62 protein-coding genes (1 of these 62 running past the window's edge) are annotated in these 57,671 nt (G+C 33.3%); 14 read left to right on the plus strand and 48 right to left on the minus strand.

What is annotated here, in order from left to right; all coding sequences use genetic code 11:
* Positions 1–161: 161 nt before the first annotated feature.
* Genes mnmA through aroQ form a run of 10 tightly spaced genes read right to left on the minus strand, consistent with a single transcriptional unit; the run spans position 162 to position 8,064 of the window.
* A complete protein-coding gene (mnmA, locus tag HOG88_RS03030; protein ID WP_295003022.1) occupies positions 162–1,196 on the minus strand; it encodes a tRNA 2-thiouridine(34) synthase MnmA in 1,035 nt (344 codons plus the stop codon).
* 2 nt (positions 1,197–1,198) lie between these two features.
* Entirely contained in the window at positions 1,199–1,939 is a 741-nt protein-coding gene (locus HOG88_RS03035) for a TIGR00730 family Rossman fold protein (protein WP_295003024.1), read from the minus strand.
* Position 1,940: 1 nt separating this feature from the next.
* Positions 1,941–2,804, minus strand: a complete 864-nt coding sequence (gene fliY / locus HOG88_RS03040; RefSeq protein ID WP_295003027.1) for a flagellar motor switch protein FliY — start codon at positions 2,802–2,804, stop codon at positions 1,941–1,943.
* Positions 2,805–2,808: 4 nt separating this feature from the next.
* The gene (fliM, locus tag HOG88_RS03045) at positions 2,809–3,894 is read right to left on the minus strand and encodes a flagellar motor switch protein FliM (protein WP_295003029.1); all 1,086 of its coding nucleotides are present in this window, start codon (positions 3,892–3,894) and stop codon (positions 2,809–2,811) included.
* Positions 3,895–4,581, minus strand: a complete 687-nt coding sequence (locus HOG88_RS03050) for an RNA polymerase sigma factor FliA (RefSeq protein ID WP_295003032.1) — start codon at positions 4,579–4,581, stop codon at positions 3,895–3,897.
* Positions 4,581–4,913, minus strand: coding sequence for a hypothetical protein (locus HOG88_RS03055; protein ID WP_295003034.1), 333 nt, complete (start codon positions 4,911–4,913; stop codon positions 4,581–4,583). Before HOG88_RS03055 ends, HOG88_RS03050 begins: the two co-directional genes overlap by 1 nt.
* Before the next feature lie 21 nt (positions 4,914–4,934).
* Complete coding sequence (locus HOG88_RS03060; protein ID WP_295003036.1) at positions 4,935–5,819, minus strand: P-loop NTPase; 885 nt, start codon at positions 5,817–5,819, stop codon at positions 4,935–4,937.
* On the minus strand, positions 5,816–7,105 hold the full coding sequence (gene flhF, locus HOG88_RS03065) for a flagellar biosynthesis protein FlhF (RefSeq protein ID WP_295003039.1): 1,290 nt from the start codon (positions 7,103–7,105) through the stop codon (positions 5,816–5,818). The genes HOG88_RS03060 and flhF overlap by 4 nt, the downstream gene beginning before the upstream one ends.
* Positions 7,102–7,590 carry a 2-amino-4-hydroxy-6-hydroxymethyldihydropteridine diphosphokinase gene (gene folK, locus HOG88_RS03070; RefSeq protein WP_295003042.1) on the minus strand — a complete coding sequence of 163 codons (489 nt, stop codon included), beginning with the start codon at positions 7,588–7,590 and terminating at the stop codon, positions 7,102–7,104. The genes flhF and folK overlap by 4 nt, the downstream gene beginning before the upstream one ends.
* Positions 7,591–8,064, minus strand: a complete 474-nt coding sequence (aroQ, locus tag HOG88_RS03075; protein ID WP_295003044.1) for a type II 3-dehydroquinate dehydratase — start codon at positions 8,062–8,064, stop codon at positions 7,591–7,593.
* A 141-nt stretch (positions 8,065–8,205) separates the two neighbouring features.
* On the opposite strand from aroQ, the gene HOG88_RS03080 reads away from it, so the two are divergent.
* Positions 8,206–9,438, plus strand: a complete 1,233-nt coding sequence (locus HOG88_RS03080) for a metal-dependent hydrolase (protein ID WP_295003046.1) — start codon at positions 8,206–8,208, stop codon at positions 9,436–9,438.
* Complete coding sequence (sppA, locus tag HOG88_RS03085) at positions 9,425–10,294, plus strand: signal peptide peptidase SppA (protein WP_295003048.1); 870 nt, start codon at positions 9,425–9,427, stop codon at positions 10,292–10,294. The genes HOG88_RS03080 and sppA overlap by 14 nt, the downstream gene beginning before the upstream one ends.
* 35 nt (positions 10,295–10,329) lie before the next feature.
* Here sppA and HOG88_RS03090 read toward each other — a convergent pair whose 3' ends face one another.
* The 23 genes from HOG88_RS03090 to nadA form a co-directional block, all read right to left on the minus strand.
* The gene (locus tag HOG88_RS03090; RefSeq protein ID WP_295003051.1) at positions 10,330–10,929 is read right to left on the minus strand and encodes an FmdE family protein; all 600 of its coding nucleotides are present in this window, start codon (positions 10,927–10,929) and stop codon (positions 10,330–10,332) included.
* A complete protein-coding gene (gene xseA, locus HOG88_RS03095; protein WP_295003052.1) occupies positions 10,926–12,206 on the minus strand; it encodes an exodeoxyribonuclease VII large subunit in 1,281 nt (426 codons plus the stop codon). Before xseA ends, HOG88_RS03090 begins: the two co-directional genes overlap by 4 nt.
* Positions 12,207–12,209: 3 nt before the next feature.
* Positions 12,210–12,947, minus strand: a complete 738-nt coding sequence (ubiE, locus tag HOG88_RS03100; RefSeq protein WP_295003053.1) for a bifunctional demethylmenaquinone methyltransferase/2-methoxy-6-polyprenyl-1,4-benzoquinol methylase UbiE — start codon at positions 12,945–12,947, stop codon at positions 12,210–12,212.
* A gap of 3 nt (positions 12,948–12,950) precedes the next feature.
* Positions 12,951–13,934 carry a bifunctional diaminohydroxyphosphoribosylaminopyrimidine deaminase/5-amino-6-(5-phosphoribosylamino)uracil reductase RibD gene (ribD, locus tag HOG88_RS03105; protein ID WP_295003054.1) on the minus strand — a complete coding sequence of 328 codons (984 nt, stop codon included), beginning with the start codon at positions 13,932–13,934 and terminating at the stop codon, positions 12,951–12,953.
* A 33-nt stretch (positions 13,935–13,967) separates the two neighbouring features.
* On the minus strand, positions 13,968–14,417 hold the full coding sequence (locus HOG88_RS03110; RefSeq protein ID WP_295003056.1) for a ribosome maturation factor: 450 nt from the start codon (positions 14,415–14,417) through the stop codon (positions 13,968–13,970).
* The gene (gene rbfA, locus HOG88_RS03115; protein WP_295003058.1) at positions 14,417–14,782 is read right to left on the minus strand and encodes a 30S ribosome-binding factor RbfA; all 366 of its coding nucleotides are present in this window, start codon (positions 14,780–14,782) and stop codon (positions 14,417–14,419) included. Before rbfA ends, HOG88_RS03110 begins: the two co-directional genes overlap by 1 nt.
* Positions 14,782–17,394, minus strand: coding sequence for a translation initiation factor IF-2 (gene infB / locus HOG88_RS03120; protein WP_295003060.1), 2,613 nt, complete (start codon positions 17,392–17,394; stop codon positions 14,782–14,784). Before infB ends, rbfA begins: the two co-directional genes overlap by 1 nt.
* Complete coding sequence (locus HOG88_RS03125) at positions 17,384–17,641, minus strand: hypothetical protein (protein WP_295003063.1); 258 nt, start codon at positions 17,639–17,641, stop codon at positions 17,384–17,386. The genes infB and HOG88_RS03125 overlap by 11 nt, the downstream gene beginning before the upstream one ends.
* Before the next feature lie 31 nt (positions 17,642–17,672).
* Positions 17,673–18,554, minus strand: coding sequence for a homoserine kinase (gene thrB / locus HOG88_RS03130; RefSeq protein ID WP_295003066.1), 882 nt, complete (start codon positions 18,552–18,554; stop codon positions 17,673–17,675).
* A gap of 14 nt (positions 18,555–18,568) precedes the next feature.
* Positions 18,569–19,030 (minus strand): hypothetical protein, encoded by a 462-nt coding sequence (locus HOG88_RS03135; protein WP_295003068.1) that lies wholly within the window; start codon positions 19,028–19,030, stop codon positions 18,569–18,571.
* The gene (gene lpxC / locus HOG88_RS03140; RefSeq protein ID WP_295003070.1) at positions 19,023–19,907 is read right to left on the minus strand and encodes a UDP-3-O-acyl-N-acetylglucosamine deacetylase; all 885 of its coding nucleotides are present in this window, start codon (positions 19,905–19,907) and stop codon (positions 19,023–19,025) included. The genes HOG88_RS03135 and lpxC overlap by 8 nt, the downstream gene beginning before the upstream one ends.
* Before the next feature lie 8 nt (positions 19,908–19,915).
* Positions 19,916–21,280, minus strand: coding sequence for a peptidoglycan DD-metalloendopeptidase family protein (locus HOG88_RS03145; RefSeq protein WP_295003073.1), 1,365 nt, complete (start codon positions 21,278–21,280; stop codon positions 19,916–19,918).
* Positions 21,277–21,945: a phosphoesterase gene (locus HOG88_RS03150; protein ID WP_295003075.1), complete on the minus strand. Its 669-nt coding sequence runs from the start codon at positions 21,943–21,945 to the stop codon at positions 21,277–21,279. The genes HOG88_RS03145 and HOG88_RS03150 overlap by 4 nt, the downstream gene beginning before the upstream one ends.
* Before the next feature lie 27 nt (positions 21,946–21,972).
* Entirely contained in the window at positions 21,973–23,025 is a 1,053-nt protein-coding gene (gene flhB, locus HOG88_RS03155; protein ID WP_295003078.1) for a flagellar biosynthesis protein FlhB, read from the minus strand.
* 7 nt (positions 23,026–23,032) lie between these two features.
* Positions 23,033–24,034 carry an LPP20 family lipoprotein gene (locus HOG88_RS03160; RefSeq protein WP_295003081.1) on the minus strand — a complete coding sequence of 334 codons (1,002 nt, stop codon included), beginning with the start codon at positions 24,032–24,034 and terminating at the stop codon, positions 23,033–23,035.
* Positions 24,035–25,843, minus strand: a complete 1,809-nt coding sequence (locus tag HOG88_RS03165) for a DUF1566 domain-containing protein (RefSeq protein ID WP_295003083.1) — start codon at positions 25,841–25,843, stop codon at positions 24,035–24,037.
* Between the two features lie 158 nt (positions 25,844–26,001).
* Positions 26,002–26,484: a DUF1566 domain-containing protein gene (locus HOG88_RS03170; protein ID WP_295003085.1), complete on the minus strand. Its 483-nt coding sequence runs from the start codon at positions 26,482–26,484 to the stop codon at positions 26,002–26,004.
* Between the two features lies 1 nt (position 26,485).
* The gene (locus tag HOG88_RS03175; RefSeq protein ID WP_295003087.1) at positions 26,486–26,779 is read right to left on the minus strand and encodes a type II toxin-antitoxin system RelE/ParE family toxin; all 294 of its coding nucleotides are present in this window, start codon (positions 26,777–26,779) and stop codon (positions 26,486–26,488) included.
* Positions 26,766–27,038 (minus strand): hypothetical protein, encoded by a 273-nt coding sequence (locus HOG88_RS03180; protein WP_295003089.1) that lies wholly within the window; start codon positions 27,036–27,038, stop codon positions 26,766–26,768. Before HOG88_RS03180 ends, HOG88_RS03175 begins: the two co-directional genes overlap by 14 nt.
* An 89-nt stretch (positions 27,039–27,127) precedes the next feature.
* Positions 27,128–27,406: a type II toxin-antitoxin system RelE/ParE family toxin gene (locus HOG88_RS03185; RefSeq protein WP_295003091.1), complete on the minus strand. Its 279-nt coding sequence runs from the start codon at positions 27,404–27,406 to the stop codon at positions 27,128–27,130.
* Positions 27,406–27,633, minus strand: coding sequence for a hypothetical protein (locus HOG88_RS03190; protein WP_295003093.1), 228 nt, complete (start codon positions 27,631–27,633; stop codon positions 27,406–27,408). Before HOG88_RS03190 ends, HOG88_RS03185 begins: the two co-directional genes overlap by 1 nt.
* 37 nt (positions 27,634–27,670) lie before the next feature.
* Positions 27,671–28,486, minus strand: a complete 816-nt coding sequence (gene nadC, locus HOG88_RS03195; RefSeq protein WP_295003176.1) for a carboxylating nicotinate-nucleotide diphosphorylase — start codon at positions 28,484–28,486, stop codon at positions 27,671–27,673.
* Positions 28,483–29,481, minus strand: coding sequence for a quinolinate synthase NadA (gene nadA, locus HOG88_RS03200; RefSeq protein ID WP_295003095.1), 999 nt, complete (start codon positions 29,479–29,481; stop codon positions 28,483–28,485). The genes nadC and nadA overlap by 4 nt, the downstream gene beginning before the upstream one ends.
* A 103-nt stretch (positions 29,482–29,584) precedes the next feature.
* Between nadA and plsY the strand changes: the two genes are divergently transcribed.
* The 6 genes from plsY (at position 29,585) to HOG88_RS03230 (ending at position 34,466) form a co-directional block, all read left to right on the plus strand.
* Positions 29,585–30,199, plus strand: coding sequence for a glycerol-3-phosphate 1-O-acyltransferase PlsY (gene plsY / locus HOG88_RS03205; RefSeq protein ID WP_295003098.1), 615 nt, complete (start codon positions 29,585–29,587; stop codon positions 30,197–30,199).
* Positions 30,199–30,528: a dihydroneopterin aldolase gene (locus tag HOG88_RS03210; RefSeq protein ID WP_295003100.1), complete on the plus strand. Its 330-nt coding sequence runs from the start codon at positions 30,199–30,201 to the stop codon at positions 30,526–30,528. Before plsY ends, HOG88_RS03210 begins: the two co-directional genes overlap by 1 nt.
* 98 nt (positions 30,529–30,626) lie before the next feature.
* Complete coding sequence (hsrA, locus tag HOG88_RS03215) at positions 30,627–31,301, plus strand: homeostatic response regulator transcription factor HsrA (RefSeq protein WP_295003102.1); 675 nt, start codon at positions 30,627–30,629, stop codon at positions 31,299–31,301.
* Positions 31,302–31,354: 53 nt separating this feature from the next.
* Positions 31,355–32,653, plus strand: a complete 1,299-nt coding sequence (locus HOG88_RS03220) for a HAMP domain-containing sensor histidine kinase (protein WP_295003105.1) — start codon at positions 31,355–31,357, stop codon at positions 32,651–32,653.
* Between the two features lie 85 nt (positions 32,654–32,738).
* Complete coding sequence (locus tag HOG88_RS03225) at positions 32,739–32,993, plus strand: YfhL family 4Fe-4S dicluster ferredoxin (RefSeq protein WP_295003107.1); 255 nt, start codon at positions 32,739–32,741, stop codon at positions 32,991–32,993.
* Positions 32,994–32,996: 3 nt separating this feature from the next.
* Positions 32,997–34,466 (plus strand): Ppx/GppA phosphatase family protein, encoded by a 1,470-nt coding sequence (locus HOG88_RS03230; protein ID WP_295003110.1) that lies wholly within the window; start codon positions 32,997–32,999, stop codon positions 34,464–34,466.
* Here the strand turns inward: HOG88_RS03230 and bamA are convergent.
* Positions 34,463–36,700 (minus strand): outer membrane protein assembly factor BamA, encoded by a 2,238-nt coding sequence (gene bamA, locus HOG88_RS03235; protein ID WP_295003112.1) that lies wholly within the window; start codon positions 36,698–36,700, stop codon positions 34,463–34,465. The genes HOG88_RS03230 and bamA overlap by 4 nt on opposite strands.
* 90 nt (positions 36,701–36,790) lie before the next feature.
* Here bamA and HOG88_RS03240 point away from each other — a divergent pair, with 90 nt between their 5' ends.
* Complete coding sequence (locus HOG88_RS03240; protein WP_295003116.1) at positions 36,791–37,720, plus strand: FAD:protein FMN transferase; 930 nt, start codon at positions 36,791–36,793, stop codon at positions 37,718–37,720.
* A 400-nt stretch (positions 37,721–38,120) separates the two neighbouring features.
* On the opposite strand, the gene HOG88_RS03245 is transcribed toward HOG88_RS03240, so the two are convergent.
* The 3 genes from HOG88_RS03245 to HOG88_RS03255 all read right to left on the minus strand — a co-directional run bounded on the left by HOG88_RS03245 (position 38,121) and on the right by HOG88_RS03255 (position 40,443).
* Positions 38,121–38,603: a hypothetical protein gene (locus HOG88_RS03245; RefSeq protein WP_295003119.1), complete on the minus strand. Its 483-nt coding sequence runs from the start codon at positions 38,601–38,603 to the stop codon at positions 38,121–38,123.
* Positions 38,604–39,128: an FMN-binding protein gene (locus tag HOG88_RS03250; RefSeq protein ID WP_295003121.1), complete on the minus strand. Its 525-nt coding sequence runs from the start codon at positions 39,126–39,128 to the stop codon at positions 38,604–38,606.
* Positions 39,129–39,201: 73 nt separating this feature from the next.
* On the minus strand, positions 39,202–40,443 hold the full coding sequence (locus HOG88_RS03255) for a porin (RefSeq protein ID WP_295003123.1): 1,242 nt from the start codon (positions 40,441–40,443) through the stop codon (positions 39,202–39,204).
* Positions 40,444–40,653: 210 nt separating this feature from the next.
* On the opposite strand from HOG88_RS03255, the gene HOG88_RS03260 reads away from it, so the two are divergent.
* Entirely contained in the window at positions 40,654–41,484 is an 831-nt protein-coding gene (locus HOG88_RS03260; protein WP_295003126.1) for a prephenate dehydrogenase, read from the plus strand.
* Between the two features lie 40 nt (positions 41,485–41,524).
* On the opposite strand, the gene HOG88_RS03265 is transcribed toward HOG88_RS03260, so the two are convergent.
* The 4 genes from HOG88_RS03265 to HOG88_RS03280 are packed head-to-tail and all read right to left on the minus strand — an operon-like array spanning position 41,525 to position 45,245.
* The gene (locus tag HOG88_RS03265) at positions 41,525–43,483 is read right to left on the minus strand and encodes a sensor histidine kinase (protein ID WP_295003128.1); all 1,959 of its coding nucleotides are present in this window, start codon (positions 43,481–43,483) and stop codon (positions 41,525–41,527) included.
* Positions 43,483–43,842 (minus strand): response regulator transcription factor, encoded by a 360-nt coding sequence (locus tag HOG88_RS03270; RefSeq protein ID WP_295003130.1) that lies wholly within the window; start codon positions 43,840–43,842, stop codon positions 43,483–43,485. The genes HOG88_RS03265 and HOG88_RS03270 overlap by 1 nt, the downstream gene beginning before the upstream one ends.
* The gene (locus tag HOG88_RS03275; RefSeq protein ID WP_295003132.1) at positions 43,839–44,246 is read right to left on the minus strand and encodes a hypothetical protein; all 408 of its coding nucleotides are present in this window, start codon (positions 44,244–44,246) and stop codon (positions 43,839–43,841) included. Before HOG88_RS03275 ends, HOG88_RS03270 begins: the two co-directional genes overlap by 4 nt.
* 12 nt (positions 44,247–44,258) lie before the next feature.
* Positions 44,259–45,245, minus strand: a complete 987-nt coding sequence (locus HOG88_RS03280; protein WP_295003134.1) for an outer membrane beta-barrel protein — start codon at positions 45,243–45,245, stop codon at positions 44,259–44,261.
* Between the two features lie 166 nt (positions 45,246–45,411).
* On the opposite strand from HOG88_RS03280, the gene HOG88_RS03285 reads away from it, so the two are divergent.
* The 4 genes from HOG88_RS03285 to HOG88_RS03300 all read left to right on the plus strand — a co-directional run bounded on the left by HOG88_RS03285 (position 45,412) and on the right by HOG88_RS03300 (position 50,519).
* Positions 45,412–48,648: a glycosyl hydrolase family 18 protein gene (locus tag HOG88_RS03285; protein ID WP_295003135.1), complete on the plus strand. Its 3,237-nt coding sequence runs from the start codon at positions 45,412–45,414 to the stop codon at positions 48,646–48,648.
* 10 nt (positions 48,649–48,658) lie between these two features.
* Positions 48,659–48,847: a hypothetical protein gene (locus HOG88_RS03290; RefSeq protein WP_295003137.1), complete on the plus strand. Its 189-nt coding sequence runs from the start codon at positions 48,659–48,661 to the stop codon at positions 48,845–48,847.
* Positions 48,848–49,027: 180 nt separating this feature from the next.
* The gene (locus HOG88_RS03295; protein WP_295003140.1) at positions 49,028–49,852 is read left to right on the plus strand and encodes a hypothetical protein; all 825 of its coding nucleotides are present in this window, start codon (positions 49,028–49,030) and stop codon (positions 49,850–49,852) included.
* Position 49,853: 1 nt separating this feature from the next.
* Positions 49,854–50,519, plus strand: a complete 666-nt coding sequence (locus HOG88_RS03300) for a response regulator transcription factor (RefSeq protein WP_295003142.1) — start codon at positions 49,854–49,856, stop codon at positions 50,517–50,519.
* Between the two features lie 10 nt (positions 50,520–50,529).
* Here the strand turns inward: HOG88_RS03300 and HOG88_RS03305 are convergent, their stop codons facing one another.
* The 7 genes from HOG88_RS03305 to HOG88_RS03335 form a co-directional block, all read right to left on the minus strand.
* Positions 50,530–51,969 (minus strand): BatD family protein, encoded by a 1,440-nt coding sequence (locus HOG88_RS03305; RefSeq protein WP_295003145.1) that lies wholly within the window; start codon positions 51,967–51,969, stop codon positions 50,530–50,532.
* A complete protein-coding gene (locus HOG88_RS03310; protein ID WP_295003148.1) occupies positions 51,953–53,764 on the minus strand; it encodes a VWA domain-containing protein in 1,812 nt (603 codons plus the stop codon). Before HOG88_RS03310 ends, HOG88_RS03305 begins: the two co-directional genes overlap by 17 nt.
* Before the next feature lie 4 nt (positions 53,765–53,768).
* Positions 53,769–54,572, minus strand: a complete 804-nt coding sequence (locus HOG88_RS03315) for a VWA domain-containing protein (protein WP_295003151.1) — start codon at positions 54,570–54,572, stop codon at positions 53,769–53,771.
* Between the two features lie 115 nt (positions 54,573–54,687).
* Positions 54,688–55,098: a hypothetical protein gene (locus HOG88_RS03320; RefSeq protein WP_295003154.1), complete on the minus strand. Its 411-nt coding sequence runs from the start codon at positions 55,096–55,098 to the stop codon at positions 54,688–54,690.
* Between the two features lie 2 nt (positions 55,099–55,100).
* A complete protein-coding gene (locus HOG88_RS03325; protein ID WP_295003157.1) occupies positions 55,101–55,931 on the minus strand; it encodes a DUF58 domain-containing protein in 831 nt (276 codons plus the stop codon).
* Between the two features lie 13 nt (positions 55,932–55,944).
* Positions 55,945–56,892 carry a MoxR family ATPase gene (locus HOG88_RS03330; protein ID WP_295003161.1) on the minus strand — a complete coding sequence of 316 codons (948 nt, stop codon included), beginning with the start codon at positions 56,890–56,892 and terminating at the stop codon, positions 55,945–55,947.
* A 71-nt stretch (positions 56,893–56,963) separates the two neighbouring features.
* A protein-coding gene (locus HOG88_RS03335) for a hypothetical protein (protein WP_295003164.1) crosses the window boundary here: on the minus strand, positions 56,964–57,671 show its 3' portion. Its footprint extends 402 nt past the window's final position; 708 of the gene's 1,110 nt are visible here — the last part of the coding sequence; its start codon lies off the right edge, out of view — the gene reads right to left on this strand; its stop codon occupies positions 56,964–56,966.

A 57,671-nucleotide genomic window follows, 5' to 3' on the forward strand; every position in this document is an offset into this window, starting at 1 on the left:
ATAAACATAATTTGTTAAAATTAAGTCTTCTTACTTGCTTAGTTTTCAATGATCTCAAACTCTCGAACTCTCTGTCTTTCGACTAAGTGTCTCTGTTTGTGGATGGGAATTATAGGGGGTTGTAGCTTAATGTTCGCTTAGCTCTAAAGAGATTCTAGGTTTTAGTTGGATTCTATAATCCAACCGCCACCTAGAAGTTTATTATCATTATAAAAAACGGCTGCTTGACCTACGGCTACACCGAAAACACTTTCTTTTAAAGTAACATAAGCCTTATTATTTTCTATCTTTACATGACACTGCACAGCCTTTGTTCTATATCGTAACTTTACAGTTGTATCAAACTCAAGTTCTGTATTAAACATATTTAAATTATTTAATACAACACTATTACAAGCTAAGTCTTCTTTTTTTCCAACTACTATTTCGTTTCTCTTGGCATCTATACTCAAAACGAAATGTGGATCATGTGCACCATTGACAGTAAAGCCTTTTCGTTTTCCAATGGTGTAATGCATATAACCTTTATGTTCCCCTACAATATTTCCCTCTTTGTCTAACACATCGCCTGTTTTATCTACATCAACATATTTTTTAAGTATATCTGTGTAATTAGTTTCAACAAAACATATCTCACTTGATTCAGCTTGTGAGGAAAATGATTCTAGACCTTCTATTGAAGCTGCCATCTTTTTTATATCTTTTTTATGTTTTTCCCCTAATGGAAACTTTAATCTAGGAAGAGCATCTTTATTTACATAAAATAAAAAGTAACTCTGATCTTTTGTATCATCTTCTGCTTGATAAAAATATTCACCATCTGTTTGTATATAATGACCTGTTGCTAAATATGCAGCCCCAACCTTATCTGCAAAGTCAATCATTTCACCGAACTTCATCGTTCTATTACACAGTGCACAAGGGTTTGGTGTTTCACCTTTTTCATATGTATCTATAAACGGCTGAAAAACTTCTTCTTTAAACCTTTCTTGAAGATCTAGAACATGAAGTTTAACACCTAGCTTATCTGCAGCTTTTTGAGCACGTGCTTGATGTATTTCATGATAACCTGGTTTGGAGTGAAGTTTCATGTATAAGCCTTCTACTTCATAACCTTCTTCTTTTAATAAAAGTGTTGTAATTGTTGAATCAACACCGCCGCTCATACCTACTAATACTTTTTCATGACTTAGCATTATTATTTCCTTAAACTTGATAATGATTTATAATATGAAGTATTTTCCAGTCCTACATCTTCTAAAACTTCAATTTGCTTTGAAAGAGACACTTCAATCTCATCTACAACACACTCTAAATCATCTGTTAGCTTTATTATCTCTAAATCTTCTTTATTTATCATTCCATCTGCAAATAGCTTCTCTTTAATAAAATTTAATAAAGGTTGGTAGAATTCTTTTCCAATTATAAATATTTTCACACCAGTTACTTTTTTAGTTTGCACAAGTGTCAATGATTCAAAGAGTTCATCCAATGTTCCAAATCCACCAGGAAAAATAACATAAGCCATTGAATATTTCACTAACATAACCTTTCTAGAAAAAAAGTAATCAAATGTCAGTTCTTTAGTTGTAAAAGGATTTAAAGTTTGCTCAAACGGCAAGTCAATATTAAGACCTATAGACTCAACATCATGTTCTTTTGCACCCTTATTTGCTGCTTCCATAATTCCAGGTCCACCACCTGTCATAATATTATATCCACGACTTCCAAGAAGAGATGCTAACCGTAATGCTTTTTTATAATATTTATTATCTTTGTCTGTTCTGGCACTACCAAAAATAGTAACTGTAGGACCTAAGTCTCCAAGTTCATCAAAGCCCTTGACAAAATCAGCAAGAATTTTAAATACACTCCAAACATCAGCAGACTTTATGTCTTTAATATATTTTTTTGTTAACTCATTATCTTTTCTACTCATATTAGCCCTTTAGTTGTGAAAGTCTCTCATATTTACTTCCTATAGATGTAATTTGTACACCAAAATTACCATCAACAATAACTACCTCACCTTGAGCAATAATATGATTGTCTACAAGAATTTCTAGTGGATCATTTGCCAATTGATTTAGCTCTATTACTGAACCTATATCCATATTCAAAACATCTTTTAAAAGCATTTTCTTTTTACCTATGCGTACTCTTACCGGAAGCTTAACATCCATAATTAATGCAATATTATTCATTTCATCATGACTTAGCTCAACATTCTCACTATCTGTGTTAGATGTTTTATATTCAGTTGATTCAAAACTTTCAATATTTTTATCAGTCTTTCCACTAAGAGCATTATCAAGTTTTTCATCAATAATAAACATGATAAGAGATTTTAAAGGGTCCACTACAAAATCATAGATAAACATTTTTGTAAATTCTTCAAGACTAACTTCTGAATCACTATCAATTTTTTCTACATTTACCACAGAGAATGAAAGAATTGGAAGTTCACTTTGTGCAGATAAATTATTTGAAATTGCTCCAAATATATTCGAAATAATTTCTTTGGTTGCATCTAAATCATCTTCACTCACATCTTCTCTATCGCTAGCTTCCTCCCCCATCATCATATCTGAAAGGGATGCGGCAAGGTTAGGAGGCAATGCAATCATTACGTTAGCATCAACTGCTCCAGAAACAGTTACCTTTACCAAAACAATAGGGGGAACAATTTTTGAGATAATACTAAGTTCTTGTTCTTCTTTAAGTTCTAAACTTGGAACCATTCCGACTAAAGCTTCTATAGTACCAATAGTTTCAGTCTCAAATAATTTTATAAAATCACTCATCGTCTTATTCCTTTACTTCACTGTTTATTATTTTCTTTACACCTAATATTTTGTCTTTTCTTTTTATTTCAAAGTTTTCAAGTGCACGCTTAACAGCATCTCTTTCAGTATCAACCATTTCTGTAATTTGAATTGACTTTCTAAATCTTCTTAGGCCTATTTCACCTTTAAACCTGTCTTTTCCGTCAACAGATACTGTCACTATATCATCAGCAGGAGTCGCAAGTCTTAAAATATCTCCAATTTTAATTTCTAGTATATCCATCAAACTTATACTTGCACTACCTAGATTTGCTTCAACTTCCACCTTCGCCCCACCAAGAAGCACTTGAAGTTCAGTATTTCTACTCTTTTTAGAACTTGTTTCATTTAACATCAAATCACGAGATGCTAATTTTGGAAGTACAGGTTCTAATGCAATAACTGGATAACAGATATTCATCATTCCTGAAGAATGTCCAATAATTATTTCCATTACAACCATAACAACAATTTCATTTTGAGCAACAATTTGAACAACATTTGGACTTGATTCTTTATTTTCAACAACTGGAAATATCTCCATTACTGGGGCCCATGCTTCTTTTAATGTACTCATCATAACACGGAGTACCGTTTCAAAAAGGCTCAATTCAATATCTGAAAACTCTCTTGATGCATCAAAAGGCTCGCCTTTTCCACCAAGTAGTCTATCAAGCATAGGAAACGCAATAGATGGATTAATTTCAATAACTCCACTTCCTTCTAAAGGTTTTACTGAAAATACATTAAAACTAGTAGGGTTTGGAAGAGACATTAAAAATTCACCATATGTCATCTGATCAACTGAATGAAGTTGAATTTCAACAATAGAACGCATAATAGATGAGATTTGAGAAGCGAGTGAACGTGCCATTTTATCGTGAATTCCACGAAATGCACGTAACTGTTCCTTAGAAACTCTATTTGGACGCTTAAAATCATACAGTGTTACCTGTCTTTGATGACCACCACCACCTCCATCATCTTCTGATTCAAGGACATCATCACCCTCATCATCAACAACATCAAGTAATGCATCAATCTCTTCTTGCGAGAGTATATCAGCCATCTATACTCCTACGCTTTCTTTTATTTTCTGGATAACTGATTTATGAATTTGAGATATTCTAGACTCTGTAATTTCAAGAACTATACTGATCTCTTTGAGTGTAAGTTCTTCAAAATAGTAAAGTTGAATTATCATTTGTTCTCTCTCTTTATATGATGAAAGTATTTTTTTAATCACTTGAACAAGTTCATCCTTTTCAATAACTGCTAGTGCTGCACCTTCGTCACCAACATGCAGTTGATCATGAAGTGGCATTACTGTGTAAATACTAGAAGCTACACGTGCTTCATGAACTTTTTCGACACTCTCTTCTAGTTTTTCAGCTAGTTCTTCATCACTTGGTTCTTCATCATGTGTTAGCATATGTTCTTCAACTGTATAATTTATAGCTTTTACAAGTTTTCTATTCGCTCTGCTAAGGATATCTAAACTTCTTAGATAATCAAGCATAGCACCATATACTCGTTTTTTGGCATAACCCCAAAATGAATCGTTTAAAGCCTCATCATATCTACGTGCTAATTTAATTAATTCTTCAGTTCCTATTGCTGAAAGATCAGAAAAATCTATAGAACTCGGAAGCCTTTCTTTGAGTCTAAATGCCATTGCTTTAACTGCAGGGAGATATTGCAGTGCTAATTCATCTTCTTGATATTTTAAATCTTGCTTATAGGCATTTTCTATCATCACTGCTGTCCATCTAAACTTTCTTCGTTCATTTTAATTGCTATATCAGTTACTTTGCAAGCAGTATCAACAATATGATCTCTTTTATTAATTTCTCCAGCATAATAATCTAGTTCTACTTCATGTGCACTTCTTAAGAAAAAATCTGCCTTAGATGTAAGTGTTTTATAATAAAGTGCAATGATAATATGTGAAAACAAATAAAAGAAAGCTGTGATAAACAAAGTATATACAAATAAACTATCTGCATCAAAAGATTTTAGTATCCCAAATATTACTCCAACAAAGAAGCCTTGAACAGTAAAAAAGTATACAAAGTTTTCACCTAACATTTATTGACCTTTAAATTTAACTTAAAAATGTTCTATTAATCTCTTAAATAGCCCAGATAGACCACTTTCATTAGAGGTAACCAGCACATTCCGTTCCAGTTTAGAGACGATTTTATTAACTATTTCCCCAATATCTCTTCCTACTTGAGAAGTTGGATATTCAGCACTAAAAAGTGCACGCTTTTTTACAGATGATGAAACTTTTATATCAGCATTTATTTTGCCTATTAGTCTTAAATCAAGTCCTTTTCCTATATTTGCATCTGCTACTTTTTTAATCTTACCAAATACAGCAACTGCCTCTTTCTCATTTTTCACTTGATTTAGAATCATACTAATATCATTTCTCAGAGTTGCGATAGTCTTAATTGTTGCATATGCATCTGTGATAGCTGCTGGATCAGGTACAGTAACAACAATAACATCATCAGCTGCATTTAAAAACATTTGTATATGCTCTCCAATTCCTGCCCCCGTATCAATTATCATCACATCTAACTTATCAAGAACCTGTGCTTCTTCCATAAAACGCTCAAATAGTGCCATATCAGAATACTTCAGTATCTCATCACCACTCTCACCTGGAATCAATATAAGATTCCTCGTAATAGGAATTAAAATATCTGCTACAGTTGCTTCCCCTTTGAGTACATGTAGAATATTTTTCTTTATCTTTACATTAAACATGACATCAAGATTTGCAAGACCAATATCTGCATCAAAGATACCTACATTGATACCTTTTTGAGAGAGACAATAAGCAAGGTTTGAGCTAATTGTACTTTTTCCTACACCGCCCTTACCACTAGTTATAGCAATAAAACGTGTCTTTTTAGATTTTTTTACTGATTCTTTAGCACTTGCAGAGACTAACTCTTCAAGCTTCTCTGCCTGATGACCTATCATGTTTTACTCCGATTAAAACCATTTAAAAGACAATCCACTAAAAAGTCACTGCTTGCACAAACTAAATCTTCGGGAACTTCTTGACCTACGGAGAAGTAACTTATAGGTTTTTTTGTCTCATATGCGAGAGAAAATATATTTCCAAATCCTCTTGTCTCATCTAGTTTAGTAAACATCAAACTATCTACCCCTAAACTTGAAAAGTTATCATAAGTACTTTTTAAATCTTCATATTTAATAGAACTTGGCATTACAAGAGCAACTTCTACATTATATTCCGTTTTATTTGTACTTAAACACTCATATATTTTTTCTATCTTACCTTTATCATACGGGCTTGACCCCATAGTATCAATAAGAATATAATCACAATATCGCAATGCTTCAAGAGCGCTTGTAAACTCAGGAGGGTCTACGACAGTTTCAATACCAAGTTTCATCATCCTTGCAAATTGCATCAGTTGCTCAACTGCTCCTATTCGATATGTATCTAAGACAACAAGCCCTACTTTATACTTCTTTTGTAGTAAAAAAGAGTAACGAGCTGCTAGTTTTGCGATACTTGTTGTTTTTCCAACTCCTGTTGGACCAACTAACATTATCACTTTTTTACTTCCAATAGCTAGAGTCGGTTCCTGTTTAATAGCTACCATTTTACGTAGTATTGTTTGAAAGTATCTTTTAACCGTAGTGGAATTTTCACGCATTTTAAAAGGCATATGTTCTAGAGTAATTTTCATCAATTCATCTAGATGATCTGTGTTCATTCCACTTTGAGAAGCTAGTCTATATATCTCAGCAAACTCTGAAGGAATTGGAGAATCAATAGCTGGAGATTTCTCATCCCAAAACATATTTTGAATTATTTTTACTTTGTCTGTAAGCTTGTTTATTTCTACTTTTATCTCTTTAAGCTCTTTTGGCTCTTTTTCTGCAACAGGAGCTACTTGTTGGACTACTGCAGGAGACATATATTCAGCAAGAGGATCATTTGTTACTGTCGATATTTTAGCTATTTGCTGTGCAGCGTTTGAAATGTCGAAAAGCACATCTTTACTTTCTTGCCTAAGAGGTTTTTGTTTTGAAAGTGGTTTCATAGAATTTTGATATGTATTTTGTATCATATCGTTTTCAATTCCTATAACTATCTCATAAAGAGCTTCTCTACCCAGAGCTTTTTTTCGTATCTCTTTTGTTTCGATGAGCATTCCCTCATCGCCTATTTCCATTTTTGCTTTTTTAAGTGCTTCTGATGGTGTTTTTCCAGTAAAGGTTAATATTTTCACGATTGAATCCCCCAAAGTGGAATTAATACACTCTCGCGTTGATGCCAAGCAGGATGAGGAATGGTTAATTTTTCTGTATTTATAACACGATTGTCAAAAAATATAATATCCAAATCTAATGTCCTTGGTGCGTTTGCAAAACTTCTTACTCTTGCAAACTTTTTTTCTAATCTCATTAAATAAGCTAAAAAAGGTTTTGCTTGCATTGAAGTTTTCAAAACTATAATTGAGTTAAAAAAATCATCTTGCTCTTCATAACCAAAGGGAGGATTTTTTAAAATCAACGAGCTCTCAATAATATCTACTCTTTTATCTTTTTGTAATCTAAAAAAAAGATGTTCAAACCTGCGTTTAACATCTCCTATATTTCCACCAATACCTATAACCGTTTTATGTCTATGAGAAGAAACTTTAGAGGTAAGGTATGGAAAATGCAAACTATGAAAAACAGAAAGCTTTTCATTAAGTATGCGTTTTGTGTACATCTACTGTACTTGAGCTTTTTGTGCTTCTTGAGCGGCAGTTATTTCATTTATGATTTGCATCATTCCCATCATCGCAAGATGATAACCAAAAGGACCAAATCCAACGATAGAAGAAGAACAAACAGGTGCTATCATATTTTCTTTTCTAAACTCTTCACGTCTATGAATGTTTGAAATATGAACTTCAATAGTTGGGAGATTGACAGCGGCAATAGCATCACGAATAGCGATAGAAGTATGTGTATAAGCTGCAGCATTTATTATAATACCATGAGCTTCACCGTAACATTCTTGAACTTTATCTACAATTTCACCCTCTAAATTACTTTGAAAAAATTCTATCTCAACACTATTTTGTGTTGCCACTTCTTTCATCTGAGCATGAATTTGCTCTAGTTTCATTGGACCGTAAATATTTTGTTCGCGAACGCCTAACATGTTTAAGTTAGGACCTTGAATCACAACTATTTTCATTATAAACCTTTTTTTAATATTTAAGAGATTTATTTTACCTAAATTAAGATTAAAAATTACAATCTTGATTAGTAATATTAATATATGGTAATACAAAACAGTGTATAATCTCACTCTAAATAATCAAAAAAGAATATAAAAATGAAAATAATTACACCACACTATATACTAATGAGGGATAGAGTAAGTACTAACTTATCTATCGCATTTGACAAAACAATAGAGAAAATTGCACCCTTAGATGAACTTATAGAAATGTATCCAGATGCACAAAGAACTACTCTAAGAGAAAATTCTCTACTTATGCCAGGACTTATAAATGCCCATGTACACATAGAGTTTTCTGCTAACAAGACAGAACTAAGTTATGGTGATTTCATGAGCTGGCTTTACAGCGTGATAGAAAATCGGGAAGAGCTTATAGGCGGTTGTAATATAGAATGTATGAAAAATGCTTGTGATATGATGCTCGAAAATGGTATCACAACATTTGGTACCATTAGTTCTCATGGAATGGATTTGGATGCTTGTGTGTCAGCAAAACAAAATGTTGTATATTTTAATGAGGTTATAGGTTCCCAAGCAACTATGGCTGATGCCTTATATGCTGACTTTCTATCGCGTTTAGATGCTTCAAAGTCAGTTAAACGCGAAGGTTTCTACCCAGCAGTAGCTATCCACTCACCCTATTCTGTTCACCCAGTCTTAATCAAAAAAGCACTAAAAATTGTCAAAGATGAAAAGTTAAAAATTACAGCTCACTTTATGGAGAGTCAAGCCGAGAGAGACTGGCTAGATAATAGTAATGGTGAGTTTAAAGAGTTTTTTCATAAACTTGTAAAACAAGAATCTAACGTATCTAGTGCAAAAGAATTTTTAGAGTTGTTTAATGAAAGTGAAACCCTTTTAACACATGTTGTGCATGCAAATGAAGAAGAGTTAAACACTGTAGCTAAAGCCAAACACACTGTTATTCATTGCCCTATTTCAAACAGACTTTTAGGTAATCCAACACTCAACATAAAAGAACTTAATGACAAAAATATACGATGGATAGTGGCCACGGATGGTCTAAGTTCGAACTACAAACTTGATCTTTTTGAAGAGATGAAAATGTCTCTCTTTATGCATTCTGATGCACCACTTTTAAAATTTGCGCAAGCACTTTTGGATGGAGTCACCATACATGCTGCACAAGCTTTGGGTTTAAATACAGGCGAAATTGCTGAAGGAAAAAATGCAGATATGATTGTCTTAGACTTAGATAAAGAACCAACACAAGAGTTAGCAATACACCTTATACTTCACCGCTATAATATCTCTAAAGTTTACATAAATGGAACACTTACAAAGGAAACAAATGAATCTCATTAAAAAAACACTCTTATTTATCACTCTACCTATGAAGTTTATACAAGATCACTTCAAAGCTATGCTCTTTTTACTTTTACTATTTCTTCTTTTTGCACCTAAAAGTGAACAAGAATTAACATCTAATAATTTAGAAGAGATCGCTTTAGTTGGTCCAATCATGGATGCAACAGAGATCGTAAATAGAATTGATGAAGTAGCGAATAACGACTCAATAAAAGGAGTACTATTAAGCGTAAATTCTCCTGGTGGTGCTGTTGCTCCCTCGCTTGAGATAGCGTATGCCATCAAACGTTTAAAAGAAAAAAAGCCTGTTGTAGTTTATGCAAAAGGCACTATTGCAAGTGGAAGTTATTATGCTAGTATCTGGGCAGATGAGATTATGGCAAATCCTGGAAGTATGGTTGGTAGTATCGGTGTGATTATGCAAGGTGCAGATATTAGTGACCTTATGAGTAAACTAGGTATTAAAACACAGAGTGTTCAAGCTGGTAAATACAAACGTATAGGCACACCAGATAGAGCATGGAGGGACTATGAAGTAAATGAACTAAACAAAGTGATACAAGGTACCTATGAAATGTTTACTCAAGATGTTGCAAAAGCGAGAGGTCTAGACATAAGCATACGCGACACTTATGCCAATGCACATATATTTACGGCTGCTCAAGCAAAAGAAATCGGTCTTATTGATAGCTTAGGGGTTGGTTATGATGCTAGGGCAAAAGTAGTAAAACTTAGTGGTGTATCAGATCCTGTATGGAACAAAGAAGATAAGTTTGATAAACTTCTAAAAAAACTATCTGCTTCAACAGCCATGACACTTCATACTTACTTTCCAGCTATTACACTGAAGTAATTAAAAGCCACTTGTAGTTAGTGGCTCTATAATTTTTATAGAGTTTCTACTTCAACCACAGCGGTTAAATTTTCAAATATTCTTTGTACTCTATCTTGCCAAAGTTTTCCAAATTCTTTTATATCATCTTCTGATGCATCACCAGAACTTAGCTTAGACATTAGTTTCATCATCATAGGATTTGGTTTTACTGCTTCAGGGTTATATGTAACATCAACACTCATGCCATTATCAACTCTAGTAAATCTAGCAGATGAATCAATCTCTTCATTAAAACTCATAAGAGAGTGACGAGAGAACTGACCTTGAAGTCCTTTAAAACCACTTTTATCAGTCGCTCCTGTTATCTGAGAAATTACATTCGATATAACTCCGGTTACACCATCTTCTAAGCCCTCTTCAAACTCTACTTTTACATTTCCTCTTACTGCTCTCTTATCTGGATACAAAGCTTTTAATGCTACTAGAGTAATTATATATGCACCTGCGACAGTTGGACAAGAGTGGCCAGCTGATTTAACCACATCTAGATATGTGAACTCATACTCACCTTTAAGAAATGCACCTAAAACCTGAGATAATGGATCTTTTACTTTAATAGTCTCTATTGTGTCAAAAAATTTTGGATAACTCATAATATAGTCTCTTTTTTTATAACTCTTGCACTTACAACCATACTATCACTCTGAGCTTCAAATAAATCATCAACTTTTAATGAGTCGATATCTATTACTTTTGAGTCTTGTGAGAGTTGAGCAAAACCTTTTTTACTTTTAAATTTTGGATTATTTGATTCTAACATTTTTTGTAAGTTAAGTAACTCACTTTTATAAATGTTTAGATTGGATTCCATAGCTTGAGGGAGTCTATTTTTAGTATACTCTAGCTCTTTTTTAAATCCACTAAGTTTAAACTCTATACTTTGAGAATAAACTTCTTTAAGCTGTGATATTTCTTCTTTTTTTTGTCTTAATTTTTTTTCTACAGAGTGTTGTTTATAAGAGTTTTCAAGATGACTTAATTCCTGTTTTTTTGACTCTATCTTAGAAAACAGTAACTGCTGCATTTGAGTTTGTAACAAATCTAGAGTTTGATACAGTTCATTTGTATCTGGTAAGATTATCTCCATAGCTGCACTAGGAGTAGCCGCTCTTAGGTCAGCAACAAAATCACTAATAAGCCAGTCTATTTCATGCCCAACTGCTGAGACTATAGGAGTTTTTGCATTAAAAATAGCATTTGCTACTATCTCTTCATTAAATGCCCATAAATCTTCCATACTTCCTCCACCGCGACCAACAATTATAATATCATACTGATGAGTATCTGCAGCACTAATTGCATTTGCTATATCTCCAGCTGCATTTACACCTTGAACTAAAACATCGTAAACATCAATCTCCAAGAGTCTGTATCGACTGTTTGCTACTCTTAACATATCTTGTAATGCAGCTCCAGTTTGGGATGTAATAAGTGCTAAACGCGATGGAAATTTTGGAAGTTGCTTTTTTCGCTCCTGTGCAAAATACCCCTGTCCTGAAAGTTTTTCTTTTAACTGCTCATAAGCTAAGGCTAAAGCACCCTGTCCTGCTGGTTCTATTGAAAAACAGTTTATTTGGTAAGAACCACGAGGTGTATAAAGAGTAAGTGCTGCGTTTATAATAACTTTCATACCCTCTTCAAGGCGAAACTTCAACTTCGTAGCATTTCCCCTAAACATCACACCACTAATACTAGAAGAGTTGTCTTTTAGAGTAAAATAGATATGTCCAGAGTTATGAAAAGTAATACGGGAGAGTTCACCCTCAACAAGTACCTGATTAAAACTTGCTTCGAGAAGACCTTTTATCTGCTCATTGAGTCCTGAAACGCTAAGAGTATATACCCCAAGGGCACTTCCTGCGGGGCGCATACTTTACTTACTTTTGCGAGCTATTAAAAGTGTTGAGATATCCATAGAAAAGCTTTTAGTGTAGAGCATTTCAAATCCAGCAGATTCTAATTCATTTTGCATATTTTTCACAGTTGAAAAATCTTCAATTGAGTTGGGTAGGTACTCATAAGCTTCAAGATTTTTAGAGATGAATCCACCTACTTTTGGTAAAATCTTATTAGTATAAAAATTCATTATTTTTCCTAGGAATGAAGGATTCTCATTTTTCATAAATTCTAAAATAACAACAAGACCATCTTTTTTCAAAACACGATTAAACTCTACTAATGCTTGCTCACGTTCCACAACATTACGTATACCATATGTAATACTCAGAATATCTGCACAACTATCTTCTAGTGGTATCTCAGTTGCCTTACTGATGTGATAATTAAATTTTGGATATTTTTTACGAGCTACATCTACCATACCATTTGATGGATCGACACCAACGATTTCCCCAATAGCAATACCAGACTTTTCAGCACGATTATGCCAAAAGTCCATCATATCACCTGTTCCACAAGCTACATCAACTATTTTATCAATAGAATCTCTTCCTGTATAAGTATAAGCTAAATCACAAGCTTTTCTTCTCCATGACTTATCTATACCCATACTCATCACACGATTAGCTGTATCATAAGTTGGTGCTATATCATCAAACATAGAGACAATTTTTTCTTGTTTTTGTGTATTTTGTTTACCTTGAGAGCTCATAGTTTATATCCTTTTCATCCACATAATTATATCTTTATCAACTTGATACATATTTAAAATTTCAAACTTAGAATTTTCTACAGAAAATCCTTCTTTACCACCAAAACTAGGTGCAACATAACATAAATAATAATCAACAATATCACGAGTCAGTTCATACATATTACTCGTTCCTTCAATCATAATATTTTTATAGTTATCAAGCTTTTTAAAGTCACTCTCAATATACACTTTTCTACCTTTAACATTAAATAAAGGAATAGTCCTGTCAAAATTATCATTTCTAGAATAAATTAAAATATCTGGAGCCTTTCCATCAACATCTCTTGCATCAAGTGTTGGTCTATCTGTTCGTACAGTATTACCACCTATAACGAGTAAGTCACACACATCTCTCATGGCATGAACATTTTTTCTAGACTCTTTAGAACTTATTATTCCATCATCGGTCGTGGCATTTAAACGCTGTGCCCACTTGAAAAAAACAAACCTTGAGTCTAAGAATTTTGTAAATGGAAAAAGAAGAATATCACATTCTTCTTTTAAAACCTTAGTCTGAACCTCACAAGAATTATTTTGAAGTATCAAATTTCCATTTTTTGCTTCTCTATTTGTATCAGAAGAACCAACAAAAACTTTTTTAATTCCAAGTTCACTGATAAGAGTAGCACAAGAAGGTGTTTTCCCTGTATGAGAGCATGGTTCAAGAGTTGTAAAAAGAGAAATGTTTTCAAAAATAGCATTATGATTTTTTAGGAGATAGTTATGAATATCATGAGAGTTTTGAAGTGATAAAATATAAGAATCACTAGTGAGTTTATAATAAGCAGTTTGAAGTGCATTTACTTCTGCATGTGGTTTTCCAGCTCTATGATGAGCCTCCACAGATAATATCTCGCTATTTTCTCCAACCACTACACAACCTACTGCAGGATTTGGATAAGTAAGACCTTGATATTTCCAAGCCTCTTTAAGAGCTAGGCTCATAAAAAAACTATTATCTATTAACACGGTTAGTTACTACCACTCAAAGTAAGTTTTAGCTTTTACAACATCGTTAAATTCTACTTGAACTTCTTCATCTTCTGTTTTCACAGTAATTTTAGAACCTTCAACATTTAACAAAATCCCTCTAACTTTTACTTTATCAGTGCAAAGTAGAGATACTCTTTCACCAATAGACTTTTTATAATGGTTAATATTTGCTAGTTTTCGCTCTATTCCAGCTGTACCAACTTCAAGTCTATATTCTCCAGAAACAGGAGGTGTTACATCTAAAAGTGGAGAAATCAAATGTGTAACATCAACACATGTGTCAAGACTTACACCCTTGCGTTTAGAATCTTGCATTTCGCTAGAAATAATACTAACACGGTAAATAGTTTCATCATTTTCACTAACAACAGTTGCATCATAAAGTTCTAACCCAACTGATTTTATAACTGATTCTATATCACTTTGTAGGCTCATTACTCTTCCTCTTTCTTATCTTTAGCTATTTGCTTAAACAGATCATCTAATTTTTGTGACTTTGCAAATTGTTCATCAAATTCAAAAGTAAATTTAGGACAACGGTACCAACCCTGATCTTTAAGACAGTATGTTTCAATAATAGGACGAGCATTTCTTAAAAGTTTAAGATAGTCACGTTTTTCTTGTTCTTTGAATTCATTGGGATTTATATAAACTTTTGCATCACTTTTTCCACGTGAACAGACAACTTCTATAATACTTAAATCATGAAGTCTTTTGTCATTCATCGTACCAAGTGCTTTGGAAATTAATTCTAAGAGAACTGCTTCTGTTCTCTTGAGTTTTATTTGTGCTTCAGTCATTAGAGACTAACTTTTTGCTCAACTTTTCTGAAAGTTTCAAGGATATCACCAGGTACAACATCATTATAACCACTGATAACAACACCACACTCATAACCGTTACCAATCTCTTCAACATCATCTTTGAAACGTTTAAGTGAAGTAAGTTCACCTTCGTAATGTACAACACCATCACGAATAACACGAACCATACCACCACGAATAAGTCTTCCTTCCACAACAACAGAACCAGCAACAATACCTTTAGGTATTTTAAATACTTCACGAACTTCTGCTTGACCTGTATTTTCTTCAGTATATTTTGGAGACATCATACCAGTTAACATACCAGTAATATCATCTATTAGTTGATAGATAATTGAGTAGGTCTTAATCTCAACACCTTTTTGTTTAGCTGATGCTTTGACTGCACCTGTAGGACGAACGTTAAATCCAAGTAATACACAGTTTTCAGAGTTGTTAACAAGTTCAACATCACTTTCACTAATTCCACCAACACCAGAACTAATAATGTTAACCTTAACTTCATCGTTTCTAAGTGCCGTAATAGAAGTTCTAATAGCTTCAAGAGTACCGTGAACATCAGTTTTAAGTACAACTTTAAGAGATTTAAGTTTACCCTCTGCTATCATAGCTGTCATATCTTCAAGAGACGATTTCATAGAGATTGAAAGTTCTTTATGTCTATCATATTCATGGCGCTTTAGAGCAAATTCTTTTGCAGCTTTCTCATCTTCCATAACTGTCATAACTTCACCAGATGCTGGGACTATGTTTAAACCAGCAACAACAGCTGTATGAGATGGTAAAAGTGCTTTAACTTGTTTACCATGCTCATCTAACATCGCTTTAACACGACCATAAGCTGCACCACAAACTACATAATCTCCAACTTTAAGAGTACCATTTTGAACGATTACCGTAGCAACTGGACCACGGCCTTTTTCTAAAGAAGACTCAATAACAGAAGCTTTAGCCAATGTATTTTCATTTGCTTTAAGCTCTAAAATTTCAGCAGTAGTAAGGATGTTTTCAAGTAAATCATCAATACCTAATCCTGATTTTGCAGATACAGGAACAAATTCTATATCCCCACCCCAATCAACTGGATTAAGACCATGTTCAGCCATTTGACCCTTAACCATATCTGGTTGAGCAGTCTCTTTGTCCATTTTGTTTAGTGCAACAATAATAGGAACATCTGACTCTTTTGCCATTTTAATAACTTCAAGAGTTTGAGGTTTAACACCATCATCAGCAGCAACAACAATAATAATAATATCTGTAATATCAGTACCCTTTTGACGCATGTGACTAAAGGCGGCATGTCCTGGAGTATCAATAAATGTAATTGCTTTACCATGTTGTTCAATTGTATAAGCACCGATATGCTGAGTAATTCCACCAGCTTCGCCATCAGTGACTTTTGCTTCTCTAATTGCATCAAGAAGTGAAGTCTTACCATGGTCAACGTGCCCCATGATTGTAATAACAGGTGCACGTTCAGTTGCATTCGGATCTTCTTCTATATCTTCTTCATCATGAGTAAAATCATCTTTAGGGTCAATAATAGTTACTTCAACTTCGAACTCTTCTGAAAGTATTTCAATTTCATCATTTCCAAGGAAATCATTTTTAGTCATCATCATACCAAGATCAAAAAGAACTTTAATGATATCAGTGATGGGACGGTTAAGAGCTTCTGCAAACTCATAAACACGTATATCTTCTGGAATCTCTACATGAGTGATTACTTCATCTTCTTGAGTAGATTTAGTATACTTTTTACGTTTATCTTTACGTACTTTTCTACCACGAGGTGCTGCTTTTTTGTTTGCATTACGACCTGCTGGTTTTGGAGCACGAGGTTTTCTAGGCATTTCTGGAGGTAGAGGAGCTCTCTCTGTTGAATTTAAATCAAGAAGTGTTACTTGACCATCCATATCCATAGATACATCAGACATGGTGCCGCCGAAGATATCCATTTTTTTACCCTGCTCTTGCTTAGAAGCTGTTCTAGAACTTTGTTTAGTTTTTTTCTTTAGAGCAAGTTCTGCTAGAACTTCAGCACTCATTTTTCCGTATGAAGAAACAGAAGCATTCTTTTGAGGTAAGTCAAACTTCTCCTCAACTTTAGGCTTTTTCTTTTTAACAATTTTAAGTCCGGATCTTTTAAGCACTGGTCTTATAGAAGGTTGAACTACTTTAAGAGTACTTACAGGTTTAGCCTTCTCTGGTGTATCTGTACTGACTTCTTTAGTTTCTGTAGGCTTTTGCGTATTTTTCACATCTTGGGCTACTGGAGTTGGAGTCTCTGTTGGAGTTACAACTTCTTTCTCTGAAGTTTTAGCTTCCGTAGTAACAACTACTTCTGCTATTTTTTCTTTTGGAGTATCACTTTTGACTTGTTTAGGTTTTGGAGCTGCCACAGGAATCTCTTTTTCATCATCGCCATTCATAATGTAGTTGGCAATATTTTCTGCTTCTTCCATAGTAACTTTACTTAATGCAGCTTTTACTTCGATACCCATGCTCTTTGCTTTTTCTAAAACATCTTTAGAAGAAATTCCAAGTTCGTCTGCAATCTCTTTAACGCTAACTTTATCTGTCATCAGTGATGATCTCCTTTAGTTTGTTCATAATTTTGTCTTTGTCCCCACTTCTGCATTGACGCATAAGTGATTTAGATACCTTCTTGGTATCAGCAAGACAAGTTGTACATAAGTAAAAGCTTCGACCTTTACCATCAAATGAACTTAACTCCCCATCAACACATTGTAACCGACTAAGGCTACTCTGAATATCTTTCTCTCTACAAGAGATACACATTCTAGTTGGTTGATGAAAATTTTTCGCCATTATATCTAAATATTGCTTGATTTAATAGGCTTTAACGCTCTATTATCAATCCATCATTATCAAAATCAAGTGTTTTTACTATAAAATCAGGAAATTTTTGTGTAAACTTGTTTGCAATCATTGATGCATCATCATCATACACAAGAGAAAAGAATGTACTTCCACTTCCAGAAAGAGTACTCATTAAAGCACCTGCTTCATATGCAACCTTCTGAACTGAAAAAAGTTCAGGAAGCATTTTCATTCTTGCTTTTTGATGAAATCTATCTTGAGTAGCAAGCTTTAACATTTCCCAATCTTCATTAAAAAATGCGGCAACAGTTAATGCTGTGTGAGAAAGGTTATAAGTTGCGTTCTCTTTAGAATATGATTTTGGTAAAACTGTACGAGATTTTGCAGTATTCATCTGCTTGTTTGGTATAACAACGACAGCTTTGAGATAATCCGGCAAATGTTTACGTTGAGAAAATACTTTATTTTTTTCAATAGTCGCTGCGTTAAAACCACCCATTACAGCTGGTGTTATATTATCAGGGTGAGATTCATACACTAGAGCATGGTTGAGTATACGGCGTTTAGAAACTCTGATTCCTGCTGCTTCATGTGCGCTTGCAATTGCACTTACTATAACAGCCGATGAACTACCAAGTCCTCTCGACATAGGAATAGAGTTATGAAATGTAAACTTGAAGTTTTGTCTCTTTGTTGTGAGGCGCGCATAATGGTCGTTAAAGATACTAATGAAAAGATTATTCCCTTTTAAACGTGGATTATTCTCTCCCTCACCTTTTATGCTGACACTAAAAAATTTTGATGGATGGAATTCAACTTTATTTCGTAAATCAACTGCTAGACCTAAAGAATCAAATCCAGGCCCAAGGTTAGCTGATGTTGCAGGTACACTTATTATCACTTATCATTTCCTATTTATCCAACAGCACCTATCATATATAGCGGTGCTGTATTTGTGCTAAACTCATTATAATCAAGTACATCTGGAAGCATAAAAATAGCTTCTGGCACAGTTTCTAATTTTTGAGTTCTTATTTCTGTTGCAATTTTAACAAAACATAACTTGCCAATCGCTTTTATGGGCTTATTATTATTAAATTTAAATGCATCTGATGCGAAAAGTGGTACTTTATGTAAAATACTTAAACTTTTTAAAAATATATAAGCAACTTTAATCGCCATAAAGCTTCCCGGACCATTTACAAAGTAAAAAGCTTTTACACTATACTCTTTAAAAATGTCTCTGTATATTACTGCAAGAATATCTGAACTTTTTTTGTCTGATTTTATCGTCTTTATAAGTTTACCATTTTCATATAAACCCACTTTAATAGGTGAGTTCACAGCAATTAATAGTATATCTATCTCTTTAGGCATATGCTTTTTCTAACTCTTTATTTTTTTCACCAACTAGTTCCACTACTTCATAATTATCTTTATCTTTGAGTAATTCTAGTGTAAGCTTATGGTTTAAGTCATGACTACCAGCAAGAGCCTCATAATTTCCTAAAAAATTCATCCCTATAAGTGACATATCACCTATTGCATCAAGGATTTTATGTCGCACAAACTCATTCTCAAAACGTAATCCCTCAGGGTTGAGTATTTTCTTGTCATCGAGAACTATCGCGTTTTCAAGAGAACCACCAAGTGCTAGACCTTTAGAACGAAGGTACTGTACCTCGTGTAAAAAACCAAAAGTTCTAGCTCGTGAAATCTCTTTTTTGTAACTTTCTTTCGTAAACTTCAGAACATATTCTTGTTTTTGAATAACAGGGTGTGGAAATTTAATAGTAAAATCGTACTGCAAATCAGGGGAAGGTGAAAGTTTGACATATTTATCACCTTCTCTTACTTCTATCTCTTTTTTAATGCGCATGATTTTTTTAGGTGCATCTTGTTCTAAAAGACCGGCTTCATCCAAAAGCATACAAAAACTTGCACTACTTCCATCCATAACTGGAACTTCATCAGCATCTACAATTACTCTGAGATTGTCAATTCCATAAGCATAAACAGCAGATAACATATGCTCTATAGTAGAAATCACATGCCCATCTTTTCCTATAACTGTTGCCATTTTTGTATCAACTACATTCTCTGGAATGAGAGGTATAGAAACCGCGACATCACTTCTATAAAAGACTATACCACTATTGGTAGATAAAGGTTCCAATATAAGTTTTACAGGTGAACCTTTATGGAGACCTATTCCAACAAGTTGGACACTTTTTTTAATAGTTGTCTGATACATAATTTCTCCTAGTTTCTGTCTATAATATTTTTAGCTTCTTGAATAATCTTGTTAATATTTAGGTTTATCCATTGACAATCCATCCATTCTTGAGGACGAACTTCTATACCTTGTACTAAAACACCAAAGTGCAAATGATCACCCATTGCATACCCGCTCTTTCCTGTGTTAGCTATCACTTCTCGCTTTGCAACATTATCAGAAGTATTTACTTTTACACTTGAACAGTGGCCATAAAGTGTATAAAGTCCTAATCCATGATGAATAAGTGGCATATTTCCATAAAGTCCATTATAGTCACTAAAAACAACCTCTCCACCATTTTGAGGTTTAATACTCGCCATAGAATTACTTGCTAAGTCAAGTCCAAGGTGGTAAGAATAAGAAATATTTTCTCCATTGTAAGAGTACTCTCTATGATCACCAAATGTTGCAACAACCTGTCCATTTTTCAGTGGATACATTTTGTTTATATTAAAGTTGTCAATCTTCTTTGTGTTTATTTTCGAAGTAAGATCGTGAATGAGTTCTTCATTTTTTGCTCTTACATCTTCGTTAATGATTTTAAACTGTTCTATTGAATCTTGGACACCTTGCGTCTCAACAAATTCTTCTGCTAAATCTGCAATTTTTCCCTTTAAAAACTTATCACTAAGCTTCATATGTGAAACTTTGTAGTTCTTTTGTTTTAAGTATAGAGGTATATATGCTTTAGCGATATTTCCAGCCTTGTCTTTTGCTATTACTGTTGCTTTAAAGTTTTTATCAACTACAGGCCAAGCTAAAAGAGAAATGTAATAACCCTCTTTATAAAAAGGTTGAGGATGAAAGACTTTGTCATTATTTGATTTAATGTAAATATCTTGAAGGTTTTCATCATCAACTTTAAAAATAACAATAGCACTCCCACCACGAGAAATTTTATATGAGTTATTTACTATGTTTAATTGTGGTCTTTTTTTATCAATAATATATTTAAAAGTCTTCTTAGCCTTGTTTCCTTTTAAAAAGTTCCACTTGCTAAGGTCTGTCGCTTCTACAACTATCTCAACACTAGATTTAATAGTGTAAGTACTTCTTGGTGGCTTTATTTCTAAAGCAAGAGAATTTTTAGGGTCTATGAGTTGTTCATACTGAAGCACTTTTTCTTCATCACCATTTTTCATTACTACTTTATAAGACTTCACACCACTCTCATCATCTATCTTGATATTTAAAGATGTTTTGAGGTTCCAGTACTCACTATGGTCTATCACTATTGTTGGTGCATTTCTCTCAAACATTGAAGAGAAGTATATATATATTCCAGCACCGAAGAGGACACTTAGGACTATCGTTAAGACTAATGAAGTATTATTGCTTTTTTTGCTCATTTTTTTATTTCCTTGATTAACATTCTTTTATTTTTATCATACTCATATAGCATGACTTTGTTAACATTGACGAGACTTAAAGCCTCATTCATTAACAAATATGCATCTTTCATAGATGCCCCACTCTCTTGTAGTTCACCTTCACTTACATAGAGCTCAGCAACAGTTGCACTATCAACCAGAAGCATACTTTTAAAGAGTAATGCTTTTAGTCTTAAGTACGAAAGAGGAACTCTATTTCGCATATACTCATTTGCAGCACGATATTCTGCATTTAGTGCTATTAATTCACTAGAAATAGCAAATATTGTACCATCACAATCATCGCTAACAAACACATTATATCGTTTTAATATGCCTGCATATAGAGAAGTTGCCATTTTCGGGTTAATCTTTATATTGTTCTCTTTAAAAAACAAAAACAAAGCCTTTGTATCGGCTGTCGCGTTTAAAGTATACTCAGCGGAAACAGCCTTAGAACTCCTCGCTTTATCAAACCAAGGTAAGAAAGAAAGATTACTATCAATAGTTTCTACATAATGCATTGAGACTTTTTTATGAAGTGTTAATATATAAGAGTATAAAGCATTTGCATTTGCAAATGAATTATCATCTGTAGTTATGAGAATATGACTTGCATCGAGTATTTTATTTAGTTCTAACATAAGTTCACTTTTAATTAGAATTATATACTATTTTTTCTCCATTTTATAAACATATGCTAATATCTCTGCGACAGCTGCAAACAGAGCTTCTGGAATAGCCTTGTTTAACTCTACCTCTGCATACAAAGAACGTGCAAGTGGTGGATTTTGTACGATATGTACATTACTTTCCCGAGCAATTTTTTTAATCTGCTGTGCCATATTGTCAATACCTTTTGCCACAACGATAGGTGCTCTAGAAACACCTTCATCATACTTTATGGCTACTGCATAATGAGTAGGATTGGTAATGATAACATCTGCGTTTGGAACTTCAGACATCATTCGTTGACGTGAGAGTTCCATCTGTTTTTGCTTTATTTTTGACTTTATAAGAGGATCTCCCTCCATATTTTTCATTTCATCTTTAATTTCTTGTTTACTCATCTTAAGCCCATCAAAGTACTGTTTTCTAACTATAACAATATCTATCAGTGCAAATATAAAGATAATAAGGAGCATAACAAGGGCTATGATAATCATTTTATCTTTAAGCCAATCTAACTGGTCAGGCAGACTAAAAAGAGCAACGGTCGGAAGTTCTTTTATAAAGTAAAAAAAGAAAATAAAACCTACACCTAATGTCGTAAATGCTTTAAAAGTAATTTTTACGCCCTCTATGACTTTTTTCATCGAAAAGAGATTTTTTGCACCTTTTATTGGATTGATTTTTGAAAACTTTGGCATGATTGCATCAGTAGTAAAAAGAAATCCAAATTGGGCAAGAGCTGCTATAACACCAGAGACAGCAACTGCTATAGCCAAGGGAATAACCATAAAAAGTCCCTCTCTCATAGTTATAAATGCAACTTCAAGCATAAACTCTTTATCTAAAGGTCTTCCAAGCAATGAAAAGTAGTACTTAAAAAGGTTTAGCATATGCTCAGCAATGAAAGGAAAGAGAATTAAAACTGCTAAAATCGCAACAAAAAGAGTTATAACACCCGCTGCATCTTGAGACTTAGGGACATTTCCCTCTTTTCTTGCATCTTCAATCTTTTTATCGGTGGGTTCTTCCGTTTTTTCTTGATCGTCAGCCATTTAAACTCTAGTGCCTTGGTTTTGTGACAACTTTTAAAGTTGTAAAATGTTTATTATCTAAAAATTCCATAAGTTCATCAAAGTTTTTATATTTTTCTTCATTTACAAGTTCTGAATCTGCATAAGCATAACTATCAAAATGAATCTTTTTTGTAGAATGTATTGCAACATATAAGTCATAAGTCTCGACCCCACTCTCTATAAGTCCAGCCTCAGCAATCGATTCAAAATCTTCATCGGGAATATTTTGCATTTTGTTTTTATCTATTTTAATATTTCGCACAAGAGTCGAAACTGTTCCATCTTCATAAACCGTAAGTATAGAGATATAACCACTCTTAGTTGCGTTCACTTTAAAATAAAATTTATCACCCTCATAAAGTATGTTATTTCTCTTGTTTGTATTTAACTCAAGTCCTGCATTTGAAACTGAACTGAAAAACTTTTTGAAATCTTTTTTATCTAAGACCTGTAGTATATTTTCATACTTTATAAACCACTTTGTATCTTTTCTAACAAGTGCGAACTCTATCTCTTTATGTAACTCTCTTTTAAGTAAACTTGCCATCTCTGAGTGTTTAAGATAACTATTGCTCACACCATTTTTCTCTTTTAAAAAGAACTTACTTCTTTTCACTTTTCTTATAAACTTATCAATCGATGGAATGTTTTCATACGAAAGTGATACATAATACTTACCATCACTATATTCTGATTTTAGTAGTTTATAGTCTTGTATCGAAGATTTTGCTCTTTGCATAGTACTTTTCTCACTCACATCACTCAGATTTCCATTATCATCTTTGATGTGACTAGAAAACCTAGTATCTACTTCTACAGATATTTGAGAAGCTATGTCACTCAAAGCTTCATGTTTTGCTGCGACTTCACTCTTTGCACTTCCAAAACCAACATAAGAACTAGGGGTTTTTTGTTCTATGTTATGGTACCAAGTAGGTGCTGCGTTTAACAGAGATACGAGCAGTAAAATGAGTGCTAGATTTTTCATCTAAAGACTCAACCTAAAGTTACCATCAACAGTAGGCTCTTGCGTTCTACTATCACCATATTCTTGCATCGAAGCATCATATGTTTGTGCTTTAGTATCTTTAAATAGTGTCTTAATATCACTATCTCCCTTGATAATATTTTTCATCAAGTAAAAACTAAAGAGTCTATGCCCTTTTTTATCATAACCATTTGAGTACTGGTTTGCTTTTCCTGCACTCATAACTACCATTTTTTCTTTGTCAAACTTAACAGATTTTGCTACCATTTTAGTAGCTGCTACACCTTTTAGTACTGACTTTGCATCTGTCACACCAGAGAAACAACTATCGACAAACGCAACAACTTTACTTGCTTTGGACTCACTCAGTTTTGCATAGATGTTTTTGAGACTAAAAAATGACTCATCTGCTATGTAATCTGGTTCAGAGTTTGAAGCCAGCATAAAAGGTTCGTTTTTTAGACTCGGTACGGGGATACCATGACCGTTGTAGTAAAAGTAAATAGTGTCACCTTTCTTAACTCGTCTAAGCATCTTTCTCATTTTTGTTTTTATCTCTGCTTGTGTTGCATTGTCATTTAGTAGTACATATGAGTTGCGTTTGGGAACACCAAGTCTTTTTTGAGAAGTTTTAGCGAACATTTTTGCACTTCTTGTTGCATAGCTAATGTTGTCTGTGTACTCGTACTTTTCTATTCCCACTACGAACAGCCATTTTTTATTATTTGTTTTTACTTGTTTTGATTTTTTAAGAAGATTGTCGAGTTCAGCATAGTTTCTCAAACCACTAGCATCGAAACTACCAACTGCGTTTGCAGCTATAGATATTTTAGTATCTACGGAGTTATCAAGTTTTAAGTCGTCATTTTTTATGTTCACTGCAACTCTTGTCTCAGCTATATTTAGGTCAGTAAAAAGTGCTGCATAAGTTTTACTCTTGTAGGGAATGCGAATATCTTTAAGCACTATGTTCTTCCCATCAAAGTCAAAAACTGCCTGAGGCTTCAAAGAAGAAAACTCATTTTTAAAAGCTCTTGCATCTTTTCTTTGGACTTTTATAGCTACTTTTTTTTGAAAACTTTTTTTTGCTTCAAAGCTTATTTTTGCCACAAAGTAGCCATTGTCTGCGTCATATTGAAGGTTCGAGAGAAGAGGTTTTCCCCAAGTCATTTCAAGAGCTTTTTTTATCGAATTCTCTTTCGCTTTTGCTTGGGAAGAAGCATATTTCTTTTTGTATTTTACTATCTCTCTTTTTTGAGAAGCTTTTGTTTTTTTAACTCTTGCATTAAACTCAGTTGTACTTTCAAACTCATCCCTTATAAGACTAAGTTCACTTGGTGGTTTTGGGATGTTTTTTAACTCTTTTTCTATTAAGGTTGATATTAAATTTTCAAAGTTCAAAGTATCAGATTGTCCTGCCCTAGCACACCTGACATAATACTCATATGCCTTATTGCCGCCGTTGGAATTGCCACCCTTAAAGTCTACACCCCAAGCACCCTCAGAACGTGAAACAACCGACGAAGAAGACCAATAAAAACTAGAAGTACTGTTGTTAAATTCTTTCTTTATGGATGGATTATATTTACTTTTATCAGTAATGGTTAGGAGTTGCTCATGACTTGGTAAAAACCAATCTTCATGCCCATTGAGTTTTAAATCTTTACAGTAGTTTTTAGCACCATTCCAGTCTTTTTTTACATTTTTAGCATCATAGTTATCTTGCCACATAAGGTTTGTTTTCTTATCTACGACTACATTTGCTACACTTAGACTAAAACCTATCATAATCAAAAGGATTGTTTTCATTTATATCTCCTACACTGTTTTTTAATTTAACACTATTGTATACTTCTCATACTTCCCAAAAGACTTCACTATAGTTTCAATATATACATTAAAATCTAAGGTACTTTTATAGATTGGTAAGTTGTCATACTGCATCTTAAAACCTCAAATTTTCAAATTTATTGTCCTGCCCTAGCACACCTGACATAATACTCATTCGTCTTATTGAAGTTGCCGGAAAAGCCAGACTGAAAGAGTACATTCCAAGCATTCTTAGAATCTGAAACACTTGACGAAGAAGACCAATAACCACTAGAAGTAACATTCTTAAACCCATCTTTTATAGCTGGATTAACCTTTGTAGTATCTGCTAGAGTTTCTAACTCTTTTATGCTTGGCAGATGCCAATCAGAGTATCCTGCAAGGGTTAAGTTTTCACAATATCCTTTTGCATCTTGCCAATTTTTCTTTACACTTTTTACAGCACTATTATCTTGCCACATTAAACCTGTAACATTATTTACTACAAGCTCTTTAGCATCATTTCTTGTAAAGGTATCACCCCATTTAGCTCTTGGTGCCTCACTCGTTTTGTCTATAACTATCTCGTATGAGAATAGTGTTGTTAGTAGCAGTGTTGTTAGTAGTAGTTTTTTTATCATTTTATTTCTCTTCTTGAAGTGGTAGATTTTTATGAAATATTTCTAAAATCTCTACAATTTTTTCATCTTCTTTTATTTTATAGATTATTGTATAAGCTTTAAAAGTCATATCTCGAATTGTTTCATTTTCATAATAGTTTGATTGTCGGTATTTATAAGGAAAATTAACTAAGTTATTTATCTGTTTATCTAAATCTTTTTTAAATTTAACAGCAGCACTTACTTTATCTTGTGCTATATAATTTAAACTATGTTGAAGTGTCAGAATAAAATATTTTGTTCTAACTATTAGCATATTTTAATTCTAAGTCTTGCATAAAAGAGTCCATCTCCTTATCATACTCATCTTGCTCATACATCTTCATACTGCCATCATCAACAGCGGCTATAGTTTTGTCAAGATGTGCTTTTCTTTCATAGAAGTAAGGGTCATACTCTAGGTTTGGGTCTTTTTGTAGTTCTATTTTTTCAAGCATTATATCTTTCACACTTCCTAACAAATCTAAAATATTTTGAGTGTAACCATCTTTTACCTGTAGTTGTATAGTCTGCATATCAAATCCTTCTCTATGTACATTATAGCATATAACAAATTTTAATCCATCTTCATAGACAAGTCTATCCAACCTGCATTGCATCTACTCTAGTTTGAGCATACATTTAAGTATATATCTCCTCGATTGTTTGCATTAACCATAAGTATCACTAGTTCATCATCTATGATTTCATATATAAACCTATAGTTATTTACTCTTAGTCTATAAAAGTCAGTATTTGAAAGTTTTTTTATATCTAAAAGTGAATTTGGGTAAGGATTGTTTTTTAGCATTGATAGATTTGAATCTATATTTTTCTTATCTTGTTGGCTTCGTTTATTTATAAACTTGATAGACTTTTTGTTTAAGATAAGTTTATATGACATTAAACCTTGTATTCCTCAAAGTCAGCACTCATACCATTTTTATAATCTAGTGTAGATTTTTTCATTTTGAGAAGTTCATCTTCAGATACAAAATCAAAATCATCTTGCGATAATTTTTTTAAGTCTATGTCATTTACAATTTTTATCTCATTTTTAGAAAAATGTTTTAGTAGCCAAGAAAACTTATCAAAAATATTATTTTCTATTTGTAATGTAATTGTCTGCATAAATACTCCTTTTTATAATTATAGCACATAAGAAGTCCTAGTCCATCTTCATAGACAGGTCAATCCAGTTTGCTTGGTGGATGAGTGAACCTGAGCTTATGGCGTTTACACCTGTTTTAGCATATGATTCTATTGTCTCAAGAGAGATATTTCCACTTGCTTCAAGAAGTATATGAGGATAGTTTTCATCTCTAAACGCGACTATTTTGACTATCTGCTCTGGAGTCATATTGTCACACATTACTATGTCACATTGTGCTTCAAACGCGAGTTGTGCCATCTCAAAAGTCTCAGCTTCTACTTCTATTTTAGCTGTAAAGGGAATCTTTTTTCTTGCATTTATAATGTAAGTACTTAAGTTTTCAATGGTTTTTAAATGGGTATCTTTTATCATCAATGAGTCATCTAAACCCATTCTGTGGTTTACGGCTCCACCCGTTCTTGTAGCATATTTTTCAAACACACGAAGTAACGGGCGTGTTTTTCTTGTGTCTAAAAGCTTTACACCATAAGGCTCTATTATCTTTACATACTTACGAGTAAGAGTTGCTATGGAACTTGCATGGAGTAAGATGTCTAAAACTGTGCGTTCACATCGAAGAAGTGTATGTGAGTCTGCCTTTAGAGTAGCGAGAGTGTCACCTTTTAAAAATGTATCACCATCATTTTTAAGCCACTCTATTTCAAACTTTTCTAAGTCTGCTAGTACATTTATGTATGTAACTCCAGCGACAACACCATCACTCTTAGCGATGATCTTTGCACTCGCTGTTTTTGCAGGTTCAACCAGTGCATATAAATCTCCACGGCCAACATCTTCTCCAAGTGCCTCGAGTACAAACTTTTTTATCATAGTGCCAACATTCGCTCTAGTGCTATCTTCGCCCATTTCTGAGTTTTTTCATCTATAGTTATCTCGTTTATTGGCTCGCCATCATCTATGGCCTTGAGTGTCACATACACATCTTCAAGTGTTGTTTCATTCATAGTTGGACATTCTGGTTTTGTTGAGCTTAGTACATAAGTGTTTTCTTTACGTAAACGGTTTACAAGGTTAAACTCTGTTCCAACTGCCACTTTTTGATCTAGAGGAAGTTCAGCTATATACTTGATAAGTTGAGATGTAGAACCAACAAAATCACTTGCATCACAAATAGCTGGATCACATTCAGGGTGGGTAGCTATTAAAATACCTGGGAATTTCTTTCTATAAAATGCGATGTCATCAACACTAAAGAGCTGATGCACAGAACAAAAACCATCATAACAAAGAATGTCACACTCTGCGGGATTACCTTCTTGACCTATTATCATAGACTTAAGACCCATCTGGTTTGCTATGTTTTGACCTAAACATCTGTCTGGAACAAAAAGAATCTTTTTACCTTCTTTGAGTGCCGCTGTTATGATAGTCTTCGCGTTTGAGCTTGTACAAACCATTCCACCCATCTCACCAACTTTTGCTTTGACATCTGCGTTTGAGTTTATATAAGTTATGGGAAGTATGTCTTCACTTTTAATGCCATTCTCATTTAAAAACTTTACAGAATCATCAAAATAAAGTGAGTCAATCATACGAGCCATCGAGCAACAAGCTATTTTAGGCATCACTACACGTTTTTCTGGGCTCAGAACTTTTACACTCTGTCCCATAAAACCAACACCACAGAAAAGTACAAACTCAGCATCATCAGCCTTCGTTCGTATAGCTAGTTCAAGAGAATCACCTGTAATATCTCCCATTTCAAACACTTCATCGCGTTGATAAAAGTGCGCAACAACTGTTACGTCTAACTTCTTTTTTAATTCATTAATTTTTATTTTAAGTTCATTATTTGTAAATTGCAAAATATTTCCTGTATTTATAATTATGTGATTATACCAAAAAACTTTATATGCTTATTAAGATAGAAAGTGTAAAATGTCATACAAAATTTAATTAAGGTTATTTATGGATTTTTTATTTAATACAAATGTACAGTTTTTTATTGCTGCTTATCTCGTTGGTGGTATTCCATTTGGACTACTTTTAGCAAAACAGTTTGCTGGAGTAGACATTAAAGCAAGTGGATCAGGAAGCATAGGTGCAACAAATGTTTTACGTGTAGTTAAAGAGACTAATCCTTCATTAGCAAAAAAACTAGGTATTGCTACACTAGCTCTTGATGCACTCAAAGGTGTACTAGTTGTTGCAATTGCATATTTACTAAATATGAGTGAAGCTACTTTATGGGCCATTGCTGTTTTAGCAGTTGTTGGTCACTGTTTCTCTCCTTACTTAAACTTTGAAGGTGGAAAAGGTATAGCAACAGGTATGGGTGTTATGATGTTTTTAATACCTTTTGAAACACTTATTGGTATTGTTGTGTGGGCGGTAATGGCAAAAACTTTAAAAATATCTTCTATCTCTTCACTTACAGGTGTCGCAGCACTTGGTATTTCAAGTTTTATTATTCATCCAGAGATGCCTCATGCTCCCGTTATGTTTATAGTGTTTTTACTATTTTACAAGCACATTCCAAATATCATTCGTCTTATTAACGGTGAAGAGAAACGTGTAGTTTAATGACTATTTATATAGAAGATCTAAAATTTCAAACAATTATTGGAATTTTAGACTTTGAACGTGAGACTCCACAAGATGTCATAATAAACATAGAACTCGAATATGAATATATTGCAGAGTTTATAAACTATGCAGATGTATCTGAGCTGATTAAAAGTACTATGATTAAATCCGAATTTCTGCTCATAGAAGATGCTTTAAAAGATTTATCACTTAAACTTAAAAAAGAATTTTCTAAGATTCAAATTTTAAGCTTAAAGATAACTAAACCTTCAATTTTACCTGACTGCATTGTAAGTGTAGGCAATATCTATAAATTCAATTCTTAATCCAAACTTTACTTTTATTTAAAGAAAGTTGAAAAAAACTTTAAATCAACCTAAAACTGTGCTATAATTTCACAAAATATTAACACAGGAAATAATTGATGCGCATTCTTATAATTGAAGATGAAGTTACATTAAACAAAATGCTTGCTGAGGGACTAAAAGAATTTGGTTACCAAAGTGATGTTGTTGAAACACTAAAAGATGGTGAATACTATCTTGATGTCCGTAATTACGATTTAGTTCTTATGGATTGGATGCTTCCTGATGGAAATTCTATTGACATTATTGGAGATATTAAAACAAATACTCCAAAAACTTGTGTAGTTGTACTTTCAGCAAGAGATGACAACGAAAGTGAAATTGGAGCTCTTAGAGCTGGTGCTGATGACTACATCAGAAAACCATTTGACTTTGATGTTTTAATAGCTCGTATTGAAGCGAGACTACGTTTTGGTGGAAGTAACATCATCGAAATCGAAAACTTAATTATCAATCCTGAAGAAGAAAAAATCACTTATAAAGAGAATGACATAGAACTTAAAGGTAAACCTTTTGAAGTACTTACTCACCTTGCTCGTCACCGTGATCAAATTGTTTCTAAAGAACAACTGCTTGACGCAATCTGGGAAGAGCCAGAACTGGTTACTCCAAATGTTATTGAAGTTGCTATTAACCAAATTAGACAAAAAATGGATAAGCCATTAGGAATCACAACTATTGAGACTGTTCGTCGCCGTGGTTATAGATTTTGTTTTCCAAAAGAAATCAACTAATAACTTTTAGTTTTAAATGATATAATCCCCATATTTCAATATGGGATTATTCAATGCTCTATCAACACAGTATACGTCGTAACTTTCTTATCCAGCTAATTATTTCTTTAGCATCTCTCATATTAATCTTCTCATCAATACTTTACTTTTTTATTGAAAACTCCATTTATGATAATAAACACCATGAACTTATTCAGTACGCTAAAAGTATCGCTAGTAGTAACCCTATTTTTAAAGATGATGAGCACTTAAATGAAGATATATTTTCTTTGAAAGTTGAAATCCTCTCCTCTGAAGAAAAGTTAGAACTTTCACAATTCCAAACAATAATAAATACCCATACATACCTAACAATTGTATATCCATATAACATTCAAAATAATACATATTTAAAAATTACCGAAGATATCAGTAGTACTAAGTATCTACTATCCAAGATTCTTAACTATATATTTATTATTAATATAGCAGGTTTTATCCTTGTTCTAATATATGCCATTGCATTGTCTAAGATGCTTGTTTCGCCATTAAAAACAATAAATGCCAAGTTGTCAAATATGAATGAACATTTAATGAAACCCATAGAGATAGATAAGCTTCCAAAAGAGTTTTCCGATTTAGGAATAACTATTAATCATCTCATTTCTAGAATACAAAACTTTGTGAAGTATCAAAAAGAACTTTTTATAGGAACAGCGCATGAACTCAAAACACCATTAGCTGTGATAAAACTAAAAAATCAAGTTACACTTATTAAAAAGCGTTCTCCTGAAGAGTATATAGATACACTTAATGTCACTAACAGAACTATTGATGAAATGAATATTATTGTTTCAAATATCCTTAATATTGGACGCCAAGAAGGTGCGCAACTTGATAAACCTACAGAAGTGGACGTTATCCAAATTCTTAAAGCTAAAGCTGATGACTTTCATCTTTTAGCAGAGAATGAGCAAAAAAAACTTAATATAAGTTTTGAACCAAATGGCTTTATGGCAATGATGCAAGTTACACTTCTAAATCAAATAATACAAAACTTCCTACAAAATGCCATAAAGTTTACACCAAAAGGTAAATCTATAATGCTTAGAAGCTCTCAAGATGAAGTCGGTCTTCTTATAGAAGTAATAGATGAAGGTTGTGGTGTTGATGATAGTGTCGACCTTTTTGCACCTTTTAAACGCCAAGGTAATAAACCTGGAGTGGGATTAGGTCTTTTTTTAGCAAAAAGTGCAGCAGATGCTCTTGGTGCTAAAATAAATATAAAAAATAGAGAAGATAATATTGATGGAACTGTCGCAAGTTTACAGTTAAACTCAAAGTTATCATGTATTCTTCCAAGACATAACTAATAGTTTGATAATTTAAAAAGCAATAAAGCTTTATTTTGCTATAAATCAACTACAAAATAATAACTATAAAATGTAAGGTTTTTTAATGGCTCTAATTATAAATGATGAATGTATAGCATGTGATGCTTGTCGCGAAGAATGTCCAACAATAGCAATTGATGAGGGTGACCCAATTTACTATATTGACCCAGATAGATGTACTGAGTGTGTAGGTATCTATGATGAACCTGCATGTATTTCAGTTTGTCCTGTTGACTGTATAGTTCCTGATAAAGATAATGTAGAATCAATAGCGGAACTACAGTTTAAAGCTAAACATCTAGAGATGGAAGAGCAATAAACTTTGGCTAAGAGAGTCGCTATAATAGACATAGGTTCTAATTCTATTAGAATGGTTGTTTACGAAAGAACTTCTCGCTTTGCGTTTCATCTTCTTCATGAAGAAAAAAGTAAAGTGAGGCTCTCTGAAAATGCTTACCGTTACGATGGTAATCTTCAAGATATACCAATGCAAAGAACATTCGATGCTCTTGCAAACTTCCTCCAGATAAGTGAATCCTTCAAAGTCCGAAAACTCTTATGTGTAGCTACTTCTGCCCTGCGAGATGCACCAAATCAAAAAGTATTTCTTACAAGAATAAAAGAAAAACTCAAACTCGACATTAAAGTAATTAATGGAGAGCAAGAAGCTTACTATGGAGCTATTGCTTGTGCGAACTTACTTCCAAAACAAAAAAATGCTCTTAGTATTGATATTGGTGGCGGATCCACAGAATTCAGTGTTATTGATGAAGATAATGTTTCAGAGACCATCTCCTTAAAACTTGGTACAGTACGCTTAAAAGAACTCTATTTTGATAGTAACGATATAAACGGTGCAGTAGTATATATAGACAATGAGTTGGATAAACTACAAAATAAACAACTTGATACACTCATAGGCATTGGTGGAACTTTTAGAGCTGTTTCAAATGCCATACTAAAACGCGATGAGTATCCTTTAAATAAAATACATGCATATGAATACAGTGCTGGTAAACTACAGAAGTATATAGATAAACTTCTTTGTGCTTCTAATGAAGCATTAGAAAATTTAGGTATAAAAGAAAATAGATATGATGTTATAAAACCAGGTGTATTAATCATTCAAAGAGTGCTAAATAAACTTAAGATGTCTAAAATCATTACAAGTGGGGTTGGAGTACGTGAAGGAGTGTATCTTAGTGACTTACTAAGAAACTCTAAGCATAAGTTTCCTCATAACTATAATACCTCAGTTAAATGTCTTCTTGACTCGTATGTAGATGACACTCACTTCTCAACTCAGTTAAACTCACTTTGTAAAAAACTTTTTGATTTAACAAGTGAGCATTTTAACATTGAGAATAAATATAGATACGAATTAGCAATTGCAGCAAAACTGTACCCTATAGGAAGTAGTGTTCATTACTATTCTCAAAACAAGCATACGTACTATCTTATACAAAATGCATTAGAATATGGGTTTTCTCATCAGACCACAACACTTATAGCGACACTAACTAAGTATGCAAAGAATAGACTTCCAGCTTATTCTCACTTAGAAAAATATGCTGAGCTACTTCCAGAAATAAATGTAACTAATTATCTGAGTTATATACTCTCTCTTAGTATTACACTGCTAAGTCACAGACCACGAAATATAGATTTTGAGTTGTCTTTTGAAGAAGGTATTTTATCTGTAGAATCTAAAAATAACTTATATATAGCAAAGTATGCTACAGGTAAGTTAGAGTGTAACAACAAAGAGTTTAGAGTAAACTTTAACTCTTAGAACCTCTGTCCCATAGTAAACTCAAAACTTGATACTCTATCACCCTCTTCTGTAAAAAGAGGATTTGCAAACATTAGCTGTATTGGTCCAACAGGCGAAAACCATTCTAGTCCAGCACCATAACCACCACGAGATATTTCAGAAATTGATTCATCTCCTATCATTCCCCAATCTATATAAGTAACTATACGCATCTTTGCTTTAGGAATAAGAGGAAGACTAAGTTCAAGTGAGTTAGAAAATGTTTTTTCACCACCAAGACGTCTTACAACTCCTGCACCATCTATACTTGTAGGAGCTAGTGAGTAAGACTCATATCCTCTAACGCTACCTATTCCACCCATGTAAAACTTCTCAGCAAGAGGAATAAACCCATTATCAATCACTACATTTAAACGTGCTTTATATCTAAAAATAGCATCAAATCCTATCCACTCTTCTAAACCTGTATATTTACCATAATTAGTTCTTGACTTAAGAAAATTACCATTCCCGCCAAGACCACTTTTCTCGAAACTCTGAGAAAGGTCAAAACCTTCACGGGCAAGATAAAAGTCATCCGTATTGTCCCATTTAACATTCAGACTAACTGTACTCTTTGAATAATCTTCAAAATAAAACGCATCGAAGTTTGCTAAATCAACCCCACTCTCAAATTCATAAGAATTACTTGAAAAACCATAACCAACATAACCACTTACATAGCGAGAGAAACGATGTCCTGTTCCGACACTTACTCCATCACTAAAGACAGAGTAATCATTATAATCATAAGCTGAGTGAAAAATCGAGAAGTTACCACTAAAGTCACTATCATTTAGTCTGTTATTTGAGATGTTAAATGAATAATTCTGAGTTGTTTCTGATTTTTCAGCTTTAAGACCAACATTTATTCCACTTCCCCAGATATTTCTATCATTTACTCCTATACTAAGGAGTAGTCCACCATAACTTCCATATCCACCACCAAGCTGAATGTTTCCAGTTGATGCTTCTTTGAGTTTTACAACAAGATCCATACTTTCATTGTCAATACGTTTTTCTTCTATAGTTGTACCATCAAAAAATCCTAAACGCCCTAATGCAGCACGGGAATCTTTTAAGTCAGTTAAAGAGTACATATCACCCGGCCCTAGATAAAGCTCTCGTCTAATGATTCTATCAAGTGTTCTAGTATTACCAGATATAACAACATTTCTAATTTTAACTTTGTCACCTGGATTGATCTTAAACACAACCTCTACGGTATGGTCTTCTTTATTCTTTTTGAGGTCTGGTACAACTTGTGCAAATGCATAACTCAAATCTGCAATGGCAGTTTTAATATTTTCTGCATCTCCACGAAACTTTTTAATATCAAACACTTCACCTTTTTCTAAAGTAACAAATTCTTTAAGCTCGGACTCTTCCATGACTTCTTTACTCTGAAAGAGAGAAACTTTACTAATAGTATATGGTTGACCTTCAGACACCTGATAACTCATATCTGCTGTATAGTGATTAAAGTTTACTCTTACAAATGGTTCATTTACAACAGCATCTAAATACCCATACTGCATGTATAAATCTTTAATTCTTAGGTTGTCATATGGGAGATCTCTCAAACTCATTTTTCCATCATTTTGTCCCCAAAACCAACCTACATAGTCCTCTTCTTTATTTGCAATAACAGAATCAAAGTCATCACTATCTAAGCCCTTAACACCATTGTATGTTAGCTTACTAATAACAATTTCTTCACCTTCACTCACAACAAAAGTAACTTTAATACTTCCATTTTCAAGGTATTCTTTTTGAATCTCTACCACACTATCTATTTTTCCCTCTTGAGATATCGCTTCAATAATTCTTTTTTTAGCAGCTTCTAACTTAGTTTCATCGTATAAAGAACCTTTTTTAATTTGAACAATAGCAGATTGTTCATCTTCATCTTCATCTTCTTTCCATCCAGATAGTACAACTTTAGAGATAATTGCCTTTTCTTTAAAGTAAAATGTCAATTCACCATCTTCAAGTTCTGTCCAAATGTCATTAAAGTAACCCTGTTCAAAGTACTTTTTTATGGCAGTATCAACATCTTCAACCTCTATGTCATCACCAGTCTCAAAGGTAAGCATTCTAAGTGCAACATTCTCTGAGAGATGCACTAAACCGTCGTATTTAATTGTTTTAATCAGCTGTCCATATATATTAGTCGCAAATATAAATAAAAAAAGAGGTAAAAAGAGTTTCATCAAGATTCCGTATCATAAAATTAGTAGTGATTCTACCCATTATGTGGTTAATAATAAGTAAAAAGAGAAAATAAATGCTAAAATATTGGTATGAAAATTCTTATATCTTGTTTTCTTCTCTTTTTATCTGCAAATGCACAAATGCAGAGTAGAACAAAGGCTTTAATGGGAACATTTATAACCATAAGTCTCCAAAAAAATGATAAGCATTATTTTAACGGTGCATTTAGCATTTTAAATAATGTTGATAAATCCCTTTCGTCTTACAACAAAGAATCCCCTATTTACCGTCTCAATAAAAATAAAAAGGTACAGCTAAATAAATACAGCTACGAAGCACTCTATTTAAGTCAAATATACTATAAAAAATCTCATACCTATTTTAACATTGCAATTGGTGCTATAACTAAAGATTTATATAGGTTTGGGGAAGAACAAAGGCTTGTAAGTAAGGAAGCCCTTTTAAATAGTAATAGTTCTTTTTATGATTTAGAATTTACACCGACTCATGCAAAAATTTCTAAAAATATTAAAATTGATTTAGGTGGAATGGGTAAGGGTTTTGGAGTAGATAAAGTCGCCGAGTATTTAAAGAAAAAGTCTGTATCAAAAGCAATCATTGCATTAAGTGGAGACATACGCTGTTTACATAAATGCTATATCGATATAAATGACCCATTCTCAGAGCAACCACTTATCTCATTTAAAACTTTAAAAAGAGATACAGGAATATCTACGAGTGGGAACTATAATCGTTATGTTGAGAGTACAAAAAACAACCATCTCATCAATCCAAACACAAAAACTTCTCAGCAGAATTTCATATCAATCACTCTCATATCAAATCTGCCAAGTAGTGCATTAGATGCTTATGCTACAGCTAGTAGTGTGATGCCTAAGACAGAAGCTTATGACTTTCTAAACAGTTTAAACCTTGCATACATCATACTCGAAAATGACAAGAGTTTACATATGAGTGATAACTTAAATTTATTCGTAGAAAATACTCGAGCCAAGTAGCCAAAAAATATACAGCAACAAACTTTGGAATACTATAAATGAAATGAGCTTAATATAAGCAAAAAATTCAAATCCATACAGTATAAAAAAAGATGAAAATAACTCAAAAAAACCACTTATAAATGTAGCTATTATTACAATATATATGTATTTTGATTTATTGTAACTAGTAAAGATTAAAAAGTGTAAAACTACCATTATAAAGAGACCAAATCCAAAAATGTGTGGTAAGAGAACCTTCAATAAACCTGTTGTTGTTTTAGAACTCTGAAATAGTACTTCATTCCCTAAATAATAATTTATCACTTCCCTGTGTGAAAATCCAATTTTTTCTTCAAAAAGAAAAACACTGCTTGCCAATAGAAGTAGACTAAATAATAAAAAGTAGATAACAGAGTATTTATATGCATTTTGCAAAACTTAAACTCCATATGCAAAAAATAGCCATATAAAATGCCACGATATGCCAAATAAAAAAAGTGATAACATATAGTGATATATAGTCTTTTTCAACATAGTAAGAAAGACCAAGTAATATTAGTGACATAAAAGCACTCACTAAAAGAGTGTTTACTGCAAAAAGAGAGTAAGATAGTTTAAATGCTAAACGCATATATACAGTACTGAGAGTAAAAATAATCATCATCATAAAAAATATTTGAGTATGTATAAACTCCAAAAAAATGGACTTACTCATAGGGTCTAAAAATTCATCTTTATCTCCGTATAAAGTCTTGTAAATCTCTTGTTCAAAAAGTCCTAAAGAACTTTTGATTACAAATAAATCAGCAATAAGATACATAATAGTAAATATGAGTAGACCATTAAGAATCGGTCTCATGCTCCTATCTTGTTTTAAATCTTTTATAATTGTAAAACGCAACTATTTTCCTTTTAGAAGTTCATTGTAAATTGCAAAAGCTATGCGTGATCCATCAGTTACACTCCTAGCACTCATTGTTGCGCCAGTTACACTTGGAATGTCACGATTAAGTTGAAGCATTGTGTCTGTTTTTATGTTTTTAAACTGAGAGTTCCATTTTTTTGTAGGAATATACTCTAGTGGTTCATTAAATGCAATAATCTCTATATTTAAAAGAATTGCATCCTTTATGAAGTAAAGTACCACTGTATTTTTAGAGCGGACTTTTCTATTTATTAAAATACCATAACCTAAAACTTTATCAGCTCTTGTAGCTGTGTAGATTCTGTATATTTTTGTATCAAGTTTTGCAGCTGCATTTTTTTGAATGTTTTGAAATTTAGCCTTACTTAGAAGAACATTTTTTTTCATAACTGTCGCGTTTAAGTCATAGTTCTCTTTCATCGCATCAATTGGAGATATTAGTACTTGAGCCCAAAGTTGTGAGCTTAATGTAAGTAATAAGGTGAATAGTATTTTGTTCATATTTTGTCTTTTGTATTTAAGTGCGCAAATTATAACTAAACTTGCGCGACTTGAGAGGATATTGTGGAAAGTTTTAAAAAATGAAACCCATAGATAAACTTGCAGTTTTATCTGTTTTCCCATTTTGAGCAGAAAGAACATAATCTGCTTTTAAAACAACTTGACTATGTGGAAAGTAGTTTATGCCCATAGATATATTTTGGGTTGCATGTTGAGAAGTGCCAGTTATATCTTTAGTGCTACCATCTTCAAATTTAGCTTGAGGATTAATATTTTCATACTGAACAAATACTGGAAGTTTTGTATCCGTCTTGATTAAAGAAAACACATCATAACTTGCATTGATATAACCACCTCTAGCATCTGTAACATCAGTCGAAGTATTTGTATCTGTACGATTTGTTTGCGTATACACACCGTAAACTCTAGCCGCACCTACTTTATAGTCCGCATGGACATCCCACATTGTAAGAGCATTGTCACCATAAGCAGAAGCACCAACTAAAAGACCATTAAGTCCACTGTAGTCAACTCTTCCTACAATAGCTCCCTCAGGATTTTTATTTTTAAAAGAACCACCTCTTCCATTTCTTAACCACTTCTCACCATCTGCTTGAGCACGAAGAGCTGTTAATCCCATTACCTTATAGTCAAGACCATCGGTAATCTTACCGTACGCCATAACACCACTCTCATGCCATGTTGAAGGTATTAGAAGATTTTCTGTTGTAGGACGTTGCACCGTAGTAAATAGTGTTGGTTCATGTCTCTCATTTACTAAGCCCATAGGTACAAGCATATTACCCACTCTAAGATTTATGTTTTTGTGCATTAAAAAGTCAAGGTACATAAACTCAACTTTTGCATAACCTCCAGTTCGCTCATCTAGACCATCGCCATCATCAGAACCACCATGCTCAAACTCAAGCTCTGTATTTAAAATAATGTTTTCTGTAAACTTATATCCTATGTAAGGAACAAATCTATATACATCTACTACAGACCTTTTTGTTCCAACAGCTTCTTTAGTATTTGAATAGTACATTTCACCATAACCACCTATACTTAATGGTGATTTTGAGTAATAAACCTTTGAGGCTGCCGCACCTAAGCCACTGTATGTTTTTGTTTCATCTACAGTCGTATAGTTAAACCCTGTTTTAAGATCACTTGTTTCATCTACAAGTACTTGAGTCATTTCTTGAAGCTCTTTTACTTGTTGTTTTAACTCAGCAATGTCTGATTTATCATCTGCGAAAGATGAAGTGCTTATTAGTAAGCTTGCACATAGTGCTAACGATAATGTTTTAGTCATTTATTTTTCCTTTTGTTGCTAATGATATTTATTATCATAATTAATTTATACTGGAATTTTATAGAAAAAAACTTAAAATTTAATTAATTTTAATAATTACTATCAATTACAAATAATACTAATCCCGTATATCTTCTTTTAATTAATCAATTAAAGTATTTACTTTATGTAAACTGAGTATAATTTAAAAAATTATATGAAAGATAATAAATGAAAATAGCGATTATTGGCTTAGGGTTAATGGGCGGTTCTCTTGCTCTAAGTTTAAAAAAACAAGATTACATAAAGAGTATCGTCGGATACGATCATAACCAAGACCATACAGTTCAAGCTCTTAAGCTTGGTTTAGTCGATGAGATAGTAAGTTTTTCTCAGCTCAAAAAGTGTGATGTTATCTTCTTAGCAATTCCTGTTGATGGACTCATTGCAACACTTGCTACACTTACAGATGTAAGTAAAGAGACGACCATTATAGACCTTGGAAGTACTAAGGCTAAGATAGTTACAAGTATACCACCAGTTATACGAAAAAACTTTGTAGCAGCACACCCTATGACTGGAACTGAAAATTTCGGTCCATCTGCAGCGGTTGAGGGTTTATATGATGATAAAGTAGTTGTCTTATGTGACCTTGAAGATAGTGGAAAACTTCAAAGTGATACTGCTAAAAAAATATTTACATCTATAAATATGCGTTTAACATTCATGAGAGCGAACGAACATGATAGACATGCCGCATTTATCTCTCATATGCCCCATGCTATCTCTTACTCCATTGCAAATGCAGTTATGAAACAAGAGAACAAACACAATATTTTAGCACTTGCTGCTGGTGGATACCGCTCTATGAGTAGACTCGCAAAAAGTTCTCCAAATATGTGGGAAGATATTTTTAGGCAAAATAAAGATAATATTCTTGAGGCAATTACCCACTTTGAAGAAGAGCTTACTCAACTCAAAAATGCCATCGCTACTGATGACTGGGAAAAAGTACATCAAGAGATGAGTGATGGGAATAAACTTCACGATATTTTAGACTAGTTAAGGAAAAACCTCGTTCCGTTTACAATCGAGGATGAGCCTAAAGTTTTATACTCAAAGTTACACTACTTCCTTGTCCTAAACCATTACTACTTATACTTATGGTAGCTCCTATCTCTTGTGAAAGATGCTTACAAAGAGAAAGTCCTAATCCACTTCCTTTGTTCTTGGCATTTTTAGCATTTTCTAGTTGTGTAAATTCATCGAAGACTCTACTTAAATCCTCACTAGAAATACCCACTCCAGTGTCTTGAACTTTAATCTCTAAAGTATTTTTACTCAGTAAAGCTGCAATGGAAATATAACCATCATCTGTAAATTTTATCGCGTTTGATATGAGGTTGATTATGATTTGCTTAAATATTTTTTTGTCACTGAGTATCTTAAGCTCTTTAATTGTCTCAATATCTATTATAAAACGGAGGCCTTTATCTTCAACTAATGCTTGTGTTATATCCATGGCCTCTTCAAGCTGATCATATATATTTGTATTCTCTATTTTTTTCTCTATTTTTCCTGCTTCTATTTTTGCTATGTCAAGTATGTCATTTATAATGTTTAGTAGATGGTATGCTGCTGTTTCAACTTTAGCTATGCTATCAACTTGCTCATCGCTCATCTCTTCATAAGTGATAAGGTATTGAGAATAACCAATGATGGCGTTGAGAGGAGTACGTAGCTCATGACTCATTGCAGAGATAAATGCAGACTTTGCACTTGAAGCAGAGTTTATCTTCTCTATCAATGAGATTCTCTCTAAATGATTTTTCATCATTAGTACCACGGACTCTATAAAAATTACTTCTTGTGTATTTAGACTATCTGCATTTTTCACATTTAAGTAACCAACAAACTTTTCACTATTGTCCACAAAGTCTTTCATGGTAAGTTTTTGAATACTGTTTGTGTCTATTGTGTCTATACTAATCTCACAGGCTAAGTTCCTTCTCATAGCTCTGAGGGAAAGTGCTATTGAATCTTCATAGGAGTCAGACTGCGATATAGCATTAAAAGTATCACTAAGCCCTATATAGTTTTTTAGTCGTACTTCATTCTCTAACTTTAACTTCTCTAAAAGTATACCCGTCGTCTCAAAGAGTTCATTAAAACTATCTGCCAATTCATCAAATTCATCAATACTTTGTGTTTGTATCCGAAGATGAAAGTCTTTTGTCTCTACAATCATTTTAGCGGTCTCTTTAAGTGCATAGATTGGTCGTGTAACAATTGCTGAGAGTTTACCGCTAATGTATATAATCATTAAAAGTCCGAAAATTGTTACAATAGATAGATAATACAGAAAATCATTAATAGAATCTAATGATTTTTTCTTATCCACTAAGTAACTTATTTCATACCCATTGAGTACATTCAACAAACCAATTCGTCCAGTATAAAAGAGCTTATTTTCAGTAGTTGTCTCTTCTTTTTGTACAACTTTATTTATCGTATATCTAACGTGTTCATCACTTAATAAATAAGTATTTAAAGTATCCATTTTTAGGATTGCGACTAAATATCCTAAGTGTGACTCATCAAAACTTGCATGAACCTCTTTTACAATGTATATATCAGAACCTTGGATAAAGACTCTTTTTTTTAAGTCCGTTTCCCCCATTCCAAACATCTCGTTTATACTCTTTATCTCAGAACTAGCAATGACCTTTTGCTCTAAATTTATAGAGTAGAGTTTTAAGTACTTTCTACCTGCTTTTATAGACTTTTTTTCTAAAAGTCGTGATATTTGCAAGTCAGTATCATTTGATATCATATCATCAAAAATTTCTAGTTTTGATAAAAAACTCATCTCTTCTTCAAGGCTTATCAGTGCATTTTGCATAATCTTTTCTGCATGTTTTGCTTGAAGTAGGCTATCTTGTTTAACCCTTTGAATGATTTTATTTTTTTCCCAGTAACTAAAATAACCAACAACAAAAATGTATGGAGTTATCCCTACGAGTATAAATGTCAGTAAAAGCCTAGTTTTAATACTCTTCATTAATGCAGCAAACTCCGTATCTCTTTTAGCATATTTGGCAGATTTATAGGTTTTGTAATGTAGCTATCTGCACCTAAATTCATCGCTTTATCAACACTTACCTCATCAGATAAAGCACTTAACATTACTATTCGTATACTACTATGAAGTTCTTGGCGTATATGCTTTATGACATTAAAACCATTAATCTTTGGCATCATTATGTCTAGTAAAACCATATCGTATTGAGTACCTCTTAGTAATTCAATAGCTTCGAATCCATCAACCGCTTCAAATGTCTCAAAGTTTTCTTTTTTTAAAACTTTTACAAGTATATCCCTGTTGCTAATCTCATCATCTACAATTAGTATTTTTTTCAATCTTCAACCTTTAAAACATGTAGATTTTCGATTGCTATACCTTTTGGTACATAAGCAATTGCACCCTCAACACTAGAAAGATATGAGAGTATATTTTTGTTTGATTTTAAAACCTTTGGTGGTCTGATACCTTTGTAGTGTGCCTTTTGCCAGTAGTTTTTTAAGTTTTGTGGATTCATTACTAAAACCATCTTCTCAAATTCTCTTCGCAAGTGATTACTCGAAGAGATATTTATTGCAAATATTTTTACACCCGAAATATATGTTACTTTTTTTAAATAAATACTTTTGAGTTGTTTTTTACTTAAGCTCTTTAGAGGGAAGGAGTCGTTCACTAACACATCAAAACTGTTTGCATGTAATGTGTTAAAGAGTATAAATAAAATCAAGAAAATATGTTTCATAGCTACAATTTCCTAAAACATTACAGATACAGAAGTACGAATTTGATTTTCATTTTGATACGAATGATCTCTGTACTCTATCTTAAATGTAAAGGGAGATACTGGTCTGTATGTATAGCCAAGTACTCCAACTACTTCTTCTCTAAAAGCCCCTTCGTCTATCTTGTATGCTTCTATCCTAGTAACTAGATCATGTTCTTGTGTTAAGTGCCAACTTCCTTGGAGATAAAAAGAGTAAGGTACACTAAACTCTGTTTCATTTCTTCTGCTTCCTGCTTCTGCGAATATTTTATATTTTGGAGCTTCATATGAGAGTGCCAGGAGTGCATAGTAGTAGTCACGGTTATCTATAGTACTAAAAAAGTAACCAATATTTGCTTTTGATTTTAAAGAGTCACTAAAGAAGTGCTCAATACTAGCTAGGTAATGTTTATCTATTGCTATATTATTATATGTATCATCTAGGTCTTCATTGTGCTGTATAACTACACTATATTCTGTGTCACTATATAAAGAGTTTGCATATTTTACTTCCAAACCACTTGTAAACCTTGGAAAAACTAAAAAAGCCGTATAAGGTATAGATGATGTCTCTCTAAAAATGTTTATTGGTTCCATATTCCAGTAGCCTGCTGGTGTATTAAACTTTCCAGCTCTTACTCTAATGGAATCATTAACTTGGTAGTCTATGTAGAGTCTTTCAATGCTTATAGTGCTATCGGTCGTACTACTATCATCAGATCCCCACTCTTTGATATAGCTATCTCTCAGACCAAAATCAGCCATATATGAAAACCTGTCATTACTGCCATAAGAGAGTATAGATAGCTCATCTACACGAAATCTATTATAGTTATCCGCACGTGAGACATAATCAAGAGTTGCATACCCCCCTACATATATAGGAGTGTGAGGTATGTTTATACCTTCACCAAAGTTGTACTCATCAGCTGCTAGGTTTATGTTTAAAAAAAGTAATATTAAAAAAAATAAACGCATTGTTACTCCATGTCCTATAGATTTAGTATATCTGTTTATATTTGAAATAATAGAACAATATTATGAAGAGTTTATGAAAATCTCAGTAATCGTTAAAAAATTCTCAATCTTCATAAACTCTTCATCTTAGTACCTCATACTGTCATCATCAAAAAAAGGATTACAGATGAATACGACAGTTAAAAAGAGAGTTATACTTTCATTACTCGCTTCACTGATGCTTGTAACTAGCTCTTATGCAAGTCCTACCAAAGCTGAGTTAGACTCACATAAGAAAATTGTTGGATACTTTCCAGAGTGGGGAATATACAGTGCACATAACAACTATACTCCAGCTGATACACCGTTTGACAAACTAACACATATTAACTATGCATTTGCAAGAATTATTGATGGTGAAGTTGCCATTTTTGATGACTGGGCAGCTACTGGTGTTTCTCATGGTGAACCATGGAACAGCCAATATAGCGGAAATTTAGGACAGTTTAAAAAATTTAAAAAAGACTTTCCAGATACATCTGTTTTAATCTCAGTTGGTGGATGGACACAGTCAGCTGGTTTTCACGATGCCGCAATCAATGAAGTAAGTCGTCAAAAATTTGCAGACTCATGTGTAGAATTTATTCGTCAATGGGATTTTGATGGTGTTGACATTGACTGGGAGTTTCCAACTCAAGTTCGTCAACCAGACACTATAGATACTGCTGGCGATACAGGTACACCTAATGCTGATGCAGCCGAAAAACAAACTTTTACTCTTCTTCTCAAAACAATACGTGAGACTTTAACTGCAGCAGGCGAGCAAGATGGTAAATACTATCAACTCACAGCAGCTGTTGGTGCAAGTGTTACCACTATTAATAATGTTGAGACAGACAAGTACCATCAGTACTTAGACTTTATAAACATCATGACATATGATATGCATGGTGCATGGGAAAATAAAACAAACCACCAGTCAGCTCTTTTTTCAAATCCTGATATTACAGACCCTTTTAAATTAACTATCGATAATGCTGTAAAACTGATGATAAAAGCAGGTGTTCCTGCCTCTAAACTTGTTATAGGTTCTCCATACTATTCACGTGGTTGGAAAGGTGTTAAAAATAATGGTCCAATTGACTCTCTACCTGGTCTTGATGCAACTGCTACTGGCGGGGCTAAAGGTATATGGGATGGTGGTCGAGCAGCTGGGATAAACCCATACTATCACATAAAATCTCAAATGGAAAATGACACTTCATTTGTTAAGTATCGTGATCCTTACACTAAAACACCTTACCTTTACTCTGAGTCTAAGGGCGAAATGTATACTTATGAAGATGAAGTATCCGTTGGTGTAAAAGCTGAGTATGTAAACAATAACTCTTTGGGCGGTGTTATTTTTTGGGAGCTAAGTGCTGACTTTCCATCAAAAGGTTCATCTTTAACAAATGTACTCTTTAATACTTTACTAGATGGTGTTCACCCAAGATATACAAATGCGGATATGTTAAATACTGGTGACACTACAAATAATGACACACAAACTGAAACTGAAGTAACAGTTGAAGTAGAAGTTGAAGTTGATACTAATGGTGTAGAGATTTACAACTCTTTATCTACTTACCAAACAGGTGCCCAAGTTAGTTATAAGGGTGTTATATATACTTCTTTATGGTGGACACAAGGTAATACACCAGGGATAGCATCATCAAATGTATGGACAAGTGATAAAGAAACTACTGATCAAACAAATGAAACAGATACAACGACAGATACAACAACTACAATAAATGAAATTGATACAGCAACTAACTTAGAAATCTGGAATCCTACTAGAGTCTATTTTGCAAATGATAAAGTAATTTCAAACTCTGTTGTTTACACTGCTTCGTGGTGGACAAAAGGAAACATTCCTGGGTCTGAGCAATGGGGTCCATGGAAAATAGATTCCTCATCTTCCGTAGAAACTGATGAGACTATAACAGATGACACTACTACAGATGACACTACTAATGAGGGTCAAGATACAGTTATTGCGGGTGAGTACCCACTATGGAACGCAGGTGACATTTATTTAACTGGAGATATTGTTTTATACAATGGTTCATTATATAAGTCACAATGGTGGAGCTCAAACAGTATTCCTAAAAATCAGAAATATTCACCTTGGGAAAAAATAGGCATTAATGATACTACATCTGAAATAAATGACAACAACGACACATCAACTGATGTAAATACGACAGAAACAGTTGCGAGCACAGTTGAAAATAATGTAACAACAGCAATAAGTTCCTATGCGCTAACTCTAGCACAACTAAGTGCGACAGAAACAGCACTTACAAGTTCACAGCTTATGAGTGATGTGAAAAAATCCATTAGAACATTAGATAATCTTGAAGTAGAAAAAATCTATGCTACAAGAGTAGAAAATCCATCAAATGTAAAAAGAGTTGAGTCAATCATCTCAGAAGCCGATTGGAACTATGTATTTGCTAAACGCAGTGTTGAGTACACTTATGAGAACTTCTTAAAAGCTGTTGGTAAGTTTCCATCATTTTGTGGAGACTATAGTGATGGTCGAAATGAACAACAAATCTGTTCAACATCTTTAGCAACTATGTTTGCACACTTTACACAAGAGACTGGTGGACATACTTCTCACTGGGATGTTGAAGAATGGAGACAGGGTCTAGTTCATGTAAGAGAAATGGGCTGGAATGAAGAGATGCGAGGTGGATACAATAGCGAATGTAACGATGCAATCTGGCAAGGTCAGACATGGCCATGTGGAGAGTTTGATGATGGTGAGCACAAAAGTTACTTTGGTCGCGGTGCTAAACAACTAAGTTACAACTATAACTATGGTCCATTCTCTGAGGCAATGACAGGAAGTGTTCGTACACTTTTAGATAATCCAGAGTTAGTTGCAGATACTTGGTATAACCTTGCAAGTGCAGTGTTTTTCTTTGTCTACCCACAACCACCAAAACCAAGTATGCTTCATGTAATAGATGGAACATGGCAGGCAAATGAGCAAGATATTGCAGCAGGATTAACAAAAGGTTTTGGTGTAACAACACAGATTATTAATGGCGGAGTAGAGTGTGGGGGAAGTACTGAGATTCAACAGTCTCTTAACCGCATAGAGTACTACAAAAACTTTGCTAACTTCATAGGTGTAACTATACCTTCAAACGAAGTTTTAGGATGTAAAAATATGCAACAGTTCGCTGAGGGAGGAAATGGAGCACTAGAAATTTACTGGGAACAAGACTGGGGATATGATGCAACAAAACCTGAGGGAAAAACATATGCTTGTAAACTTGTTGGCTATCAAACACCATTCTCGGCATTCAAAGAAGGCGACTATTCACAATGTGTACAAAAGCACTTTGGAATAGAAGTAATACAATAAGGATAATATGATGAAAAATTTAATACTAGTAGCTTTAACAGCCATAACAATTTTAAGTGGGTGTGGTGGCAGTTCATCTTCTGACACGGCACAAACAAATACTACACCTAATTCAGGTCTAATAATAGAGAACCAAGTGAAGTCAAACACAAGCTATACTCACGGAGCAGCAGCTGGTGCAAGGTATAAGACGAACTAATTCATTTATATGCTCAAAACTATTTCCGCAGACTTCAACCATCGCTGTCTCGAAATAGTGAAGAGTATCATCTGTTATTTTAACCCTATTTTTAAATGAGGCTCTAATAATTTCAAATTTTCATAAAGTCTTCATCTTAACTTTGTATAATAGTTAAAAGTTTTAATATTAGGATTTGTTATGTATAAAATGATTGGAATAGCTTTTTTAATACTTTTTACAGGGTGTGGCAGTGACGATACGAAGAGTGATACCTCTAATGACTCCAAAGATAATAACTTTACAATTATAAGAGGAACAGTCCCTGGTACACTCATTGAAGCAATCTGTGACTCAAATAAATACTTTTCAACAAATTCTATCAATAATACTACTAACAGGCATCCTTTTGCACTAGAGATAGAATCATCACTTAACTGCAAACTTGTTATGACTACAAATGAAGGAACCAATGATAATATCATTACAAACATAGAGTTTAATGAAAACAATGCTACAAACAATACCTTCAAAGCACTAGTAAAAACAATAAACCTCGGAAATATAGCTCTAGCATTAGATAAGTCCAGCATTATTGATGACAACAATGATTCTATTGTCGACACTCCTATAACTTTGTCTGTTATTCAACACATTGATGTTCTTGATGTTGATGATAGTGGTTCTTTAGAACAAAACTCTTATGAAGAATATAATACAAGTAAAAACTATGCCTATGCAGATAGAGTCACATTTAACAATGAAAACTTTGAGGCCAAAGAAATCACACTAGGTAACGAACCAAACTATGATCAAAATGGAAAATGGATACCTCTCTCATTTTCTTCGGATGCATCTACTTATGAGGAGCACGACATCACAAAAAATTACGCTTACCCAAACCGTGTAAAATACTTTAGTGTTGTCTATCAAGCAAAGCATCAAATTGATGCAAATAACATTAATCCAGAAGCTTTTCCTTATGACTTAAACACCTCATTTTGGCAACGTTTAGGGGACTTATAAGATGAACTTACTTTTAGTAGAAGATGATGAGCTCTTAGCTGGGCATATAGCAAAGCTTTTATCTAAAGAGAAGTACAAATGTGATGTTGCTAGTAACTCTGCTCAGGCCAGAGAACTTTATGATAACAATAGCTATCAGTTAATACTTATGGACTGGAACCTTCCAGATGGAACAGGTTTAGACTTAATAAAAGAGATTCGTGAGTATAACGATAATGTATCAGTACTTATGTTATCAGGAAGAGAGAGTGTAGATGAGAGAGTCCAAGCTTTAGATGTTGGAGCTGATGACTACCTCTGTAAACCATACTCAAATATTGAACTACTCGCTAGGATACGTGCAATTTTACGACGAGAATCCAGTCAAAAAACTACTATAATTAAGCATAAAAATTTAATGATTAATTTAGTTGCAAGAGAAGTATCAGTCAATGAACAGATAGTTTCTTTAACAGAAAAAGAGTTTGAAATATTAGAACTATTAATGTTACACAAAAATAAAGTCTTATCAAGATTTGAGATAAGTGAGCTACTAGCAAAGAGTTTTGATGCCATAAAGTCTAGTAACTATGTAGATGTCCATGTCAAAAACATCAGGAAAAAGACAGGTATAAGCGATGTCATTGCAACAGTTCGCGGCATTGGGTACTCAGTAAAAGATGCATGATTTGGAACTCTTAAGAGTTTATTTCATACTTCTTGATAATACTTTTTAAAGCTTTTTTATCTATCTCTCTTTTCTCTTTTGAGTAAAGATTACTTTCTAAAATATCCACTATCACTTGAACTTCTTCATCATCTTTAAACTCTAGAAGTTTCATTAACAATACTTTTTCATCTTTAATATCGATTTTTTTCTCTCTATTTGAAAGCTTAAAGTTTTTCACTAACATCAGAACTACCCCTAGCATAATTCCTATTACAAATGCTATAGCACTATAGAGTATTTCATTGTTTGTTTGTGTCTGTTCTATAGCATTAGAGTTAGCAGTTTCTTCTACTTTCGTATCTGTTGTATCGCGTTGTATCTTTAATGGTGTTTTTTCAACACTTCCTATCACTTTTATATCTATCTTATCTGTTGTAATGATTTCTACTTTTTTGCTCACAGGATTAAAAAATTCTAGTTTAAAACTAGGTATCGTGAAGTTATTATCGCCTACAAAAACAAGCTTTTGGGAAAGTTCATCTCCATCAATAATAATTTTTTCATCAAAAACATTTACTCTAGACACAAAAGGTTTAAAACTTTTCATATCTTCTAGATTTCCACTTCCACTGACACTAAGTAAAAGATTTACAGCTTCATTTGGATGTATCTCTTTTTTATCTACTCTCGCGTTTATAGTGAAGTTTCCTATGATTTTACTAGCATTTGGAAGTGCTTTAGCTGTGATACTCAACTCATTTGAGTAGTAAGTTTTCCATCTAACTTGAGGTATCAATGTTCCCCAATTATTCCTGCCTATTCGAGTAGCTATCTTAAGCTCTGCAGGACTTACAGTGAGAGTACCCTCTCTTTGTGGGGCTAACTTATAAAGTACCTTTGTACTTATGTAAACGCCATCATTAGCTACCTCTGGTTCAGATTCACTTTTTTTCCAAAAGCCCTTAAAATCTGGTGTAGTAAATTTATTGTCAACTGCTTGTGCTCCTACTTTTTGTTTTAAAGTAAGAAGTAACTCAAAAGGCTCACCTACATAAAGTTCTTTTTTAGTAGTTTGGAGTGAGAGTATAAAGTCAGGATTTGTATTTATTTGCATCTTTTTAATTTCAAGGTTTACACTATTTGACTTTTCTATAACACCGTTTATACTTAACTCTACACCATCTATCTTACAAGACTTTTTTGGTGTGAACTGATAACTTAATGTATAACTTTTTGCATATTTTCCATTGATGGACTGTATGCTAGTTTGTGAAGAAGTCGCTGTTACATTATTCCCACAGATTGTACTTATCCTTGGTTTTTCAATGTTTTCACCACTAACAGTTAAGATGTAACTAGCACTATCTCCACTATAAAGTACTCTAGGTTCAACCTTTGCAGTCACACCTGCTTGTAAAAATGTAGCTGTAACTATTAAAAGTAAATATAACTTACCAAGGTTTTTCATCTCTATTCTCCTCTGTATTTTCTTTATTTAAACGATACATATATGTGTTTTTCTCTTTTCCTAACTCTTGTAACCACTTAGCTTCTTCTTCATCACTCATCATATTTTTAATATCTTGAGGTTTTTGCTCAGAGGCATCATCTTTCATCTCTTGTGCCTCTTTATCTTTCTTGTCTTGCTCTTTTTCTTTTTTACTTTCTTCTTCTGCATCTTTTTTGTCATCTTTATCTTTTTTGTCATCTTTATCTTTTGACTTTTCATCTTTGGACTTTTTGTCTTTTGAGCTCTCATCTTTTTTATCAGACTTTTTATCTTTATCTGACTTTTTGTCCTTGTCAGACTTCTTATCATCATTTTTATCAGACTTTTCTTTATTATCTTTTTTGTCTTCTTTCTTTTGCTCTTCTTCTTTTTTCTCTTGCTCTTTTATAGCTTTTTTTACAGCTTCTAAATTCTCTTTTGTTTGCTTATCCTCTTTGAGTTTAAGTGAGTTTTCATAAGATTCTAAAGCTTTTTTCAGATTCTCTTTTGTTGGCTCTTTTGCGTAAGAATTTCCAATATTTGCATACTTCTTAGCATCTAAGTCATCATTTTCAAACTGAGCACTTTCATATGACTTTATTGCTTCTTTATATTTATTTTCTTTATACAAAGTATTACCTCTGTTGTAGTTTGACTCTGGTGTATCAAACTTTTCATATATCTGACCTCTCTTATCATACTCGCCGTGTTTATAAGCTTCTTTTGCCTCTTTTAACTCCATAAAGTCTAAAAGTCCCGCGTTAGCGTCTTCTATGCTAAACATAAATGTTGCCAAAACAAAAAGCTGTACAGTTTTCTTAAAGGAAAAAGACGAAAAAGCTATCAGTAAGAAAAAAAGTGCGAAGCCCAAAGGGTATTGAAAAAGTGGTGTGTATCGTGGTATCTCTTGAGATTTAAACTCTTTTTTCTCGCCAATAGACTCTATTTCGCTAAGTACCGCTTTTACGTCTTCATTTGAGTTTACACTCTGTATGTAAACGCCACCACTACTAGTTGCTAACTCTGCTATGTCTTCGTTTAGTTTAGAGACCATAACTTCACCCTCATGCTTGATAAACTCGCCACTTGAGTTCTTAACAGGGGCACCCTTACTTGTACCAATACCTAAAATAAATATAACTATTTTATTCTCTTTAGCAAACTCTATCTCTTTTGAAAAGTTGTCTTTATCTCCACCGTCACTAATGATAAGTAAGTACTTTACAGCATCAGTTACAATAGTATCCTTGACACTTTGAAGCATTGAAAGAAGATTTGTCCCCTTTTGTGTAATGGAGTCTGTGTTGAGCTCTCCTAAAAGAAATCGCACCGCGTTATGATCAAAACTCAGAGGTGACACAAGGTAAGAGTTCTTTGCAAAACCCATCACCCCTACTCTTTCTTTCGGAGAAAGTTTTAAAAGTTCTATAGCCTTTTGTTTAGCGAGTTTTAAACGGTTTGGATAAACATCCTCAGCAAGCATCGAGTCTGAGATATCAATGGCTATCATAATGTCTGAACTCTTGGACTTTATCTCTACAACTCCATCATTTATAACAGGTTCACTGAGCGCGGCTATTAGTAAAAAAGCAGTTATCATAAAAAGTATATTTCTTTTTTTAGCACTCAAGTGCTTCGATGAAACTCGGAGTTTGTTTAGGACCTCTTTACTAAAGTATGAAGTTTCCAACTCTTTTTTGACAAATAACATTATAAAAAACAGAAGTGTAGGAACTCCAAGGTAATAAAAAAATTCAGGATGTAAAAAACTCATAAGACTACCTTCTTCTTCTATTTTTCAAGTATACATACAACATTAGTGTTATAAACGCGAGTGTCAGTGGATAACGATAGTAGTACTGAACATAAGAAAAAGTCTCATTCTTGATGTCAGACTTTTCAAGAGCATCTATTTTTTCGTATACATTTTTCAACTCATTCGCATTTGATGCTCCAAACGCGACACCATTCGTCTCTTTAGCTATTTTCATAAGTACCTCTGAGTTGTACTCATTTTTCATACCTATGCCTATTGGGTAAACGCGAACCCCTTCTTTTTTTGCTATCTCTATTGCAACATCTAAAGGGATTTTATCTTTGCCTGGTGTTGAGTAACCATCTGTCAGGAGTATGGCTACCTTAGACTTTGATTCACTCATTTTAAGTAAATGGACACCCTGTGCTAAGGACTCATAGAGTGCCGTAAACCTTCCAGCCATACCTATGCGAAGCTGAGACACTATTCCTGATAGGATGTGTTCATCATAAGTTAGAGGAGAAGCTATAAATGAGTAGTCTCCAAACACAACGAGTCCCATATTGTCTTTTTTTCGCTTACGTATGAAGTCAGAAACTATTGACTTTACCACATCAAAACGACTCGCACGGGGATTATTTTCATCAAAGCCTTGTGCTTGCATAGATTGTGAAGCATCTATGATTATTGCAAGTTCATGACCTTTTTTTGGTTCTAATTCATAAACTTCATCTTTGAGAGGAGACATAAATGCCATAAGTAAAAGTGAGAGTGTTGCCCATTTAAGCAAAAACAGAATTTTAGAACTCCCTACACTGTTTTTCATAAACTGTGCAACTTGAGGAAAGTATAAAGATGGAACTTTCAACTTACAAAAGTAAGCACAAAAAATGAAAGGTATTATTAAGAGTGCAAGATAAGGAAATGCGAAATAAATTCCATCAAACATGTAGTAAAGCCATGTAGTTTTTCAAACTAGTTTTTGTTTCTTCATCAAAAGAATCAACATTTTTTCTATACTTGTAAGTCTCAAGATTATTTTGTAAATGCTCATATGCCTCTTGATGCTCTAAAGAATCATTTTGAAAACTTTGTGCATAGTAGGTAATGTCGTAAGCCGCTTTTTTTGCATCACTAAACTCCACTGCGTTTAAGAGTTTCAAATGCTCTTTTCTCAAACTAAATTTATTTCTATTTTTTATAAATCTTATGAGAGCAAAAATCAAGAGTGTAAAAAGAATCACTCCTACAATTACAGTCACTATGAGATAGTACAAAGAGTATTCTGGTACATCTATTAGGGGTTTAATATCATGAAGGGGTATGTCAAATATTTCTGGTTTATGTTGCATTATTATTTTCCATCAAATAGTCTACGAAGTGCTACTGTAGGGTTCGAGTCTGTGTATACTTTTGTAAAACGCACCTGTTCACGTCTGAGTACCTTGAATAATTCTCTATCGTGTGCTTGTACTTTTTGTGCATAAGTTTCTACACTTTTTGCATTAAAGTCACCTTCTAGGAGTGCTCCACTTTCGGGATCTACTAAAGAAGAAAAACCCATTTTTGGTGGTTTTTCTTCAAGGTGGTCACGCACTATGATTGCGATGATCTCATGTTTTCTTGCAAGTAGTTTAAAGTCTGGAATCTCAAAAAAATCCCCCACTATCAAAATAACAGACTTACGCTTGAGTCTTTTAAAAAGAGTGTCAGATAAAACTGAAAAGTCTACTTTTTGATTGAGTGCATTAAACTTTAGAACCTCATCAACACTCTTTTGAATGTGACTTAGCTTTTTACTCGGTCTATTATGAGAGATCATCTTATCTGTAAAAATGTATGAACTGAGTAAGTCCCCATTTTTTATAGTTGAGTACCCAAGTAGTGCCACTAGCTCAGCAATTACTTCTTGTTTAAACTTCTTTGCTCCAAAATGAACACTTCCATTTAAAACAGAAGCTATAACTATGTTAAGCTCTCTCTCTTCACGAAATATCTTTATGAATGGCTTTTGCATCTTCGCTGTGATATTCCAGTCAATATGACGGATATCATCACCTGGTGCATATTCACGAAGCTCTATAAAGTCATAACCCTCACCATGAAATATAGAAGCATTGTTTCCAACCATTTCACTAAAGACTTGGCGACGAGCCTTGACTAGTATTTTTTGTAATTTACTCATAACTATCGCTTGACTACGGTATCTTCACAGTCTCAAGAACTTTTTGAATCATCTCATCAGTAGTAACACCTTCTGCCTCTGCTTCATATGTAAGCACTATACGGTGTCTCATTAACTCTTTTGCTATGTATGCAACGTCTACAGGTGTAACAAAATCTTTTCCTCGCATAAATGCCATCGCTTTTACTGCTTTGAACATATCTATACTCACACGAGGAGATGCACCAAATTGTATGTACTCTGCTATGTCATCTAAACCATATGCACTTGGGTTTCTTGTTGCACTCACTAGCTCTATCATGTACTCTTCAACTTCCTCGTCAATATGAACACTTCTTACAGCCTCTTTAAGTTCTTCTAAATCATCTGGAGTAAGTACTGCATTTATCTCTTGTGAACTAGCACTTGATATACGACGAGCGATTTCTAGTTCTTCTTCTTTTGTGTTGTAATCAACAACAAGCTTTAACATAAAACGGTCAAGTTGTGCTTCTGGAAGTTGGTAAACACCTTCTTGTTCTACTGGATTTTGAGTTGCCATAACGAAGAAAGGAGGTTCTAGTTTAAAAGTAGTGTCTCCTAAAGTCACTTGCTTTTCTTGCATAACTTCAAGAAGAGCAGATTGGACTTTTGCAGGTGCACGGTTAATCTCATCTGCTAGTAAAAGGTTTGTAAAAATAGGACCTTTTTTAATTTTAAACTGGTTGTTTTGTGGATCATAAATTTCTGCACCCAAAATGTCTGCAGGAAGTAAGTCAGGAGTAAACTGAGCACGTTTAAAGTTCAGACCTAAAGCTTGAGAAAGTGCATTCACTGTTGTAGTCTTTGCAAGACCAGGAACACCTTCTATAAGAATATGTCCCTCACATAAAAGAGCTATTAGAAGAGAGTCTATCATTTTCTCTTGTCCTACAACAACTTTTGCAACTTCTTTTTTTACATTTTGTATTTTATTCATCATTTTCTAACAAACCTTTTTTTTAATCGTTTAATTATAATCTTTTGGAGTAAATAGTTATTAAATATCTAAACCTAGTACCTTTTCAATACTTCTTTTTTTGCTTTACCCAGAGAATTAAACTCATCTGAGTCTATCTTTGAAATTATCTCATTATACTTTGTTGCATCTTCTAAGACAAGAAAAAAATTCAACTCTTTGAAACTTTTCATATTTTCTACCTTTCTCTCAAATATATCTCTTTCGCTCAATGAAGTCACATTTTTTTTAAATTTTATTTTACCAAGTAAAAAACCAAGAATAAAAACTAAAGCATAGTAAAGATAGTCGCTTTTAAACTCAAAGCTATTCTTCTTTTCATCTAATAACTCTTCTTTTTTATAGAGTGCTTTTTCTACTGTCACATCAATACTATCCATATGTAAAGTTGTTAATCTCTTTACCTCTAGGTCAAAATACTCCAAATCAAAACTAGGAATACTAAAATTCTTTTGGGCTACAAAGGCAAACTTTTTACTCCACCTACCCTCATAACCAGATTTAGTAAGTGCAACATCTAGTGTTGTGTCTCGAGCAAAAACTTTTACACCATCTAATTTGTATAATATTTCGGGAATCTCTGAAAAATCTGCATTACCCTTTAAGATAAATTCTAAATGATACGGTTCATAAGCCTTAATATTTTGTGTATCTTTATTTGTTATAAGTTCAAGTTTACCCACAACATTACTCATAGAGTCTTTTACATCTATTGTTATTGCTTCATGTTTTATTATTTTGAG

Origin of the sequence: Sulfurimonas sp. (assembly GCF_018698455.1) — a bacterium.
Lineage (GTDB): Bacteria > Campylobacterota > Campylobacteria > Campylobacterales > Sulfurimonadaceae > Sulfurimonas.

Bases quoted from the DNA above. Each gene is read 5' to 3' on its own strand.
- mnmA (WP_295003022.1), bottom strand. From the start codon at position 1,196: ATGCTAAGTCATGAAAAAGTATTAGTAGGTATGAGCGGCGGTGTTGAT.
- HOG88_RS03035 (WP_295003024.1), bottom strand. From the start codon at position 1,939: ATGAGTAGAAAAGATAATGAGTTAACAAAAAAATATATTAAAGACATA.
- fliY (WP_295003027.1), bottom strand. From the start codon at position 2,804: ATGAGTGATTTTATAAAATTATTTGAGACTGAAACTATTGGTACTATA.
- fliM (WP_295003029.1), bottom strand. From the start codon at position 3,894: ATGGCTGATATACTCTCGCAAGAAGAGATTGATGCATTACTTGATGTT.
- HOG88_RS03050 (WP_295003032.1), bottom strand. From the start codon at position 4,581: ATGATAGAAAATGCCTATAAGCAAGATTTAAAATATCAAGAAGATGAA.
- HOG88_RS03055 (WP_295003034.1), bottom strand. From the start codon at position 4,913: ATGTTAGGTGAAAACTTTGTATACTTTTTTACTGTTCAAGGCTTCTTT.
- HOG88_RS03060 (WP_295003036.1), bottom strand. From the start codon at position 5,819: ATGATAGGTCATCAGGCAGAGAAGCTTGAAGAGTTAGTCTCTGCAAGT.
- folK (WP_295003042.1), bottom strand. From the start codon at position 7,590: ATGTACACAAAACGCATACTTAATGAAAAGCTTTCTGTTTTTCATAGT.
- aroQ (WP_295003044.1), bottom strand. From the start codon at position 8,064: ATGAAAATAGTTGTGATTCAAGGTCCTAACTTAAACATGTTAGGCGTT.
- HOG88_RS03080 (WP_295003046.1), top strand. From the start codon at position 8,206: ATGAAAATAATTACACCACACTATATACTAATGAGGGATAGAGTAAGT.
- sppA (WP_295003048.1), top strand. From the start codon at position 9,425: ATGAATCTCATTAAAAAAACACTCTTATTTATCACTCTACCTATGAAG.
- HOG88_RS03090 (WP_295003051.1), bottom strand. From the start codon at position 10,929: ATGAGTTATCCAAAATTTTTTGACACAATAGAGACTATTAAAGTAAAA.
- xseA (WP_295003052.1), bottom strand. From the start codon at position 12,206: ATGCGCCCCGCAGGAAGTGCCCTTGGGGTATATACTCTTAGCGTTTCA.
- ubiE (WP_295003053.1), bottom strand. From the start codon at position 12,947: ATGAGCTCTCAAGGTAAACAAAATACACAAAAACAAGAAAAAATTGTC.
- ribD (WP_295003054.1), bottom strand. From the start codon at position 13,934: ATGAGCCTAGCTCTTAAAGAGGCTTGGAAATATCAAGGTCTTACTTAT.
- HOG88_RS03110 (WP_295003056.1), bottom strand. From the start codon at position 14,417: ATGAGCCTACAAAGTGATATAGAATCAGTTATAAAATCAGTTGGGTTA.
- rbfA (WP_295003058.1), bottom strand. From the start codon at position 14,782: ATGACTGAAGCACAAATAAAACTCAAGAGAACAGAAGCAGTTCTCTTA.
- infB (WP_295003060.1), bottom strand. From the start codon at position 17,394: ATGACAGATAAAGTTAGCGTTAAAGAGATTGCAGACGAACTTGGAATT.
- HOG88_RS03125 (WP_295003063.1), bottom strand. From the start codon at position 17,641: ATGGCGAAAAATTTTCATCAACCAACTAGAATGTGTATCTCTTGTAGA.
- HOG88_RS03135 (WP_295003068.1), bottom strand. From the start codon at position 19,030: ATGCCTAAAGAGATAGATATACTATTAATTGCTGTGAACTCACCTATT.
- lpxC (WP_295003070.1), bottom strand. From the start codon at position 19,907: ATGTATCAGACAACTATTAAAAAAAGTGTCCAACTTGTTGGAATAGGT.
- HOG88_RS03145 (WP_295003073.1), bottom strand. From the start codon at position 21,280: ATGAGCAAAAAAAGCAATAATACTTCATTAGTCTTAACGATAGTCCTA.
- HOG88_RS03150 (WP_295003075.1), bottom strand. From the start codon at position 21,945: ATGTTAGAACTAAATAAAATACTCGATGCAAGTCATATTCTCATAACT.
- flhB (WP_295003078.1), bottom strand. From the start codon at position 23,025: ATGGCTGACGATCAAGAAAAAACGGAAGAACCCACCGATAAAAAGATT.
- HOG88_RS03160 (WP_295003081.1), bottom strand. From the start codon at position 24,034: ATGAAAAATCTAGCACTCATTTTACTGCTCGTATCTCTGTTAAACGCA.
- HOG88_RS03165 (WP_295003083.1), bottom strand. From the start codon at position 25,843: ATGAAAACAATCCTTTTGATTATGATAGGTTTTAGTCTAAGTGTAGCA.
- HOG88_RS03170 (WP_295003085.1), bottom strand. From the start codon at position 26,484: ATGATAAAAAAACTACTACTAACAACACTGCTACTAACAACACTATTC.
- HOG88_RS03175 (WP_295003087.1), bottom strand. From the start codon at position 26,779: ATGCTAATAGTTAGAACAAAATATTTTATTCTGACACTTCAACATAGT.
- HOG88_RS03180 (WP_295003089.1), bottom strand. From the start codon at position 27,038: ATGCAGACTATACAACTACAGGTAAAAGATGGTTACACTCAAAATATT.
- HOG88_RS03185 (WP_295003091.1), bottom strand. From the start codon at position 27,406: ATGTCATATAAACTTATCTTAAACAAAAAGTCTATCAAGTTTATAAAT.
- HOG88_RS03190 (WP_295003093.1), bottom strand. From the start codon at position 27,633: ATGCAGACAATTACATTACAAATAGAAAATAATATTTTTGATAAGTTT.
- nadC (WP_295003176.1), bottom strand. From the start codon at position 28,486: ATGATAAAAAAGTTTGTACTCGAGGCACTTGGAGAAGATGTTGGCCGT.
- plsY (WP_295003098.1), top strand. From the start codon at position 29,585: ATGGATTTTTTATTTAATACAAATGTACAGTTTTTTATTGCTGCTTAT.
- HOG88_RS03210 (WP_295003100.1), top strand. From the start codon at position 30,199: ATGACTATTTATATAGAAGATCTAAAATTTCAAACAATTATTGGAATT.
- hsrA (WP_295003102.1), top strand. From the start codon at position 30,627: ATGCGCATTCTTATAATTGAAGATGAAGTTACATTAAACAAAATGCTT.
- HOG88_RS03220 (WP_295003105.1), top strand. From the start codon at position 31,355: ATGCTCTATCAACACAGTATACGTCGTAACTTTCTTATCCAGCTAATT.
- HOG88_RS03225 (WP_295003107.1), top strand. From the start codon at position 32,739: ATGGCTCTAATTATAAATGATGAATGTATAGCATGTGATGCTTGTCGC.
- bamA (WP_295003112.1), bottom strand. From the start codon at position 36,700: ATGAAACTCTTTTTACCTCTTTTTTTATTTATATTTGCGACTAATATA.
- HOG88_RS03240 (WP_295003116.1), top strand. From the start codon at position 36,791: ATGAAAATTCTTATATCTTGTTTTCTTCTCTTTTTATCTGCAAATGCA.
- HOG88_RS03250 (WP_295003121.1), bottom strand. From the start codon at position 39,128: ATGAACAAAATACTATTCACCTTATTACTTACATTAAGCTCACAACTT.
- HOG88_RS03255 (WP_295003123.1), bottom strand. From the start codon at position 40,443: ATGACTAAAACATTATCGTTAGCACTATGTGCAAGCTTACTAATAAGC.
- HOG88_RS03260 (WP_295003126.1), top strand. From the start codon at position 40,654: ATGAAAATAGCGATTATTGGCTTAGGGTTAATGGGCGGTTCTCTTGCT.
- HOG88_RS03265 (WP_295003128.1), bottom strand. From the start codon at position 43,483: ATGAAGAGTATTAAAACTAGGCTTTTACTGACATTTATACTCGTAGGG.
- HOG88_RS03275 (WP_295003132.1), bottom strand. From the start codon at position 44,246: ATGAAACATATTTTCTTGATTTTATTTATACTCTTTAACACATTACAT.
- HOG88_RS03280 (WP_295003134.1), bottom strand. From the start codon at position 45,245: ATGCGTTTATTTTTTTTAATATTACTTTTTTTAAACATAAACCTAGCA.
- HOG88_RS03285 (WP_295003135.1), top strand. From the start codon at position 45,412: ATGAATACGACAGTTAAAAAGAGAGTTATACTTTCATTACTCGCTTCA.
- HOG88_RS03290 (WP_295003137.1), top strand. From the start codon at position 48,659: ATGAAAAATTTAATACTAGTAGCTTTAACAGCCATAACAATTTTAAGT.
- HOG88_RS03295 (WP_295003140.1), top strand. From the start codon at position 49,028: ATGTATAAAATGATTGGAATAGCTTTTTTAATACTTTTTACAGGGTGT.
- HOG88_RS03300 (WP_295003142.1), top strand. From the start codon at position 49,854: ATGAACTTACTTTTAGTAGAAGATGATGAGCTCTTAGCTGGGCATATA.
- HOG88_RS03305 (WP_295003145.1), bottom strand. From the start codon at position 51,969: ATGAAAAACCTTGGTAAGTTATATTTACTTTTAATAGTTACAGCTACA.
- HOG88_RS03310 (WP_295003148.1), bottom strand. From the start codon at position 53,764: ATGAGTTTTTTACATCCTGAATTTTTTTATTACCTTGGAGTTCCTACA.
- HOG88_RS03315 (WP_295003151.1), bottom strand. From the start codon at position 54,572: ATGAAAAACAGTGTAGGGAGTTCTAAAATTCTGTTTTTGCTTAAATGG.
- HOG88_RS03320 (WP_295003154.1), bottom strand. From the start codon at position 55,098: ATGCAACATAAACCAGAAATATTTGACATACCCCTTCATGATATTAAA.
- HOG88_RS03325 (WP_295003157.1), bottom strand. From the start codon at position 55,931: ATGAGTAAATTACAAAAAATACTAGTCAAGGCTCGTCGCCAAGTCTTT.
- HOG88_RS03330 (WP_295003161.1), bottom strand. From the start codon at position 56,892: ATGATGAATAAAATACAAAATGTAAAAAAAGAAGTTGCAAAAGTTGTT.